Raw genomic sequence first — 44,023 nt, 5'->3', positions numbered from 1 at the left:
TGTAGAGAAAGCAAAGTATTTCTATAGAAGACATGGAGCCAGTGTTTCTCAGACTCGAAATAATCCTTATTATTGCTTTGAAGATATTATGACATATAATGAATGCTTATTATCACGATATAGTAAAAATGGAGTTGTTCCAAAGTATGTTCAAACTCTCATTATTAATACTTTTAATTGGCGTGTCAAAAGTGATATGTTATTGCCATATCATTATGAAAGTGAGTTGTTTGATAGTGCAAAAGAAAGAATTAAAAATATTTTAAAGCAAATTGACAATGATGTTATTATCAATCATTCAAATTGTGATAAATATGTAAAATTATATTTTTTAACGCAGAAGGGTGAATTTGTTTCTTATAATATTAACAATGATGGATATAAGATTTTTTGTCAAGATATTACTATGTATGAAGATCAAACAATTGATTGCTATCTTTATAAAGTAAGACCTTGTAATCATGAAATATCTATATTTGCATCGTTTGAATCACCACTTTTAGAATTAACTCCCGTTAATGAATATATAGTTCGTGGTATCTATAAAAATGGAGAAAAATTTGAAGAAAGATATTCATTAGATGTGTCAAATGTTCCTTTTAGAAATACAAAAATGAAAACTGCACATACTTTCCCTTTTACATATACATTTGATCCTACAAAAGTAAAAAAATTCTCTTTCTACATTCATATTAATGGATATGATTTGACTTTTAAACCGATTTATATTAAGTTCTCTGGATTTGTTAAGAAATTCCATAGAAATGCTATAACAATCAATGGAACTAGATTGTCATATAGCAATCATAGTTTTAAGGTTTCGCATCAAAATTTAATTAAAGATATTTTTGATATTTTAAGAACAATGTGGTTTTATCCTAGAAAACATATATTTGCTATACAATATTTTAGATTGAAAGCCAAAACTAACAGAAAAATATGGTTATATTATGATTCAGCAGGAGTATTAGATAATGGATATTTTCAATTTATCCATGATTTTGTAAAAAATGATGGAATTGAATGTTATTATATCATGGACGGAGATAACAGTGATTTACTGAGTAAATTTACATTAGAGCAACAAGAAAATATAGTACGTTATAAATCAAAAAAACATAAGGATTTATTTTTAAAAAGTAGTAAAATATTTATTTCTTTTAGCTCATTATCTATCTATTCACCGTTTAAAGAGTTTGCATGGTATAGTGATGTTACACACTATGAATTAATTTATCTTCAACATGGAATATTACATGCTACATTACAAAATTTGTATGCAAAAGAGTTTACTGAAATTGATAAATTTGTTATATCATCAAATTTTGAAAAAGAAAATTTGAAACAGAATTATGATTACTTGGATAATGATTTTATTATTTCAGGTATGCCAAGAATGACAAAGTTTAACCAAGGAAATACGAAAAACAAAATTCTTTTTGCTCCTTCTTGGAGACAGTATTTAATAGGACAACTAGTTAATAATCGTAGAGCACTAAAGACTCAAGAATTTCTTGCTTCTGATTTTTATAATCAAATTTATCAATTTTTAAATTCAAAAGATCTAAAAGAAATATTAGAGGATAATGATTTGTATTTAGATTTTCAATTGCATCCAATCTTTAAACCATATCAAAAGTATTTTGATTTAGATAAAAATGAAAGAGTAAATTTTAATTTTGAAAAGCATAGTTTAGATGAATATAAAATATTTATAACAGATTTTTCTTCTTATCAATTTGACTATATTCAATTAGTAAGACCTATTGTTTACTTTTTGCCTGATTCTAAGGAATTTAAAGCAGGTTTACATTCTTATCGTTCATTAGATTTGAAATATGAAAATGCTTTTGGTCCACTTTGTTTTAATAGTAATCAGATGATTAAAGAAATAAAGAACATTATTGAACATAAATATATTGTTGCAGAACCTTACTGTACACGTATGCAGGAATTTTTTACTGTTTCAGATAATCCGGCGGAAACAATATATAATAGCATCATTGATATTTAGGTTATTAGTAAAATGAGTTCGAGAGATATAAATATAGATTTGCTTAGAATATGTTCTTGTTTTATGGTTATTATTCTTCATGTTTCTGGACAAAATTGGCGATTAGTCGATGTACATAGTATGGAATGGTTTGTATTTAATGCATATGATAGTGCGGTTCGAAGTTGTGTTCCTTTATTCTTTATGATTAGTGGTTATTTGTTTTTATCTAAAGGTTATATGATTTCTATCAATCAATTATATAAGAGAAATATATTGAAAATAATAATTTTGTATTTTGTATGGTCTTTTTTATATGCAGTATTTCGTGTTGATTTCACTGATATATCATTTGAAACATTAATATACGAAATACTGCAGTCAGAATTTCATTTGTGGTATTTACCTGCACTTATAAGTGTATATATAATGATTCCTTTATTATGGTGTGTAGCTCATTATGAAGATGGAAAATATCTTAAATATACTTGTTACTTAGTTTTTATTATGGGAATATTGAAGATGACAGTAGAAACAGTTCCTTTTTTACCTGAAATTTTTAATGAATTTTTAACTAGTTTTTCTTTAAATATTAGTATTTATTGTGGATATTTTTTGATAGGGTACTATATTAAGATGACCAGAGAGAAATGGATACATATTAAAATGAAAATATTATTATTGGTGTTTTTGCTTATTGAGTTATTGGGAATTATTTTAACGTTAGGAATTTCATGGTGGACGAATGAGCCAATTTCTTTCTTATACAATAATCAAACATTGTTTCCTGCAATTCAAGCTATAATTCTTATGATAATTTTTCTTAAATTTAAAGTTGATAGTTTTTTGAATCATAAAAGAAATATTATTATAAAAATATCACGTTATACTCTATTTATTTACTTATTTCATCCTTTTGTTATAAATTTTTTAGATAATAATTTAAGAATAAATTCTTTATCTTTGAATGAATGGGTATCAGTACCACTAATATCCATGATAGTAGTTATTATTTGTCTGTTATTTGCGTTTGTTTTATCACATATACCTATTGTAAAGAAATGGATTATATAAGGAGAATGAAAATGATTATATTTTTAGTATTTTTATGTTTTATCATGATTTGTTCCTGCAAATTTTGTTTTCCAAATTTAGATAGTAAATATCTTTCAAAAGAATATACACAGGCTATAAAGGGAATTTTTGTTATTATTGTATTTTTAAGTCATGTAAGAACTTATGTAGATTTTAATGGTGCTGGTGATATTTTTGTTATTCAAATACTGAATTATTTTGGACAATTGATGGTAGCATTGTTTTTGTTTTATTCAGGTTATGGTATATATGAATCTATTAAGTATAGGGGGCAAAAATACATTGATTTATTGCCTAAAAATCGTATAGGTAAAACTTTTTTTGATTTTGCTTTAGCTATTATATTGTTTTTAATTATTGATCTTATTATAGGGAAGAATTATTCAATTTCTACTATTTTGTTATCTTTTACTGGTTGGACAAGTATTGGTAATAGTGCTTGGTATATGTTTGCTATATTTACTTTATACATTGTTACATATATATGTTTTAAAATGTTGAAAAATAAAAGATTTTTATCTATTTTGCTTATTACAATATTATCTTTATGCTATATATATATTATGTCTTTATTGAGAGATAATTATTGGAGTAGTACATATTTGTGTTATGTTGCTGGTATGTGGTATTCTTATTTTAAAGAAAAGATAGATTGCTTTTTTAGTAGAAATCAAAAAATCTATTATATAGTAACTTTGTTAATAGTATTTATGTATATTTATTTCTTTCAATATAGATACACAAGATTAATGATGTTTAATTTTGTTTCAATATTATTTTGCCTTTCTATTGTTTTATTATCATTTAAGATATCTTTTCAAAGCCAATTGTTAAAGTGGTTTGGAAATCATTTATTTTGGATATATATTCTTCAAAGAATTCCAATGATTTTATTGCAATATTTTCATATTGAACAATATGATTCCTATCTGTATTTGAGTTTGTGTTTTGTTATTACAGTGATTTTTGCACATTATACTAATATTTTTTCAGGTTATTTAAAAAATAAGATATGGAAATAACTGTGTTAAAGGAAGTGTGAGAGTATGAAGAAAATTAAAAGAAAAATAAAAATATTAATATGCATTATCTTAAACAGGATATTCATTTTAATTTTTCCACTTCAAAAAAATAAAGTGACATTTTTATCAGATGTCAGAAAGGTCATGGGTGGAAATCTGGAATGTGTATACGAGTATCTCGATGATTGTCAGTATAAAAAAATTATTGCTTTAAAAGGTGATCATAGAGATAAGAGAGGATTTATAAAAAAAATTAAATTAATATATCATTTAAGTACATCACATTATATTCTTTTAGATGATTTGTCTAGAGAATGTAATTATTTAAAGGTTCGTAAAAATCAAGAAGTTGTTCAATTATGGCATGGAGCAGGTGCTTTTAAAAAGTTTGGTTGGTCCAGATCAAATACTGGAGAGGATGTGGGTCCCATTCATAAAGGATATCGTACTTACACAAAAGCTATTGTCAGTAGTGATGATATTAGAAGTTGCTATGCTGAAGCTTTTCATATGGATATCTCTAAAATAAAGGCGACTGGTTTTCCCCGCACAGATATGTTTTTTAATGATCAATATAAAGAAAATATAAAAAAAAGTTTTTATCAACGACATCCACGTTATCAAGGGAAAAAAATCATTTTATTTGCACCTACTTATCGAGGTGCTCCTGTTTCTAAAGCAACTTATGATTTTTCTAAAATTGATTTTCAGCAAATATATGAAACATTCCATGAAGACTATATATGTATATTAAAATGGCATCCTGCGTTGTATAATAATATTCAAAGAGGATATGTAGAAATACCAGATTTATCGCAATACAATCATTTTTATAAAGATTTTTCTAATTATCGTGATATTAATGATTTGTTGATTGTTAGTGATATTTTAATTACTGATTATTCATCTGTTATTTTTGATTACTATTTTACACATAAACCTATTATTTATTTTGCTTATGATTTAGATGAATATACAGGTTATGGTGGCAGAGGGCTTTATTTTGATTTTTATGACTATGTCTATGGAGCCATTGCAACAACGACCTCTCAATTAATAGAAGATATTCAAAAGAGAGAAATGTATGATGAAAAACGACAGGTTTTTTATCAAAAGTTTTTAAGCGCCTGTGATGGGCAATCTACAAAGAAATCATGTGAATGGATTTTTAAGGAGTCAGCATAAGCAAGACTCCTTTTTTAATCTCTAAAATATAAATCTCTTGTGTAAACTTTCTCAATGACTTCATCAATTTCATGAGTATAACGATTTGCTAAGATAATATCACTTTGTGTTTTGAATGCTTCTAAATCATTAACAAGTTTCATATCTTCATAGCTATCTTGATTTAAAGTAGGTTCATAAATAATAATCTCAATTCCTTGTTTTTTAATCATATTCATAACATCTAAAATAGCACTTGCTCTAAAGTTATCGCTATTCGCTTTCATCGTTAAACGATAAACACCGACAGTATGAGGATGTTTGTCTAAAATCATTTGTACAATATGTTTTTTTCTTGTCATATTAGAATCTACAATAGCTTTGATAATATCATTTGGAACACCTTCATAATTTGCTTTTAATTGTTTTGTATCTTTAGGTAAGCAATATCCTCCATATCCAAAAGAAGGATTATTATAATGCATTCCAATACGTGGATCCAAACAAACACCTTCAATAATTTGTTTCGTATTCAGATTCTTAATTTCACAATAAGTATCTAGTTCATTAAAATAAGCGACTCTTAAAGCAAGATACGTATTTGCAAAAAGCTTTATAGCTTCAGCTTCTGTAGGATTTGTAAATAATATTGGAATATCTTGCTTCATAGCACATTCCTTAAGCATTGATGCAAAAACATGAGCACGTGAACTATTTTCTCCTACAATAATACGTGAAGGATATAAATTATCATATAATGCTTTTCCTTCTCTTAAAAATTCAGGGGAAAAGATAATACGATCAGTATGAAATCTCTCATTAATGCTTTTTGTATAACCAACAGGAATTGTTGACTTAATGATGATGGTTGCATAATCATTATATTTCATGATTTCTGTAATGACAGATTCTACAGCACTTGTATCAAATTGATGAGATTCATCATCATAATTTGTTGGAGCAGCTACAATGACGTAGTCAGCATCTTGATATGCCTCTTTACCTATACAGGTTGGCGTTAAATGAAGCTCCTTATGAGCTAAAAAGTCTTCAATTTCTTGATCTTTAATTGGAGATTTTTTATTTTTAATGAGTTTAATTTTTTCGGGAACAATATCTATAGCTGTCACTTTATATTTTTGAGCGAGTAGACAAGCAAGACTTAAACCAACATATCCCAATCCAGCAACTGTAATTTTCATAATCTACCTCTTTTCTTTTTTTAGTTTAAACAATTAAAAATCTTTGTAAAGGCTTTTAACAAGACTTTAACATGACTTTACAAAAACTTAATTTAATACTTTATTCTAGAAATGAAGTTTAAAATAGTCAAAGAATAAATGAGAGAACATGATTTGTTTTTAACATACCGTTAACATAAACTTAATTTGATTTGATAGTTTCAAAAGCGTAAAAAAGAGTATATTACTGATATAATGTCAAGAAGGTGAATTTTATGCTCAAACGTAAGGCGTATCTTCAAGTTTTAAGTGTTCTATCATGTTTTGCTGTTATTTTCTTACATGTTAATCACTGTTTTTGGGATTTTGGTTATGAAGATTATTGGATATTAGCTAATTTTATTGAAAGTATCATGTATTTTGCTGTTCCTGTCTTCTTTATGATAACAGGTGCGACATTATTAAATTATCGAAAAAGGTATTCTACAAAAAAATATTTTCAAAAACGTATTCATAAAGTTGTTATTCCATATGTCATATGGTCAATAATAGGAATACTATTTATGTTGGCATATCGAAGAATAGCTTTGGAAGATATCAGTTTAAAGATGATTGTTGATACTTTCATGAATGGCAATGTAGTCACTGTTTACTGGTATTTTATTCCATTATTTGCAGTTTATTTAAGTATACCTGTTCTATCTTCAATTGAAGAAAATCAACAACAAAATATTTTTGGATATATGATTATTATTTCTTTTATGACAGTTTCTTTATTACCATTAGTCTTTAAATTGATAGATATTCCTTATAATGGTTCTTTACAATTTCCGGTTGGAATGAATCATATTATTTTTGTATTAATTGGTTATTATGTTGATCATTATGAATTATCTAAAAAACAAAGAATGATGATTTATGTATTAGGAATTTTAGGGTTTTTAGCTCATTGGTTAGGAACGTGGTATGCTTCTTATCAAATAGGTGAAGTCAGTCGTTTATGGAAAGGGTATACGAATGCACCATCTGTGCTTTATTCTTCAGCTATTTTTGTTTTCTTTAAATATTTTCCAAATAAATCAATAATGAATATTTTGGAAAAAATAAGTTCTTACTTTAAAAATGTGACATTTGGAACATATCTAATTCATTGGTATATTATTCAAATGATTTTGACTATATTACCCATTTCACAACGTCAAGTCATATATCGTATTATAGGACCATTTGTGATTATGATTATTTGTTCTATGATTATAAAAACGATGCAAAAAATACCAATGATTAAAAATAGCGTACCTAAATAAAAGAAAGGATGAGAATGATGAAGTACGATTATTTAATAGTAGGAAGTGGATTATTTGGCAGTATCTTTGCCTATGAAGCCAATAAGAAAGGAAAGACATGTCTTGTTATTGATAAAAGAAGTCATGTTGGTGGAAATATCTATACTCAAGAAGTGGAAGGCATTCATGTACATAAATATGGTGCTCATATTTTCCATACTTCAAATAAAGAAGTTTGGGATTATATTCAGCAGTTTGCACAGTTTAATAGATACACAAATTCACCTATTGCCAATTATAAAGGTGAAATCTACAACATGCCTTTTAATATGAATACTTTCAATAAGTTATGGGGTGTTGTCACACCTGAACAGGCTAAGGAAAAGATTGATGAACAGATTAAAGAATCAGGAATTACTGAACCTAAAAATCTTGAAGAACAGGCTATCTCATTAGTTGGAAAGGATATCTATGAAAAGCTTGTTAAAGGCTATACACAAAAACAATGGGGTCGACCATGTAACGAGTTGCCTTCATTTATTATCAAGAGATTACCGGTTAGATTTACATATGATAATAACTATTTCAACGATTTATATCAGGGCATACCAATTGGAGGATATACACAAATTATTGAAAAAATGCTTGAAGGTATAGATGTTAAACTGAACTATGATTTCTTTGAGCATAGAAAAGAGTTAGAAGAAATAGCAGATAAGATAGTCTTTACGGGAATGATCGATCAGTATTATGACTATTGTTATGGAGAACTGGAATATCGTAGTTTAAGATTTGAAGAAGAAATTTTAGATACAGATAACTATCAAGGAAATGCCGTTGTCAACTATAACGAATATGAAGTACCTTATACAAGAATTATAGAACATAAGCATTTTGAATATGGAACACAACCTAAAACAGTGATTACAAAAGAATATCCAGCTTCATGGCATAAAGGTGATGAACCTTATTATCCAATGAATGATGAAAAGAACAATGCTTTATATGAAAAATACAAAGCATTGGCACAGAAGGAAGATAAGGTTATCTTTGGAGGCAGATTAGGTATGTATAAATATTTTGATATGCATCATGTTATTGAAGAAGCATTAAAATGTGTAAAAAAGGAAATGATATCATTGAGGTGTAAAGGATGAGTGATATTAAAGTTTCGGTGATTATACCGGTTTATAATGGAGGTCAAGCATTTAAGAAATGTCTTTATGATGTTATGAATCAAACTTTAAAAGACATAGAAATCATTTGTGTAGATGATGGTTCAACGGATGAATCAGCTCAAATTATATCACAGGCTGCTTTAGAAGATTCAAGAATTCAATATGTTTATCAAAATAATCAGGGAGCTGCAGTTGCAAGAAATAAAGGTATGGAATATGCGACTGGTGAATATGTATCTTTTCTTGATGCAGATGATTTTTATGAAGCTGAAATGTTAGAAAAAGCTTATATAAATAGTGTGAAACATGATGTTGATATATGTATTTTTAGAGGAAATAAATATGATGCTTCTTCTCACCAGTATTTATCAATGGATTATGCTTTACGTTTTCACGAAATTCCATGTAATCCATTTACTTATAAAGATATCTCGGACAATGTTTTTCATTTTTGTGTAGGATGGGCATGGGATAAACTTTATCGAAGACAGTTTATTATTGATGAGAAATTATCTTTTCAAAATTTGAGAACATCGAATGATTTGTTTTTTGTTTTTTCTTCACTTGTTAAAGCAAAAAAAATTTATGCATTAAATGAACTTTTAATTCATCATCGTGTCAATAATTCTTTATCGCTTTCCGTAACAAGGGAAAAATCATGGAATTGTTTTTATTTGGCAGCGAATGCTTTGAAACAAGAATTGGAACGTATCGGTAAATATCATGAGGTTGAAAAGTCTTTTGTGAATTGGTATGTACATTTTAGTTTTTGGAATCTTGATACTATTGAAGGAGATGCTTATAAGAAAGTCTATGAACTGATCAAGTATGAAATCCTTCCTTCACTTCATCTTGAACAATATCCAGCTGGTTTTTTATCAACCAATTATGTAAAACGTGTTTTCGATGTTCAATCTTATGATTGTGATGAATATGTGTATGAACAATTTTTTAAATTAAGAAAAAAGGCAAAACAAAAAAGTGATGATGGAGCTAAACGAATTAAAAATTCTAAGACATATAAAGTAGGAAAGATTGTATTGTTTATTCCATTGCACATAAAGAAATGGTTGAAAAGGAGAACGAAATAATGGCTAAAGTATCAATTATTGTACCTATTTATAATGTTGAACAATATTTAGTTGAATGTATGGAAAGTATTGTTCATCAGACTTTGAAGGATATAGAAATTATATGTGTTAATGATGGTTCAACAGATAATTCATTAAAAATAATTCAAGATTATGCTCAAAAAGATAATCGTATTGTGATTATTGATAAGCAAAATGAAGGTTATGGTAAAGGAATGAATGATGGTCTTGATAAGGCAACAGGAGAATATGTTGGAATTGTTGAGCCAGATGATTATGTAGACTTACATATGTATGAAGACTTATACAAAATTGCTCATGAAAATGATCTCGATGTGATTAAAGCTGATTTTTATCGTTTTGTATATAAGAATGGAACTCTTATAGCAACTTATAATCAGTTATCTAAAGATGGAACAGGTTATAACCAGATTGTTAATCCTAAAGAGCATCCACAAGTTTTTCGATATATTCTCAATACATGGAGTGGGATTTATAAACGAGAAATGCTTGAAAAATATCATATCAGACATAATACAACACCGGGAGCTTCGTTTCAAGATAATGGATTCTGGTTTCAAACGTTTGCATGGGCTGAAAGAATGTATTTTGTGAATAGACCATATTATATGAATCGTCGAGATAATCCTAATTCTTCTGTAAATAGTAAATCAAAAGTCTATTGTATGAATGAAGAATATCAATTTATTCATGAATTTTTAGATAGAAATCCACAGTTAAAAGAATACTTTATTTATGAATATTCCTTAAAACGTGTCAGAAATTATTTTTGGAATTATGGACGTATCGCAAAAGAATTCCGTCTAGAATATTTATATCAACTTTCAAAAGAATTTAAAGAAGCGATGAACTTAAAAGAAATGCGTGAAGAAGATTTTACGAAGTTAGAATGGCAAAAAATAACACGTATTATTGAAAATCCTAAAGCTGCTTATAAATGGATGAATACAAGTGCACGTATTCGAAAAACAAAAAATTTCATCAAAAGACGTATTAGAAATGTAAAGAAAATATTGCATATTTAAAGAAGATGAAAAGGAGGATTTATCAGTGAATCAAATTAAAGTCAGTGTGATTGTTCCGGTTTATAATGCTCAGCAATATTTAAAGGATACTTTAGATACTATTCTTGGACAATCTTTAAAATCAATTGAAATTATCTGTGTGGATGATGGTTCATCTGATGAATCTCTATCCATATTAAAAGATTATCAAAATAAAGATTCTCGATTAATTGTATTAACACAACAAAATCAGTATGCAGGTGTTGCGAGAAATAATGGGTTGAATATTGCTAGAGGGAAGTATGTAGTGTTTTGGGATGCTGATGATTTATTTGAAAAGAATGCTCTTGAATGTATGTATAAAAAATGTGAAAAAGATCAGGCTGATTTATGTGTATGCGCAGCTAACCGATATGATTCATTGACTCAAACGATCATTAAGACAGGAACATATTTAAAAAAAGAGATGTTACCAGATCATATTCCTTTTTCTAAAAAGACCCATCCTCGTTATATCTTTAATTTTTCTACAAATGTTCCATGGAATAAGATGTGGAAAAGATCTTTTATAGAAAAACATCATTTAAGATTTCAAAATCTTAAACAAGCAAATGATACTTATTTTTCCATGATGTCTTATTTTTTGGCAGAGTGTATTACTGTTGTTGATAAACCATTAATGCATTATCGTATTAATAATACGCAAAGTTTAACGGGTAAAGCATCTTCTACAGTTTTTTGTAGTTATCAAGCTTATTATCAAGTATATCAAGATTTAAAAAATGATATTCATTTTACAACAGAAATTAAGCAGTCTTTTGACAATAGACTTATTAATGGTATGCTGTATTCTTTAAAAACACAATCAATGGTGCAATCCTTTATGAAAATATATATCAAATTACAACAAAGTCTTATTCATGATTTTCAAATTTCACAACAATTAAATCAAGATTATTTCTATGTCAAAAAAGATTATCAAGACTTTAAAGATGTTATGACACTTACTCCACATCAGTTTTTACTAACACAATATCAAATGACTAATCGTCATATATATACACGAGGTCATGGCTTTTTATATCATATTTATTATGCCCTTTATTATTCAAGGATATGGAAGCTTTGTATGAAATTAAAAGAAAATCTCAAAAAGTTATAGGTTATGTGAAAATGACTTATAATTTTTTTATTTTTATGAAAAGATATGTTATAATGCATAAAAGCAGGTGATGATTTTGAAAAGTTATATAAAAATGGTTTTACAAGTTCTTCGACGTTTAGATTATATACTTATATATATATGGTATAGAATGAGGTATGGAATAACACCAAGACAGGTTTTGTTTTTATCAGATTCTCGAAATACAATGACTGGTAATTTTAATTTTATTGAGAAGGCTTTGGATGAAAGTTATATTATCAAGAAACATTTATATGAATCAAGTTTGATGAAACATGATAAAAAATCAATCTGTAAAGATATGGCGACTTCTCAATATATTCTCATAGATGATTTTTATCCCATTATTTATCCTATACCTTTAAGAAAGCAGACAAAATTGATACAGGTTTGGCATGCGGTAGGGGCATTTAAAACGGTAGGTTTTGCTAGAAAACAAAATCATGATCGTTTTTCTATGACACATCGTCATTATACAGATACGATTGTAAGTAGTGAAAGTATTAGAAAAGATTATGCAAAAGCTTTTCGTATGGATATTCAAGATGTTCATAGTTATGGAATTCCTAGAACAGATATTTTTTTTGACAAAGATTATAAAAAGCAAATCAAAAAAGATTTATATGATAAATATCCAATGTTAAAAGGAAAAAAGGTTATATTATTTGCTCCTACATTTAGAGGTAACGATATTCATAAGGCTTATTATGATTTTAGTCAAATACATTTTTCATCTTTACAACAATCATTAGGTGAAGATTACGTTTGTATTATCAAATTACATCCATTTATTAAAAACAAATATCAAGAAACTTTAGATCCTCAATTTTATATTGATTTGACTTCAATGCGTGAAATTAATGATTTATTGTTTATAACAGATATATTAATAACGGATTATTCATCTGTTATTTTTGAAGCATCATTACTTGATATTCAAACTATATTCTTTGCTTATGATTTACAAGAATATATTCAAGCACGAGATTTCTTTTATCCTTATGAAGAATATACTTATGGTCCAGTTGTTAAAAATCAAAAGGAACTAGAGAAGGCTATTTTAAATCCAAATGATTATTCTCAAAAAAAGGAAAAATTTCAGAAAAAATTTATGTCATCTTGTGATGGAAAATCTACAAAGCGTTTTGTAGAACAATTATTAGGAGGAAAATCATGAGTATTATTGTTAATATTGGTATTTTTGGATTAAATATTTTGTATTTTTTTATGAAATGTTTACCAGTTCAAAATAAGATAACTTATATATCACGTCAAATGGATGTGACACCTTTGGATTTTCAAATGATTATAGATGAAACAAAAAAAATAAACCCAGATATTCAACATGTTGTTTTAGCAAAAATGTTAAAAAAAGGAATGAAAAATCATATTTTATATTGTTTTCATATGTTAAAACAAATGTATCATATAGCAACTTCTAAAATGGTTATTTTAGATACTTATTGCATTCCTGTATGTATATTAAAACAACGTTCAAACTTAGTCGTCATTCAAATTTGGCACGCTTTAGGTGCGTTTAAAAAATTTGGATATAGCATTTTAGACCAACCAGAAGGATCAAGTTCAAAGATTGCTCATTTAATGAGAATGCATAAAAATTATACTTATGTTTTTTCTAGCAGTGAATATACAAGACCTTTCTTTGCTGATGCATTTCATGTAGACTTATCTCAAGTCAAAGTCTTCCCTTTACCCAAAACTGATTTATTAATTGATGAGAACCATAAACAGGTTATAAGCCAGAATATACTAGAAACTTATCCACAACTATGTCAGTCAAATAAAAAAATCATTGTTTATGCTCCTACTTTTAGAAAAGATGACCACTTACTCTATAACGCTATTAAAGAGCTTATTGATGTTATAGATTTTAATCAATATCATCTTGTATTAAAATTGCATCCATTAACAACATTTCATATTCATGATTCTAGAATTATCGAAGATCATCAATATACTTCTTTAGAATTTTTCCATGTTGCAAACTACATTATTACAGATTATTCGGCGGTTATATTTGAAGCCTCATTATTAAACAAACCTTTGTTTTTTTATGCATTTGATTATGAAGAATATATGAGAAAACGTAGCATGTATATTGATTATATACATGATTTACCGGGAACTATTTTTCAAAGCCCAAAATCTCTTATAGAATCTTTGAATCATCCACAAAGATATGATATTCAATCTTTTGCTCATAAGATGATTGCCAAGCCTCAAACAACATATACACAAGATATTGTTCGTTTTATGATGGAACAGTGGAAATAAAGAATGCCTATTTTGAGCATTCTTATTATTTTATATCATCATATTTTTCTTATCTTATTCATATACTATTTGTATGATAGGAGGACAATATGAATAGGGGAGAAATATATTATGCAGATTTATCACCAGTCATTGGTAGTGAACAAGGTGGATATAGACCGGTTTTGATTTTACAGAATAATAAAGGTAATAAGTATTCTACAACGGTTATCGTCGCACCTATTTCTTCAAGAATGACCAAAAATGATTTACCAACACATGTCATCATTGAAACACCTTTTTTAGAAAAGAAGTCTGTGATTCTTCTAGAACAAATACGTACCATTGATAAAAAAAGAATAGATGAGCGTCTAGGAGTTTTATCTCAATCTTTTATGGAAAAGGTAAATCAGGCGATTAAAACAAGTTTAGACATTAAATAAGAGATATGATATAATGTTGGAAATTAAGGAGTGATAAAAATGAATATAAAAATGATAAAAGAAAGAGCCAGTCAAATTCAAAATATGAATAGATCTCAATATATGCGTATTTTGTTGATGATTGTTTTACTTGAATTAATTCCAAATATCTTTAACATTGGAGAAGATATATTATCTCGTTTACTTTATTTAGTTATGAGTATTGCTTTTTTAACGGTTTCACATGGTTATATTGTGAGTTCATTAAAAATGGTAAGAAATCAATCTCAGTCATTAAAAGATGATGATGCTTTTGTAGGATTCAAACGTTTTAAAGAATTGTTTTCTACATATATATTAATCAATATATTTATGATGGCTGTTTTATTTATTGTTGCTTATATTTTATTAGTGATTATAGGTGTATTTCTATCACAGTCGTTACAGGGAATTTCTGGTGAAATGCTTTTAACAGGAAATTATGCTTATATATTGTCATATATTCTCAAACATTCTCCACAAACATTATCAATGTTTGTACTCTGTTATTTTGTATTGTTGATTATTTTATTCTTTGTATCTTCATATCTTTTTGCAGTGCCTTATTTATTAGAAAGATTTCATATGAAAAATTTAAAAGCTATGAAAGCTTCATTTTCTTTAATGAAAGGACATATTTTTGAATATTTTAAATTATATCTTTCATTTTTTGGATGGATCTTTTTAATGGTTATTATTCAAAGTTTTATTGCAGAACTATTGTCTTTTTTACCTGTTTTAGGTTCTTTAATAGCGGCAATTATTGCAGGAGTTATCAGTGTTTATAGCTATTTACCTCGTTTTCATTTAGCACAGGCGATTTTCTTTGAAGAACTGGCTTATCATCGCTATGAACAAACAAATACTTATAATGGAGATGACCAATATGTTTAATCAACATTTTACAAGGAGAGTACCAACCCAAGCTAAGTGGATGTTTGTGCTTGTGATATTGCCTCTTTATGTTTATTGTGGTTCATTGATTTTAAGTGCTTTATTTAAATTTGTTATTATACAGTTTCAACTGGAATTTGATTATAATCAGCTGAATGCCTATTTAAATTTGATCTTTGATGTCTTTTTATTAGGATTGGCAGGTTGGTTATTAAAAGATAGCATGCTAGAACAATGGCGAGATTTTAAAAAGAATTTAAAGCAGTATCTTATTGAGGGTTGTATTATAGGTGTTTTGCTTATCTATGCATGTCAAATCATTGGTGGTTTAATCACAATGACTTTAGGTGGAAATCAGGCAAGTGAAAATCAGCAGTTTATAGAATCTATTACAACTTCTTATCCGGCTTTAATGATTTTTGTTTCTTGTGTTTTAGCACCTATTTTAGAAGAAATGTTATTTAGAGGTATTGTCTTTGGCTGGATTTATGAATGGAATCCCAAAATGGCTCATCTTATTTCATCATTTATATTTGGTTTTATTCATATTATGAGTGCTGTCTTTAATGGAAATACAGCGGAATGGATACAGATTTTTTCATATTGTTTTATGGGATTTGTATTAAGTTATTTATATGAAAAAAACAATAATATTTATGTCCCTATTTTATCTCATATGATGAACAATATGATTTCTATGTGTATGCTTTTATTGTAATTGAGGATTTTTGTTGATCAAAGATCCTTTTTTTATAAAAAAAGAAACCTGCAGGTTTCTAAATATAATAAATGAAAACACCAATACCTATACCTAAAAGCATACCACAGATAACATCACTTAAAAAATGAACAAAGAGATAGATTCTTGAAATTCCTGTTAAAAAGGCAAACAAATAAGCAAGAATACCCCAAGATGGGTAGAAAAGAAAGATAATCGTACTACATGCAAATGCAGAAGTTGTATGACTGGAAGGGAAAGAAGAATCATGAGGAGTTGGAACAAGCAATGAGATATGAGGATATAAATGGCAGGGACGGTGTCTTTGAACAAGTGATTTAATAGAAATTTGTCCAATCAGTGCTGAAGCAATCAAAGCAATGAGAAGATGTATTGACATTGAACGTGAAGCAGGGTTGATGAAAGTCATCAAAGCGACAAAAAGCCATATCATACCATAATTACCACAAAAACTGATCCACTTCATGAAATGATTGAGGATATGGTGATGATAAAGCTGAGTCATATAAAATGACAGTCGAAGATCATAGCGATGGATATTATGAAGAATGGTTTTCATTGTCAGAATCTCTCCTTAAAATATAAATAATGATTTTAATAAAACTCATGAGGATAATTTGAAAAATAAAGATATTAAAGAGTTGTATGCCATCTAAAGAAAACATTTGATTATTTATGAGGTAATCTTGATAATTTGGAATGATAGGAATTAGGGTATGTAAGCTATTAAAGAAAACTCTAAAACATGATTCAATCATAGTATAATATCCTTGAAAGATGACAGTAATAATCTGAAAAAACATGTTTGGATTTTCAAATTGAGGAAGTAATGCTATATAAATAATAATACCTACAAAAATAATTAAAAATGAAGTTGCAATAATATAAATAAAATTAAAAATAAAATCAATCCATGAAAAAGATGTTTCTTCATCGTATTCATCTTCATCCTCGTTTTCAATATGGTCTTGATTGTTTTCATCAATCAAAACATCCGTATCTTTCTTATGATTAATTTGAGATAATAATGCAGTTAATTCATCTTCTTCTTTTGAATTTAAAGAAGAAAATGATTTTTGTACAGGCTGCGTTTTATTTTCTTCTTGATCAATAAGGTTTTCTACTGGTTCTTTAGAAGGAGTATCATCAGGTTCATTTTCATCATCAAAACGAAAAGTTTTTCTGGAACGTGTTTTTTGCATATAGACACTGCCATCTTTGACAACAGGTTCATTCAAATGAGCTAAATGATAAGCATAAGTCTGATTCACAATTTGATTTAATTGTGAATCATTTGGATAATCTTCTTCCCATTTATTTTTGACAGAATCTAATTCTTTTTTTGACATATGTTTATGCATTCCTAGAAGTGATGAATACATATCCATTTCATTGTATCTATCAAATAATAAAGTATTAAACACATCAAAAAGATTATGACATGTCTGATAAGATGTTTCTTTTTCATAGCTACTAGCAGCTTTTAAATCTTCACAAAAAAGGATATTCATATGAAGTTGATAACTGGCTTTATTTAAAGCTTCAAATGAAGAAATAACTAAAGTCTTTTCAGGTTTGATTTGAAAATGTTGTAAAACATTTTCAAGCATTTCTTTACCGGGTAAAGGCATACTCACCATATCACTACCAATGATATAATCGACTTTTTGTTTTAAATGAGCCATTTCTAAATATTTGATAGCATCTTTATAGCGATGTGTCGATATTACAGCAATAGGAATATTCTTTTGACGAAGATATTCTGTCAGTTCTAAAAATCCTTCTTTAGGTTTGAGTCCTTTATATGTAAGATACTGCATCATTTCTCTTTCTATTTTAGCATTATAAAGTCCCTCGTTCATAATTTTAGCAACTGGGGTATCATTATACATTTCATACATATTACAAAGGTGATGATAAAAATCATCGAGTGAATAATCAAGATGATGACTTTCACAAAAATGGTGGGTGTAATTATATCTATATCGATTGAGGTTAAAAATAGTACCATCTAAAGGAATGATTACTAATTGAATATCTTGAATAGATTGCTTATACATTATTTCACCACCTTTATGTGTAACATTATATCAAATATTATGTAAATATTCCATTTAAATATCTTGATTTTTTATAAGCTTTAGTGTATTATATATAAGTCGATTATCTCTCCGTAGCTCAGCTGGCAGAGCATCTGACTCTTAATCAGAGGGTCCACGGTTCGATCCCGTGCGGGGAGACCATTTGAATGAATGCGAAAAACGTTGATTTTATCAGTGTTTTTTCGCTTTTTTTATATGAACGAAATAATCAAAATGGGTATTCAAATTTGCTGATTTTTTGTTTTTTATCGATTTTAAAGGGTCAAAAAAGCAGTTAACTAATAATTTTGGCTGCTTCTCCTTGTTAATTTTTTTATTTATGTAATTGTTTAATTTTGTATCAGCTTCCATAATCTTTTGCCTTAGATGTGTACATATCTTTTTTTAGATATCAATCTGTTGATTAAAAAATAAAAATCTCGAGTCCGCATGGGTAACTCGAGATCTTACGTACTCAAATAATACCGCAAATGTGTTTTTTTTGTAAACACTTTTCATTTTTTTACATTTTCTGTTAATTTTATTGACTTCTTTGCATATTTGATATAATTCGTTTTTATTAATTCAAAGCATTGTGTGGCTACTATGTACGAGTTTTCGATAATAGTTTTACATAATCTTAAGGTAAAATTTATAGAAAAATGATTTATATTATGATAGGTTTTGTTAGAATAAATATGGCTATTGTCAATCATCCTTTGTCAGTTCTTTTTGACAATAGCTCAAAAAAGTGCCTTATTTCAAACAGATTCTCACTATCTCATGTTATTAAATCAATCTCTTAACACACTAAGGCAATAAAAAAATCAGATGATATCTGATTTTTTTATTGATTTTGTTTACAAGTGATAGAAAGAGGTTTAAACTATTCGTTAGTAGTATTTAACGAAAGAAGGATTATATGAAAAGATTAGGTAATGATGAATGTTGGTGTGGAAGTCATCAAAAATATAAAAAATGTCATCAGAAATTTGATGAAAGATTACGTTATTTAAAACGACAGGGATATGTTATTCCTCAACATAAGATGATTAAAAATGAAAAACAAATTGAAGGAATTAAACAGGCTGCAGTGATTAATAGTGGGTTGCTGGATTATATAGAAAGTCATATAGGAGCTGGAATGACAACACAGGAGATAGATGATATGACTGTAGAATATTTAAAAGCACATGATGCATCGTCTGCTGATCTCCATTATGAAGGGTATCCTAAAAGTATTTGTACTTCTATTAATGATGTAGTGTGTCATGGTATTCCTGATGCTCAGGTTGTTTTAAAAGAGGGAGATATTATTAATGTTGATGCAACGTCTTGTTATAAGGGGTATTATGCGGATGCCTCTCGTATGTTTATGATTGGAGATGTCAGTGAAGAAGCCAGACAACTTGTGGAAGTGACAAGAGAATGTCTTTATAAGGGGATTGAATCTATTCGTCCTTTTAAAAGTACGATTAGTGATATTGGAAGGGCGATTGAAACCCATGCGCATCAACATGGTTATTCTGTTGTCCGAGAATTTTGTGGACATGGTGTAGGGTTGTCCATGCATGAAGATCCTTATGTTCTTCATTTTGATCCTCACTATCCGACAACACTGCTTGTTCCAGGAATGGTGATTACGATTGAGCCGATGATTAATGCCGGAAAACGTTATATTCATATTGGCCCTAATGGCTGGAGTGCATATACTGATGATGGTTCTTTATCAGCACAATGGGAACATACTATACTGATTACAGAAACTGGAGTGGAAATTTTATCTATGTAAAAGTCGATTGTATCGGCTTTTTTATATATATTTCATTTTTTGAAATTTTTATCATCTCTATCAAAAAAGGAGTACAATAATTATAACAAGGAGGTAATGAAAAAATGAGTTTTCCTAAAAATTTCTTATGGGGTGGCGCTGTTGCAGCCAATCAGTGTGAAGGTGCATGGCTGGAAGATGGAAAAGCCCCTAATGTTACAGATGTGATGGTTGGTATTGGGTCTAAGGATCCCGGTATAAAGTGGAATAAGGATTTACAAAAATATGAGATGTGCTTAGATCCAAAAAAAGTTTACTTAAGCCATGAGGCAATTGATTTTTATCATCGTTATGAAGAAGATCTTGAATTGATGGCTGGAATGGGATTCAATTGTTTTAGAACTTCAATTGCGTGGGGAAGAATTTTTCCTAATGGAGATGAAGACACACCTAATGAAAAAGGATTGGAATTTTATGATCGTTTGATTGATAAAATGCTTGAATTACATATGGAACCTGTTATCACTTTAAGTCACTATGAAACACCATTACATCTTCTTACAGAGTATGGTGGATGGAGTGATCATCGTTTAATTGATTTTTGGAAACGTTATGTAACAACAGTATTTCAGCGTTATAAAGGGAAAGTTAAATACTGGCTAACATTCAATGAAGTCAATAATATGATGCACAATCCATTAGTGGCAGGAGGTGTATTGACATTACACCCAGAAAATCCAGATGATCCTATTGGTTCAACAACATTTGAAGATAAATGGCAGGCTTATTATCATATTTGTGTTGCGAATGCATGGACTGTGAAACTTTGTCATGATATTGATCCTCAGGCCAAGGTAGGATGTATGTTGACATCATCTTCTGTCGCAACATATCCTTACAATTGTAATCCAGATAATGTATGGGGAGCATATGATACAGTCAGAATGGCTAATTTCTATTTTGGTGATGCCTTCTGTTTTGGAGAAATTCCAGGTTATGTTCAACGTGTCTGGCGTGAACATGATTTTCAACCAATCATGAATGATGTTGAACTTCAATTAATGAAAGAAAATACAGTGGAATTCTTTTCATTGAGTTATTATCGTTCTTCAACATATGATCAGGATTATGCGAATGGTGGAGATACTGGAGGAATCACTGGTAAGGAAAATCCTTATCTGGAAGGATGTTCACCAAAACCTTGGTCATGGCCTATTGATCCTAAAGGAATACGTTATATTTTAAATGTTTTATATGATCGTTATCATTTACCATTATTTATTGTTGAAAATGGGATTGGTTTGGATGAAACGCTTGATGAAAATGGGCATATTGATGATGCTTTTAGAATGAAATATGTGGAAGATCATTTACATTATGTTCATGAAGCTATATTAGATGGTGTAGAAGTAATGGGATATTTATATTGGGGACCTATTGACGTTGTTTCAGCTGGAACAGGTGAAATGAGAAAACGTTATGGATTTGTTTATGTTGATCGTTTTAATGATGGTCATGGGACATTAGAACGTCATATTAAAAACTCTTATTACCGTTATAAAGAGATTATTGAAAGTAACGGTGAAATTCTTTTGAAGTAGCAAAAAAGTTTTAGGAATGCCTAAAACTTTTTTACTGAAATAAAGTAAATCCAAGATAATAAACAAGAGGATGAAACATTTTTGTATTGAAACCATAACAGATACAATCATCCTGTTCACCATCCCAGTCGTTATTCAATTGATCTAATAATGGTTGAACTTCTGAAGCTGTGATATCTCCAGTTGCGTAAAATTCACTATGGTCTTTTAATCCGGCATATTCTCTGGCAGGAGAGATAGAAAGATTTGGTTTGATTTGATAAAGTAAATCTTTAATCAGCTTTTCATCTTCTGATTTTTCACTGGAAATAATCACATGTAATCTTAAAAACATCATATCCCTTCTTTCGTCATTATTTTAACATATTTTGATAACATGAAAAGATGTATTTACGAAAAAAATAGTGTATAATATTTCTTTAAAAGGAGGTCAATATGAAAAAGACAGTGATTGGTATATTAGCACATGTTGATGCTGGAAAAACAACGCTTTGTGAATGCATGTTATATCTTTCAGGGCAGATTCGTCAATTAGGGCGTGTAGATCATCAAGATACTTTTTTAGATTATGATGCACAAGAACGTCATCGTGGCATTACGATTTTTTCTAAACAGGCTTATTTCGAGTGGAAGAATACGCAATTTCTTTTGATGGATACACCTGGACACGCTGATTTTTCAGCCGAAATGGAAAGAACATTACAAATATTAGATTATGCTATTATTGTTGTGAATGGGATGGATGGAATTCAATCACATAGTGAAACAATTTGGCAATTACTTGCGCATTATCATGTACCAACGTTTATTTTTGTCAATAAAATGGATCAGACAACTTATCATCAAGAAGAACTTCTTTTAGAATTAACGCAAAAATATCATGATCATTGTATTGATTTTTCTTTACCAGAAAATCAGCTTTTTGAAAATATAGCGTTAGTCAATGATACATTATTAGAAGAATATATGACAAATCAAAAGATTTCACTTCAACATATTCAAGAAAGTATTCAACAAAGACAAATCTTTCCTGTTTTCTTTGGCTCTGCCCTTAAAAATCAAGGGGTTGAAACATTTCTTGATATGTTAGATCAATATACTTTAGAAAAAGTTTATCCTGATACATTAGATGGTTTTGTTTTTAAAGTCACTCATGAACAAGGACAATGTTTGACACATGTTAAATTAACAGGTGGTTCCATTCATGTCAAAGAAGTGATTGGAAATGAAAAAGTCGATCAGATTCGTCTTTATAATGGTGAAAAATATACCTTAATGATGACAGCCAAAGCTGGAGATGTTGTGGCTTTGAAAGGATTAAAAGCATTTTTACCGGGTATGACTTTCAATCATCAGACAACGATACAGCCAGTAATGGTTCCTTATATGAATTATCGTATGGTCTTATCACCACAAACGGATCGACATGTGATGATGCAAAAATTACAGATTTTAGCTCAGGAAGATCCGACTTTACATATTTCTTATATGCCTGAAACACAAGATATTTATATTCAATTAATGGGAGAAATTCAGATTGAGATTTTACAAAATATGATTCGTGAGAGATTTCATGAAGATGTTCATTTTGATCATGGTGAGATTTTATACAAAGAAACGATTGCCAAGCCAATTGAAGGTGTGGGACATTTTGAACCTTTATGTCATTATGCAGAAGTTCATGTCTTGCTGGAACCATTAGAGAGTGGCAGTGGTCTTGTTTTTGAAAGTCAGTGTTCAACGGATACTTTGCCCTTGCATTATCAACGTTTGATTATGACACATTTTCAAGAAATTGAACATCGTGGAGTTTTAACAGGAGCACCAGTAACAGATATGAAAATCACTTTACTGGCTGGAAAGGCCCATCAAAAACATACCGAAGGTGGAGATTTTCGTGAAGCAACCTATCGTGCGATTCGTCATGGTTTAAAGCGAGGAGAATCGATTCTTTTAGAACCTTATTATGATATTCATATTCAAATTCCTAAAGAAGCCTTAAGTCGTGTTCTTTATGATATGGAAAAGAAACAGACAAAAGTGACAATGGAAGACAATGGAGATAGAATTGATTTATATGGGCAAGGACCTGTTGCGTGTCTACAAGATTATCAACAGGAAATCATCGCTTTGACAAAAGGAAAAGGTCGTATGACTTGTTCATTAAAGGGATATTTTCCTTGTCATAATTCTACTGAAGTCATTCAAGACAAACATTATGATAGTGAAACAGATCAAAAATATCCAACAGGTTCTGTATTTTGTCAACATGGAGCTGGTTTTTATGTCAAGTGGCAGGATGTTGAAAACTATATGCATCTTCCTTATCAATATACAAAAAGCAAAAAAAGTCAGAATATATCTCAAGAATTCAAATCATATCAAAATGAAGATGAAGAACTGGATGCTATTTTTGAACGAACTTATGGACCTGTGAAACGTCGCCTGGCTGATGATTATTATCGAACACCTGCTTATGAAGCTTCTATGCAGGTACAGATGAAACCAGAATGTCTGCTTGTGGATGGATATAATGTGATTCATTCGTGGCCTGAACTCAAAGAACTTGCAAAGACGCATTTAGCAGTTGCTCGTGAACGTTTGATTGATATTTTAGCAAATTATCAAGGGTATAAACAATGCGTATTAATTATTGTGTTTGATGCTTATCAAGTGAAACAAAATCTGGGACATCAGGAAAAACGTCATAATGTTCATGTCGTCTATACAAAAGAAGCCCAGACAGCGGATATGTATATTGAACGTGTGACGCATCAACTTGCCAGTGAATATCGTGTTGTTGTCGCAACATCGGATGCTTTAGAACAATCTATTGTGATTGGACGAGGTGCTCGTCGTATGTCTTCACGTGAACTGGCTTTAGAAGTGGAAGCAATGGCACAACATGGTTTTCAGGAATTTCAAAGAAAACAACCGCAAAGTCATGAATTTTTATTGGAAGATGTCAATAAATATAAAAAATAAAAAACGCACGATGATGCGTTTTTTAAAATACCTGTAAAAGCATACCCACCAGTGTGGCACTGATAAGCATAATAAACATAATTCTCAAAATATCTTTTTTATTATCATACATGCGCCATAAAACGAGTATACCTAATCCTGCACTGGTCATTAATCCAGCAAATAAAGCCCCAAAACTTAAGACATTGTCAAGATAAAGCTGAGAAAGAATAACACTGGCGGCACAATTAGGAATAAATCCAGCTAAGGCTGTTAAAACGGGTTGGAATAAAGAACCATGAACAAATAAATAATTCAATGTCTGACTGCCAACTTCTTCCATCAGCCATGTTAAGGCAAAGTTGACAATAAAGACAAAGATAAAAATTTTAACAGTATGAATCAATGCTAAATAGACAATACCATGACCATGTTCTTCTTCATGACAATGTTCATGAACATCATGTAGACTATGGTTTTGGCGTAGATGATGGGAATGAACCAATCCATCAACAAGATAACCAATTATCATCGCAACAATGATTTTTAAAATAATAATCATTAAAAGCGTCTGTGATTGTTGGGGCTGGGCAATCAGGATGGGAATTGCATCATCGCTTGTCGCAATAAAAACAGCTAATAATGTCCCTAAGCTGATGCTTTGGTTCATATATAATCCACTGGCAATAACTGAAAATCCACATTGAGGAATAATGCCTAAAAAGCTTCCAATCAAAGGTCCTAATTTTTGAGCACGTATTAAAAATGTTTCAAATCTCTGATTATTTTTATGTTCAATGTATTCCATTAATAAATAAGTTAAAAATAAAAAAGGAATCATTGGTATTAAATCATGTAAAGAATGTTCTAGTATATGTAACATATTAACCTCCATTAGAGCATTATCTTATCATAGATTTTTAAAAAAAGCTAATCATATGATGTCATCATTTTTATGGGCATATCAGTAGTCAAAAGTTTTTTCGCTATGTTAGAATGCCTACAAGGATGTGAAGATAATGAATACAAATGAACAAATCATTAAATTTTTTGATCAAACTTTTCATGATTCAAAATTTCAATCTACTTTAGAAAAAATGAATCAGGACTTTTTTCAAGATAATGATCATTTCAAACGTCTTTATGACAAATGGATGGCTTATTATCATGAATCAATGACGCTTCATGAAGCCATAGAAATCTTTATTTTAGTTAGTGATGAAATGATTAGTGTCGAAGAACCTCAATGGGAGATGATTGCGGGAAGATTTTTGGCTTTTGATATTCATCAACAAGTAGAAAGTCATATACAAAAGCTTCATCTTTTGACTTTTTATGATAAAATCAAATATTTGACTCAAGAAGGATATTATGGAGCTTATATTTTAGAACATTACAATAAACAAGATATTCAAGAATTAGAGACCTATATTGATGATGAACGTGATGAATTCTTTAATCATAGTGGGCTTGATCTTTTATATAAACGTTATCTGATTCATGATTATCATCATCAGATATTAGAAACACCTCAGGAAATGTTTATGGGCATAGCGATGCATCTTGCTATAAAAGAAAAAAAACGTGTGCAATGGGCTAAACAGTTCTACGATGTATTAAGTACTTTAAAAATAACTATGGCAACACCAACAATGGCGAATGCCAGAAAGCCATTCCATCAGATGAGTTCATGTTTTATTGATGTTGTGGAAGATTCTTTGGAAGGTATTTATCAAAGTTTAGATCATTTTGCTCAAGTTTCTAAATATGGTGGAGGTATGGGCTTATATTTTGGAAAAGTCCGTGCAAATGGAAGCTCTATTCGTGGCTATAAGGGAGCTGCTGGAGGAATTGTACGCTGGTTGAAGCTTGTTAATGATACAGCGATTGCTGTAGATCAGTTAGGTGTCAGACAAGGAGCTGTCGCTGTTTATCTAGATGTCTGGCATAAAGATTTACCAGAATTTTTACAGATCAGAACAAATAATGGAGATGATCGTATGAAAGCTCATGATATTTTTCCGGCAGTTTGTTTTCCACGTTTATTTTGGAAATTGGCTAAGGAAAATCTTGATGCTTCATGGTATATGATGTGCCCTCATGAAATTTATGAAGTGAAGGGCTATCACCTTGAAGATAGTTATGGTCAAGAATGGGAACAACGTTATGACGAATGTGTTCAAGATCCACGTATTTCTAAAAGAGTTATGAGTGTTAAGGAAGTTGTGAGGTTGATTATTCGTTCACTTGTGGAAACGGGAACACCTTTTGCTTTTAATCGTGATGAAGTCAATGAAATGAATCCTAATCATCATCAAGGAATGATTTATTGTAGTAATTTATGTACTGAAATTGCTCAAAATATGAAAGCTATGACATTTTTAGGGAAAGAAATTGTTGAAGTCAATGGAGAAAGTATTGTTGTTGAAAAGACAAAACCAGGTGATTTTGTGGTATGTAATCTGGCTTCGTTGACATTAGGAAGAATCAATGTAGATGATGAACAGGAACTACAACATGTTATTCAAACAACAGTGAGAGCTTTAGACAATGTCATTGATTTAAACTATTATCCATTGCCTTATGCCAAAATAACGAACCATCAATATCGAGCCATAGGTTTAGGAACAAGTGGTTATCATCATTTATTGAGTTTAAAAGGCATTCCCTTTGAAAGTGAACAACATTTACAGTTTGTTGATCAGTTATATGAAAAAATCAATTACTACACATTAGAAGCATCTTGTCAACTGGCTAGAGAAAAGGGAAGTTATGCTTATTTTCAAGGGAGTGATTATGATACCGGACTTTATTTTCAAAAGCGTCATTATCATTCTTCAATGTGGCAAAAATTACAGAAGGACATTCATCAGTATGGGTTACGTAATGGATATTGTTTGGCAATTGCTCCAACGTCATCTACATCTATCATTGCTGGCACAACGGCGGCAGTTGATCCTATCATGAAGAAATTTTTTATTGAAGAAAAGAAAGGTAGCATGATGCGTCGTGTAGCTCCAGATTTGAATCCAAAAACGTTCTGGCTTTATAAAAATGCTCATTATATGGACCAAAACTGGATTGTTCAAGCGGCAGGTATTCGTCAGCGTCATATTGACCAGTCACAGTCTGTGAATATTTATATGACACAGGATTTTACTTTTAGAAAACTTTTGGATTTATATATTTTAGCAAGTGAGTGTCATGTTAAGACGCTTTATTATGTGAGAAGTCAATCTCTAGAGATTGAAGAATGTGAATCATGCAGTGCATAAGGAGGAAATATGGAATTAAAAACAAAAGCATTGTTTAATGAAAAGGGAGATATTGATGTGCAAAAACGTCGTATGATTAATGGGAATACGACGAATTTAAATGATTTTAATCATATGAAATATCAGTGGGTTCATGACTGGTATCGTCAAGCAATGAATAATTTCTGGATTCCAGAAGAAATTAATCTTTTACAGGATATAAAAGATTATCGTTTGTTGAAGGATGAAGAAAGAACAGCTTATGATAAAATTTTATCTTTTCTTGTTTTCTTGGATTCTTTACAAACAGCCAACTTACCACATATTGGTGAATATATAACAGCAAATGAAATTAATCTCTGTTTAACGATTCAAGCATTTCAAGAAGCTGTTCATTCACAAAGTTATAGTTATATGTTAGATACAATTTGCTCCCCAGCAAAGCGTGATGAAATTCTTTATCAATGGAAATATGATGAGCATTTACTCAAACGTAATCAGTTTATTGGTGAACAGTACAATGCTTTTATTGATAGTCCAGATTCTTTTCATCTGATGAAAACGTTAATGGCGAATTATATTTTAGAAGGTATTTATTTTTATAGTGGGTTTATGTTCTTTTATAATTTAGGTCGTATGGGAAAAATGCCCGGATCAACACAGGAAATTCGTTATATTAATCGTGATGAAAATACACATCTCTGGTTATTTAGAAATATCATTTTAGAACTCCAGAAAGAAGAACCACAGCTTTTTACAGATGAATTAAAAGAGGTTTATCGTGGTATGATTCTTCGTGGTGTAGAAGAAGAAATAGCGTGGGCACAGTATGTATTGGGTGATCGTATTGAAGGTTTAACAATGACGATGGTCAGTGATTATATTCATTACTTGGGAAATTTACGTGCGACATCTTTAAATTTTGAACCTTTGTTTGAAGGTTATGATAAAGAACCAGAATCAATGCAATGGGTAAGTTTATATAGTCAGGCGAATCTGATTAAAACAGATTTTTTTGAAGCAAAATCAACAGCTTATGCAAAATCAGCGGCCATTGAAGATGACTTATAAGAAAAGAAAGGAAGCTATCCTTTCTTTATTTTTTTGGCTTCTAACCAAAGCATATGTAAGACTTCTAAAAGCATGTTGCGTGTTTTTGGTTTTAATAAGGTGATTTCTTTGATGGCACTCATAATATGTTTGTAGGAAATATGTGATAAATCAGAAAAATTATAGATATTTAAACGATCAAAAAGAGAGAACATAGCTTCAACAAACTGATGTTTTTCTTCTAAACTTAATTTTTCTAAAAAGAGAATGACTTTAATTGCAAACTGTACACTTTCATATGATAGTTCATCGACTTCAAAATGATGGGCCTGAAGCTGCCATGAAAAAGCATTATGCTGCATCATTCCTGTTTCATGACTCTTGACAACTGTATAGTTTTCTTCATGTCCTAAAACAATGCCAAAAAAAGAATAATGAGGAATGTAACTATGAATGTAAGGCAACATTTGACGATAAGCAGATGATTTTAAAATCTCGTCATGGAATCCCGGACCATCAAAGTTATCAACCTGAAAAATGCGTTTTTGAGCATTTGTCTGACAAAAACAAGCAGCGTAAATAGCGAGATTTCCTCCTTTGGAATGCCCGACCAGCCAGAGTGGACGTCGTTTTTGATATTGAAAATGTTTTTTGAAACGTTGCCATAATGAAGCATCTATAAAAGGATTTTTTAAATCAACAAGAAGTGAAGATGGTATTGAGAGTTTAGCGATATGTTCTACAAAATGCACTGATGATTCTTGAGCAGGAACAGTTTTTTCACATAACATCAAAAAATCTTCATGCCATCCAATTAATGAATCATCTGTTCCTCGAAAGGCAATCACAATACGTCCGTCTTCTAATAATAAAGCCAATGCTGAAAATTGTTTGACAAGTTCTTTATTGACATCATTAACATAATCAAGAATACGAATGTTTTGATAACGGGGAGCGGAAGCCATTTTTTCAAAAAGTTCATGACTGGGAATCTGAATTTTTTGAAGTTCCTGATCAGATAATGATTGATTCCTTTGGACATATTTTTGATAGACCAGCCATAAAGGAGGTTGATGTAAGGGTTCAATAATCTGATCTAAATTGACATAAGCCAGTTCACTGAAAATTAAGGCATCTATTTCATTATAAGGAAATTGTGTCGTGAGTAAATCACCACGTAGATCAACATAATTTAAGATTGTATTCACGTTCATATCATCACCCCTTTGGATTTGTATAGGGAAATATTTTACATGATTTTTTGGATAAATGCAAATGTCAATGGATACAACTCATTGCGAAAAATGTCAAAATATGATACTCTAACAAAAAGGATGTGTCGTTATGAAAAAAATAGATAATAAATATTTACGTCGTATTGTATATAGTATTCAGTTTTTAATGTCCATTGTTTTACTATCAACAATGTATTTTATTCAATTTGTACCTATGAAGTATTTGATAGCCACAGCAGTTGTTCTGGTTATTTTAATGGTTGGAGAATATTTTTTGATTTTCTATAAGAAAAAAGGAAGTAAACGTTCTTTATTGACACAATTTTTAAGTTTGTTATTAAGTTGTTTGATGGCTGTAGGTTCGTTTTATATTTATAAGACAGGACAGGTTGTTGATTTATTAGCTGAAGAACAATTTCAGACACGTGCTATTTCTGTGATTGTCTTAAAAGATTCTGTTATTAAAAATGAACATCAATTGCCAGATCATTTGCTTTCACATGTATCATATGTAGATGAATCAACGATGGATTATACAGTTGATCAAATTGAAGCTGAGGTGGGAAAGATATCTTTGGATGATTCCTCTGATTTCCATCAGTTAGTCACAAAACTTTATCAAAAAGATGTGGATGCAATTATTTTAGATGAAGCTTTTAGAAGTCTAGTTGAACAGGAAAAAGAGCATTTTAATGAAGAAACACGTGTTATTTATCAAGTTAAACGTGATGAAGCAGCTGTGAATGCAAAAAGTGTCGATGTGACGCAAAAACCTTTTTTGGTTTATGTCAGTGGAAATGACGAATATGGTGATTTAACGACTGTTTCACGTAGTGATGTCAATATGCTGGTTGGTATTAATCCTGTGACACAACAGATTTTACTTATTAGTATTCCTCGTGATATTTATTATCCACTACATCGTAATGGTCAATATGATAAATTTACGCATACTGGTATGTATGGCTTACAGGAGAGTATTGATACTTTGGCCGATATCATTGATCAAGATATTAATTATTATGTTCGTATGAACTTTACGTCTTTTATGGATATTGTAGATGCTTTAGGTGGTATTACGGTGAATTCATCAGAGGCGTTTACGACGAAGATTGGTGGGTATCATATTCAAGAGGGAGAAAATCATTTGAATGCAAAACAGGCTTTAGCTTTTGTAAGAGAAAGAAAATCATTTATTGATGGAGATTTCGCTAGAGGAAGAAATCAGCAGCGTATGATTTCAGCAATTGTCAAAAAGGTCTGTTCACCAGCTATTTTAACTTCTTTTTCAGATGTTTTAGATACTGTTAGCCAGAGTATAGAAACAAATATGCTGAGTGATGAGATGAATGCTTTAGTTTCTATGCAGCTATCAGATATGCCTGATTGGGATATTCAATCTTATCAAATTACAGGAGACAGTGCTTCCATGCCTTGTTATTCACTGGGTATGAATGCATCCGTTATTATTCCTCATGAATTATCTATTCAACAGGCTAGTGATTACATTGATCAGTTGATGGCTAATGAAAAAATTGAAACAGAATTAGGAGATTTACAACAATAAAAAGAAAGGATTTTATATGAAAGATACTATTTTAGTTTATCGTTTACCAGAATACATCAAATCAAAAATACAAAGTATTGGAAAGGATTTGGATATTGCCATAGATGAAATTGATCCTCATGATATTCATCAGACAATGGGATACTTACTACATTTAGAGGGATATCAAAGACAATCTCAATCATCTATTCTTACAATGATGCAGGAACCATTTGTATTTTTTGCCCTTCAAAAAGATAATCAACTTGAATTATTATTGCAGTTATTTCGTTTGAAAGGAATTCCTTTTATTCCTTATAAAGCTGTTTTAACACAACATAATGTCAATTATACATTCTCTCAGTTGTATCAAAGTGTCGCAAAAGAATATTCATATATGACTCAAAAACCTCAATAGAGGTTTTTTTAATAAAAAAATCCTAAGCTGTTGCATGCTTAGGATCACAAGTTAAATTCATATTCAATTTTCTTAATGTTTCCGTATCTTTATTACTTAAAATGACAGTTGAATGAATTTCACAATCTTTCAATAAAGGGAGAGCTTCCAGACATTTTTTTGCATTTTGATCTTGAGCTGAAGCAATTGTTAATGTCAGTAAGACTTCATCAATATCCAAAAGAGGTGTTTTCATATTTAAGTAATCATTTTTTAAAGAAAGAATAGAATGTAACATCGTTGGTGAAATCAATTCAATGTCCTGTTCAATTCCAGCCAGATATTTTAATGCATTCAACATAGCAGCACTTGATGCACGTAATAATGATGATGTCTTTCCACTGATTAAATGTCCATCATTTAATTCGATTGCACAGACAGGACCCTGACGTGTTTGTGCTACTTCTCTAGCTACAATGGCACATTTACGATTTTTTGCATCTACCCCTGCTTGAGAGAGCAGCATTTGCATTTTTTCTAATGACTGATCATTGATTTTTCCCATCAGATAATCTACTTGAGCGTGGTAATAACGACGAACAATTTCACGGCAGCTGGCATCTTTAGCGGCTTCATTATCAATGATGGAATAGCCTGCCATGTTGACACCCATATCAGTAGGAGAAGCATAAGGAGATTCACCAAAGATTTTTTTAAACATTGTATTTAATACAGGGAAGATTTCAATATCACGATTATAGTTAACGGTTGTTTCACCATATTTTTCAAGGTGGAATGGATCAATCATATTGACATCATTGAGATCAATTGTAGCAGCTTCGTATGCTAAGTTCACGGGATGTTTTAAAGGCAAGTTCCAGATTGGGAAAGTTTCAAATTTTGCATATCCAGCACGAATACCATGTAAATGTTCATGATATAACTGTGATAGACATGTTGCCATTTTTCCTGAACCGGGACCCGGTGCTGTCACCACGACCAAAGGTTTCGTTGTGATAATATAATCATTTTTACCAAAACCTTCTGGAGAAATAATATGATCAACATTATGAGGATAGTTTTCAATAGGGTATTGCATAAAGACTTTAATACCACGTTTTTCTAATTTGGTTTTAAAGGTATCAGCTGAGTTTTGATGTTGATATTGTGTGATTGTTACACTTCCAACATATAAACCGACATGTTCATATTCATTGATTAATCGTATCACTTCATCATCATAAGAAATGCCTAAATCCCTTCTCATTTTATGTCTTTCCAAATCTTTTGCACAAACAGCGATGATGACTTCTACTTTATCTTTTAAAGTTAATAACATTTTGAGTTTGCTGTCGGGTTCAAAACCGGGTAAAACACGTGAAGCATGGGTATCGTCAAAAAGTTTACCACCAAACTCTAAATAAAGCTTGTTGTCGAATTGTTCAATTCTTTCTTGGATATGTTTTGATTGTAGTTCTACATATAATTCATTGCTAAAGGCTTTTTTCATTTTTTTCTCACTCCTAGACAACATTATATAGAAAATGGATTGAAGATAAAGAAAATAATAAAAAAATATTAAGTCAATAAATAATGATAATTATAAATAAAGATGGCTTCTTTTTGATTGTTGTTATTGTATGAAAAATATGGTATATTGTAAAAGATAAAAGAGGTAAAGGAGTCTTATTATGTTTAATATGGTCTTTTTAAAAATTGTTTTGAATTTTCTTGTGAGCTTTATTGTTGTTGTGGCAGTGATGCCTAAAGCGATCCGTTATTTGAAGAAATTGAAGTTTGGACAGGTTGAAAGAGAAGAAGGACTACAATCACATAAAGCCAAAGGTGGTACCCCAACAATGGGGGGAACTGTTTTTATTTTATGTGCAATCATTGTTGTTTATATTTTGAATATGACTTCATTAAAAAATCCGTATATTCATTTATTGACATTTGCTTTTTTAGGATTTGGACTAGTAGGATTTATTGATGATTATTTGATTGTTGTGAGAAAGACAAATGATGGTTTAAAGCCATTATATAAATATGCTTTACAATCTGTGGTTGCTATCGCATTTTATATTTTGGCGAAAGTCTTTATTCCTCAATTTGATACTGCTATTTCCATTCCTTTATTACATATTGAAGTAGATATAGGATGGTTTTATCCTATTCTTGTGTATTTTATGTTTACTGCTGGCAGCAATGCTGTAAATTTAACAGATGGGTTGGATGGTCTGGCAACAGGACTATCTATGATAGCTATCTCTGTTTTTGTTATTTTTGCGATTATGAATAAAGATTATGAAATTGCTATTTATGCTATGGCAGTCGTTGGAACATTGCTTGGATTTATGTGCTTTAATTATCATCCAGCACGTATATTTATGGGTGATACAGGATCGTTAGCGCTTGGTGGTTTTTTAGCAGCTTTAGCTGTTTTAACACGTCAAGAATTATTGTTTATTTTAATTGGTGGGGTTTTCTTAGTTGAAACACTATCTGTTATCATTCAAGTTGTATCCTTTAAAACAAGAGGAAAACGTGTATTTAAGATGGCACCAATTCATCATCATTTTGAAATGCTGGGATGGACGGAACAGCAAGTTGTGATTTCTTTTTGGTTTTTAGGGTTTATTTGTGGAATTATTGGGATTGTCTTAGGAGTTATGTAATATGTTAAAAGGGAAAAAAGTCTTAGTTTTAGGATTGGCTAAAAGTGGCAGGGCTGCAGTTGAACTGCTTGATGCAATGCATGCCACGATTACAGTGAATGAATTTGCAGCAAAGGATCATATTGATTGTTATGATGAATATCTGGCAAGAGGTATTGAAATGATTGTGGGGGGACACCCTGATGAATTGTTTGAAAGAGATTTTGATTTTGTGGTCAAAAATCCGGGTATTAATTATCATAAACCTTTTGTTTTGAGATTAAAAGAAAGAGGAATTCCTGTTTACACTGAAATTGAACTGGCTTATCAAGTGGCTCAAATGCAAAATTATATTGCGGTTACAGGAACAAATGGAAAAACAACAACAGTCACATTAATTGATGCGATTTTAAGACAGGCAAAACACGAGGTTTGTCTGGCAGGGAATGTAGGAACTCCATATTCTTCGTTAGTATTAAAGAATCAGCTCATGAATCATAGTGGGTATGATATTGTTTTGGAGATGTCTAATTTTCAGTTGCTAGATATTGCTAAGTTTCATCCGCATATTTCTACGATTATTAATTTAACACCTGATCATTTAGATTATATGGCTTCTTTAGATGAATATTATACATCAAAGACACGTATTTATATGAATCAGACAGAGGATGATTATTTTATTGAAAATTTAGATGATGACATTTTACAATCTTATTTAACAAAATATCCAGTATCTGCTAAAAGAGTGACTTTTTCGTTAAGCAAAGAAGCAGATTGTATGATTCAAAATCAGGCTATTTATTATCAGGGAAAGCATGTGATTGATTTAAATGAAATCAAGATTGTTGGAAAACATAATATTCAAAATATGATGATTGCGATTATTGCCTGTGCTTTAAGTCATGTGTCACTGGAAGATATTCATCAAGGTTTAGCTGCTTTTCAGGGAGTTGAACATCGCATAGAATTTGTAAGAGAATATCAAGGTGTGAAATATTATAATGATTCTAAAGCAACGAATACAGATGCTGCTATTATTGCTTTGAAGGCTTTTGATCAGCCTGTGATTTTATTGATGGGTGGTCATGAAAAAGGGTTGGATTTATCTGAGATGTCAACTTATCAATCTTGTATTTCGTCATTAATTTGTTTTGGTGAAGCTAAGGAAAGATTTGCAAAAGAAATGCACTGTCCTCAAACATATGTTGTGGATCATATGAAAGATGCTGTGATGAAAGCCAAGGAAATTGCTAAAGAGGGGGATATTGTTTTGTTGTCACCTTCAACAAGTTCATATGATGAATTTAGTGGCTATGAGGAAAGAGGAAAGGTTTTTAAAGAGATTGTTCATGATTTTAAGTAAGTGAGAAGATACGTTGGTGTATCTTCTTTTTTGATGCTTCTTTTCATATAGTGAAATGATGGGGGTGTCACCGTGAAAACAAAGAAAATTGTTGCTTTAACTGTGATCATTGTTATGATTGGTTTAATAAGTGTTTATACTTCTTCACATATCTGGGCATTTTATAAGTATGATGATGCTTTTTATTATATCAAAAGACAGGTTATTTTTGCCTGTTTAGGGTTTATAGCTATGTTTGTGACATCACGTATTGATTATCATTTGTATAAAAAATATTATCGTTTGATTTTAATGATTTGTTTTGTATTATTGATTCTTGTTTTAATCCCGGGAATTGGTGTTGTCAGAGGCGGTAGTCGCAGCTGGTTTCATTTAGGTTTTTTTGCATTACAGCCAAGTGAATTGTTTAAAATAGGAATAATTATTTATACAGCGGTATATATTGAAAAACATTATTATCAGATGAAAAAAATTCGTTATAGTTTTAAGATATTATTGATAATGGGGTTAGGCTTTTTACTCATTATGTTACAGCCGGATTTTGGTAGTGGTATTGTTATGGCATGTGGTATTATTGTGATGATGATTGTGTCACCTTTTCCATTTCGTTATTTTGTTGGTTTAGGTATTATTGGTGTGATAGGAATTGTTGTGATGATTTTATCGGCTCCCTATCGTATGGAGCGTATTCTTTCTTTTTTAAATCCATTTCAAGATCCATTAGGAAGTGGTTTTCAGGCAATTCAGGCTTTATATGCAATTGGACCGGGAGGACTTTTAGGTGTTGGCTTTGATAAGAGTATACAAAAACATTTTTATTTACCTGAACCACAGACAGATTTTATTTTTGCAATTGTTGCTGAAGAATTTGGTTTTTTAGGGGGTATTATTTTAATAGGACTCTATACGAGTTTGTTGAAAACGATGTTGAAAATCAGTCAGAACGTTCCGGATTTATTTGGAAGTTTTTTGATGATTGGTATAACTTCGATGATGGGTATTCAAACACTCATTAATTTAGGCGTAGTTGTCGGACTTTTTCCTGTTACAGGTGTAACCTTACCATTAATGTCCTATGGTGGCACAAGTTTAGTTATTACATTAATGAGTATAGGAATTTTAATTAATATCTCGAAATCTTGTCGGGATGTGTTATAATGAGAACTAGGAGTGGTGAGAGATGAAAATAATTGTGAGTGCAGGGGGAACAGGTGGACATTTGTATCCTGCTTTAGCCCTTGTTGAATATATAAAAACACAAGATCAAGATGCAGAATTTTTGTTTGTTGGAACAACAGATCGTTTAGAATCACAGGTTGTTCCACAATTAGGTTATGAATATCGTGGATTAGCTGTTAAAGGATTAGTAGGAAATCCAATTCAAAAATTAAAAAATGCTTTCATTTTTATCAAATCTTTAAAAAAGTCAAAACAGATTTTAAAAGAATTTCAACCGGATATTGTGATTGGTTTTGGTGGTTATCCAAGTGCTTCCATTGTCATGGCGGCATCCCAACTTAAAATTCCAACAATGATTCATGAACAGAATTCAATTATTGGGTTAACAAATAAAGTTTTAATAAAAAAAGTGAATAAGATTGTATGTTGTTATGAAAAAGCGTATAATGAATTCCCAAGTGATAAAACTGTTTTATTGGGGAATCCTCGAGCAAGTGTTGTTGCTCATCAAAAACTGAAAGATATTCATGATCTTTATCAGATTCCTCCTCATCGTCAGACAGTTGTGATTGTGATGGGAAGCTTGGGATCATCATCTGTTAATCGTGTGATGAAAGAAGCATTACGTCAAATGCAATATGATGATTATGATGTGATTTATGTCACTGGAAAAAATTATTATGATGAGATGAAAAATGAATTAGGTGATCTTCAAGATTCTATTCATCTTGTTAGTTATATTGATGATATGCCTAGTCTGATTTCCAGCTGTGATATTATTGTATCACGTGCTGGAGCAACAACTTTAGCTGAAATTACGGCTTTAGGTGCGGCTTCTATTATTATTCCAAGTCCTTATGTCGTTAAAAATCATCAGGAATATAATGCTATGGAATTAGTGAATGCGAAAGCGGCACGTATGATTTTAGAAAAAGACCTCAGTGCCGAAAGATTTGTAAAAGAGGTTAGAGAATTATTAAAAGATCAGGCATTATTGCAATCATTCAAGGCTCATGCATGTCAATTAGGAAAACCACATGCTTGTGAAGATATATATCAAGAAATTTTGAAAACACTAGAAAGGAAATAAGCATGGATTTTGAAAATATATTTTATGATTTAGTTGATTTACAGTTGGGTGAAATTTTAGAAAATGAACCTTTATATAAACATACAACATTTAAAGTAGGAGGTCCTGCCAGATTATTTATTTATATTGAAAATATTGAAGCGTTAAAAAGAGGAATACAATATTGCCGTGAACACCAGGTTAAACATATGGTTATTGGGAGAGGATCAGATTTGTTGTTTTCTGATAAAGAATATGAAGGGGTTATCTTTTCATTAAAGAATTTAAATAAAGTCCATTTTAATGGTGTGGAAATACGAGCTCAAGCAGGAGTCAGTATGATTTATCTGGCATATGAAGCTGCTAAAGTGGGACTATCAGGTTTTGAATTTATGGGTGGTATTCCAGGAACGATTGGTGGAGGCGTTTATATGAATGCTGGAGCTTACAAGTATTGTATAAGTGATGTTTTTACATCGGCTTTGATATTGAATGAAAAAGGTGAGCTTATGACATTAAATCGTGAGCAGATGCAATTTAATTATCGTCAGTCCATCTTACAAAAACATAAAGATTGGGTATTGATAGAAGCAACTTTTACGATGACATCACGTGATCCTAAAGATATTATGCAGGTTTTAGATAAACGTAAAGAAAAACGTATGGCAACACAGCCTTGGAATTTTGCCAGTGCTGGAAGTATTTTTAGAAATCCTGATGAAAAACCTGCTTGGCAGTATATTGATGAATGCCAGTTAAGAGGCTATGAAATTGGTGGAGCACAGGTTTCACCTAAACATTCTAATTTTATTGTGAATAATGGCTATGCCAGTGCCAAAGATATATTGGATTTGATTTTATTGGTTGAAAAAACGGTATTTAATCGTTTCGGTGTGGAACTGGAAAAAGAGGTTATTTTAATTAATTGGGAGTAGGTGAAAGATATGGCTAAAGAACAATACTATTTTAATGAACATGATGAAAATCAGACTCAGCTTTTAAGAAAAAATAGAAAGAAGAAAAAATTAAAACGTAAAATTAAAATTGTTATTGTTCTTTTGTTGTTGTTGCTAGTTGCAGGATATTTTATAAGTGATTATTCCCGTGTGCAAACTATTGTGATTGAAGGACAGCAGGAAGTTTCAAAAGAAGAAATTTTGGATACCATTTCTGTTCATAAAGGAGATGTGCTTTTGTTTGTCAATACAGGTCATGTTGAAGATGAAATTTCACAATTACCATTTATTAAAAAGGTGAGAGTTACCAAATCGTTACTAGGGTCCGTCCGTATTGAAATAGAGGAGGCTCAAAAGGTCGCTTATTGTGTTATTGGTAAAAAGACATATGTTATTGATGAATTGGGTAATGTCAGTGAAACGAAAGATCAAGATTTAATTACCTCGTTGCAGGCAACACCACGTATAACGCAATTTAAAGATTTAAAATTATTAAAGCAGTTTGCTAAAGAATATGTGAAGATTCCAGAAATTGTTAAAAGTCAGACGAGTGATATTTTGTATGATCCTCAAAAAGCTGATGAAACGCGTTTGAAATTTATTATGGATGATGGAAAAATCTTATATTTACGTATTGAGGATATGGCTGATCAACTCAATAATAGATATGATTATGTGGCAAATAAAGAAGCATTTAAAAATAAATGTGTCTTTAGTTTTGAGGGAAATTATGTTTATATGAAAGATTGTGAATAATGCATTTTTAAAATGCATTATTTTTTGTCTTGATGAGTTCTTTTTCGTCATTTATATATTTTCTTATGATTAAAATTATGCTACAATAGTAAAGAAGTATTTTTTTGAAGGAGAAGCGTATATGAAGAATATCTATGCTGTATTAGATATAGGAAGTGCAACGGTTAAATTGCTTGTTGGTGAGGTTGTAAGTGCAAATATTAATGTGCTTTTTGCCAAGAAAATCACTAGTCATGGAATTCGTAAAGGTCAAATTGAAAACATGCCTGTTGTTGTCAGTGAAATTAAACAGCTTATTGATGAAGCATCAAAATCTCTGGGAGCAATGATTTCAAAAGTGGCTTTATGTATACCGTCTTTTCATGCCCATATCTATCAAAGTGATGGGATTACAAAAGTTAATTCTCCTTTGGATCAAATTACAAGTGAGGACATTGTTCGTGCTTTAAAACTTTCCAAACGTTTTGCTTTAAAAGAAGATGAGGAAATTATTTCTGTCATTCCAGCAATGTTTTATTTGGATACGAAATCAATGAAAGATATTCCAATTGGTGAAAAATCAGCATCATTGAAAGTGGAATCATTAGTTATTACTTCAAGAAAGAAGTTATTATATGGTTATATTAACGCTGTTGAAAAAGCTGGGGTGGAAGTTTTAGATATTACAATTAATGCTTATGCTTGTGCAAAGGAAGCATTTGATGATGTTTATCTTCAAGAAGGGGCAATTTTAATTGATGTTGGATATCGTAATTCAACGATTGCTTTTTTTGAAGATGGTTATTTAAAATATATTGCACAGGCTCATGTGGGTGGTTATGATTTGACAAGAAAAATAGCAACATCATGGCAAATTCCTATGGATAAGGCGGAGTTATATAAAGTGAAATATGGAACATGTGATCTTCGTATTGGAGATGAAGATGTTATACATACAACAAGTCAAAATGATGTGGAAAAGCATTTTACTCAAAAAGATTTGGCGCATGTCTTATCTGAAGGTGTTCAGGAGATTATGGAAGTCATTAAGACAAAAATAGAAGTCATTAATGACGGTAGAAGTTATGAAACAGTGATTGTTGGTGGCGGGGGAGAATTACCGGCTATTGATGAGGTTGCAACACAAGTTTTAAATAGTGCTGTCAGAACCTATCGCCCTGATACCATTGGAGCACGTGATATGTCATTTGTTTCTTGTCTTGGTATGATGTATTATCTGAATGATCGTTTGAAAATTTTTGGACAAATAGATTCGTCACTCGTTTTGCCAGATATTTCTAATACGATGAGTATTCGTTTTAAAGGATTAACGAAAACAAAGACTGCTTATAGTTCAGATACAAAGAAAAAGGGAAAATTGACGAAAGTAATTGAAAATTTATTTAGTGAAGAAGATTAATATAAAAGTGAGGATAGAAATATGGATGGGAATTTAGATTTTGTTCAAGTTGCGAAAATTAAAGTCATTGGTGTTGGTGGTGGTGGCTGCAATGCAGTTGCAAGAATGGCAAAAGATGGAGTCAAAGGTGTTGATTTCTATGTAGCTAATACTGATGCTCAAATTTTAAAAGGGATTGATATTGAAAATAAGATTGTTTTAGGTAAAGAATTGACTCATGGTTTAGGGGCAGGTGGTAATCCAGAAGTTGGACGTAAGGCTGCTTTAGAAACGGAAGAAGAAATTAAAACAGCTTTATCTGGAGCTAATATGGTTTTCATTGCTGCTGGAATGGGAGGCGGAACAGGAACGGGAGCGGCACCTGTTGTTGCGAAAATTTCACGTGAATTAGGTGCTTTAACGGTTGGAGTTGTTACATCGCCTTTTACTTTTGAGGGACCTAAAGTTTTAAGACAGGCTAAAAGTGGTTTGGCTGAATTAAGAGAAAATGTGGATTCTATTATTGTTGTTTCTAATGATCGTTTATTAGAAGCTATTGGTCGTAAACCAATGGGTGAAGCATTTAGAGAAGCAGACAATGTATTAAGACAAGGGGTACAGACAATTACTGATTTGATTGCTATTCCTGCTTTTATTAATCTTGACTTTGCTGATGTTTCATCAGTTATGAAAGATCGTGGTTCTGCACTTATTGGTATTGGTATGAGTGATGGTGAAAATAAAGCAGAAGAAGCTGCTATGCGTGCTATTTCATCACCATTATTAGATGTGTCTATTGCAGGTGCAAAAGACGCAATTGTTAATGTTACTGGTGGAACAAATATTACTTTATATGATGCAAATACGGCTCTTGCAACAATTAGAGAAGCGGTAGGTAATGATGTCAATACTGTTTTAGGTGTTGCTATTAATGAACAATTAGATGATCAAGTTATTGTAACTGTTATTGCGACTGGATTTGAAGATGAAGAAGAACCTGCACCAGTTAAACAGACATCTTCATTTGAATCCGTTGTGAAACCATCAATGTATGAAGATGATGACGATGATGATGTACCAGCATTTTTAAGAAATAGAAAATTATAAGCTAACAGATGTGTTAGCTTTTCTTTATTTGGAGGTTAAGATGAAAAAAATAGGTTTTATTGGTTTTGGTAATATGGCAGGAGCTATTGCACAAGGTATCATTCAATCTGGTTTTTTAAAACCATATGATTGTATAGGATATGATATTGATATAAAGATGGTTCAAAAAATGAATATGATGGGTATTGAAACGGCTAGGGATATCGCTCAGATTATCAATCAAAGTGCGTTTGTATTTGTAGGTGTTAAACCACAGGTTGTTGAATCGATTTTAATTCCTTATAAGGAACAGTTGAAGGAAAAAGCACTGATTTCCATTGTTTTAGGTTATGATTTTGAAAAATATCAGCAATTATTGGATGATTCAACAAGACATATTTTTGTTATGCCAAATACGCCGGTACAAGTAGAGCAAGGGATGTCGTTGATTGAAGAACCTCATTCACTTAAAAAAGAAGAATTTGAATTCGTAAGAAAAATGTTTGAAGCAATTGGCTGTGTTGAAGTTGTACCGTCACATTTGATGGCAACAGCAGGAACATTAAGTGGTTGTGGACCAGCGTTTGTTTATATGATGATTGAAGCATTAGCTGATGGTGCAGTTAAAGAGGGTGTGCCAAGAGCATTAGCTTATCAGTTGGCATCACAGACTTTGGCAGGGGCAGCGATAATGCAACAAAAAACACAACAGCATCCCGGTGTTTTAAAAGATCAAGTTTGTTCGCCTGGTGGTTCAACAATCTGTGGTGTTGAAGCTTTAGAAAAAGGACAATTACGTGCAACATTAATATCTGCAATAAGTGCAGCTGTTCATTATAAAAAGTAAAAGAATCTATTTGTAAAGGATATTTGTTTGAAATAGATATCCTTTTTTAAAAAAATAACAAAAAAACATTGATAAAATCAATAAAAAATAGAATTTTTGAAAAAAGAGGGATAAAAAAACGAAAAAAAATGAAAAAAAGACTTGCAAAGGTAAGGGATAGATGGTATTATAGATGAGCACTCGAGAGAGGGCGACAGGGACATTGAAAACTGAACAGTAAACACGTCAATAAAGATAGGAAAAAAGA

37 protein-coding genes and 1 tRNA gene are annotated in these 44,023 nt (G+C 30.7%); 31 read left to right on the top strand and 7 right to left on the bottom strand.

The genetic code is table 11. The features are described 5' to 3' along the window. From B5E75_RS09175 to B5E75_RS09160, 4 genes are all read left to right on the top strand, one after another. A partial coding sequence (locus tag B5E75_RS09175) for a CDP-glycerol glycerophosphotransferase family protein (protein ID WP_087358587.1) occupies nt 1-2,014 on the top strand: 2,014 nt, incomplete at its 5' end. Nucleotides 2,015-2,026: 12 nt separating this feature from the next. Beyond that, nucleotides 2,027-3,067 (top strand): acyltransferase, encoded by a 1,041-nt coding sequence (locus B5E75_RS09170; protein WP_087358585.1) that lies wholly within the window; start codon nt 2,027-2,029, stop codon nt 3,065-3,067. An 11-nt stretch (nt 3,068-3,078) separates the two neighbouring features. Next, the gene (locus tag B5E75_RS09165) at nt 3,079-4,110 is read left to right on the top strand and encodes an acyltransferase family protein (RefSeq protein WP_158093946.1); all 1,032 of its coding nucleotides are present in this window, start codon (nt 3,079-3,081) and stop codon (nt 4,108-4,110) included. 24 nt (nt 4,111-4,134) lie between these two features. Further along, complete coding sequence (locus B5E75_RS09160; RefSeq protein WP_087358582.1) at nt 4,135-5,295, top strand: CDP-glycerol glycerophosphotransferase family protein; 1,161 nt, start codon at nt 4,135-4,137, stop codon at nt 5,293-5,295. Between the two features lie 14 nt (nt 5,296-5,309). Here B5E75_RS09160 and B5E75_RS09155 read toward each other — a convergent pair whose 3' ends face one another. Then, the gene (locus B5E75_RS09155; protein WP_087358580.1) at nt 5,310-6,476 is read right to left on the bottom strand and encodes a nucleotide sugar dehydrogenase; all 1,167 of its coding nucleotides are present in this window, start codon (nt 6,474-6,476) and stop codon (nt 5,310-5,312) included. Between the two features lie 254 nt (nt 6,477-6,730). Between B5E75_RS09155 and B5E75_RS09150 the strand changes: the two genes are divergently transcribed. From B5E75_RS09150 to B5E75_RS09105, 10 genes are all read left to right on the top strand, one after another. Further along, nucleotides 6,731-7,762, top strand: a complete 1,032-nt coding sequence (locus tag B5E75_RS09150) for an acyltransferase (protein ID WP_087358578.1) — start codon at nt 6,731-6,733, stop codon at nt 7,760-7,762. 17 nt (nt 7,763-7,779) lie between these two features. Further along, the gene (glf, locus tag B5E75_RS09145) at nt 7,780-8,898 is read left to right on the top strand and encodes a UDP-galactopyranose mutase (RefSeq protein WP_087358576.1); all 1,119 of its coding nucleotides are present in this window, start codon (nt 7,780-7,782) and stop codon (nt 8,896-8,898) included. Further along, a complete protein-coding gene (locus B5E75_RS09140) occupies nt 8,895-10,010 on the top strand; it encodes a glycosyltransferase family 2 protein (RefSeq protein WP_087358574.1) in 1,116 nt (371 codons plus the stop codon). Before glf ends, B5E75_RS09140 begins: the two co-directional genes overlap by 4 nt. After that, nucleotides 10,010-11,056, top strand: a complete 1,047-nt coding sequence (locus tag B5E75_RS09135) for a glycosyltransferase (protein WP_087358572.1) — start codon at nt 10,010-10,012, stop codon at nt 11,054-11,056. Before B5E75_RS09140 ends, B5E75_RS09135 begins: the two co-directional genes overlap by 1 nt. A 25-nt stretch (nt 11,057-11,081) precedes the next feature. Then, a complete protein-coding gene (locus B5E75_RS09130; RefSeq protein WP_162607668.1) occupies nt 11,082-12,197 on the top strand; it encodes a glycosyltransferase family 2 protein in 1,116 nt (371 codons plus the stop codon). A gap of 76 nt (nt 12,198-12,273) precedes the next feature. After that, complete coding sequence (locus B5E75_RS09125; RefSeq protein WP_158093944.1) at nt 12,274-13,395, top strand: CDP-glycerol glycerophosphotransferase family protein; 1,122 nt, start codon at nt 12,274-12,276, stop codon at nt 13,393-13,395. After that, the gene (locus B5E75_RS09120; RefSeq protein ID WP_087358568.1) at nt 13,392-14,513 is read left to right on the top strand and encodes a CDP-glycerol glycerophosphotransferase family protein; all 1,122 of its coding nucleotides are present in this window, start codon (nt 13,392-13,394) and stop codon (nt 14,511-14,513) included. Before B5E75_RS09125 ends, B5E75_RS09120 begins: the two co-directional genes overlap by 4 nt. 89 nt (nt 14,514-14,602) lie before the next feature. After that, the gene (locus B5E75_RS09115) at nt 14,603-14,935 is read left to right on the top strand and encodes a type II toxin-antitoxin system PemK/MazF family toxin (RefSeq protein ID WP_087358566.1); all 333 of its coding nucleotides are present in this window, start codon (nt 14,603-14,605) and stop codon (nt 14,933-14,935) included. Between the two features lie 39 nt (nt 14,936-14,974). Further along, nucleotides 14,975-15,847, top strand: coding sequence for a DUF975 family protein (locus B5E75_RS09110; protein ID WP_087358564.1), 873 nt, complete (start codon nt 14,975-14,977; stop codon nt 15,845-15,847). Beyond that, complete coding sequence (locus B5E75_RS09105) at nt 15,840-16,565, top strand: CPBP family intramembrane glutamic endopeptidase (RefSeq protein WP_087358562.1); 726 nt, start codon at nt 15,840-15,842, stop codon at nt 16,563-16,565. The genes B5E75_RS09110 and B5E75_RS09105 overlap by 8 nt, the downstream gene beginning before the upstream one ends. A gap of 58 nt (nt 16,566-16,623) precedes the next feature. On the opposite strand, the gene B5E75_RS09100 is transcribed toward B5E75_RS09105, so the two are convergent. Beyond that, nucleotides 16,624-17,145, bottom strand: coding sequence for a phosphatase PAP2 family protein (locus B5E75_RS09100; RefSeq protein ID WP_087358560.1), 522 nt, complete (start codon nt 17,143-17,145; stop codon nt 16,624-16,626). Further along, on the bottom strand, nt 17,126-18,646 hold the full coding sequence (locus tag B5E75_RS09095; RefSeq protein WP_087358557.1) for an HAD hydrolase-like protein: 1,521 nt from the start codon (nt 18,644-18,646) through the stop codon (nt 17,126-17,128). The genes B5E75_RS09100 and B5E75_RS09095 overlap by 20 nt, the downstream gene beginning before the upstream one ends. Nucleotides 18,647-18,753: 107 nt before the next feature. Between B5E75_RS09095 and B5E75_RS09090 the strand changes: the two genes are divergently transcribed. From B5E75_RS09090 to B5E75_RS09080, 3 genes are all read left to right on the top strand, one after another. Continuing rightward, a tRNA-Lys gene (locus tag B5E75_RS09090) sits at nt 18,754-18,829 on the top strand. Nucleotides 18,830-19,589: 760 nt separating this feature from the next. Continuing rightward, complete coding sequence (locus tag B5E75_RS09085; RefSeq protein ID WP_087358556.1) at nt 19,590-20,459, top strand: methionyl aminopeptidase; 870 nt, start codon at nt 19,590-19,592, stop codon at nt 20,457-20,459. Between the two features lie 104 nt (nt 20,460-20,563). Further along, nucleotides 20,564-22,039 carry a glycoside hydrolase family 1 protein gene (locus B5E75_RS09080; protein ID WP_087358554.1) on the top strand — a complete coding sequence of 492 codons (1,476 nt, stop codon included), beginning with the start codon at nt 20,564-20,566 and terminating at the stop codon, nt 22,037-22,039. Nucleotides 22,040-22,070: 31 nt separating this feature from the next. Here B5E75_RS09080 and B5E75_RS09075 read toward each other — a convergent pair whose 3' ends face one another. Then, nucleotides 22,071-22,373, bottom strand: a complete 303-nt coding sequence (locus B5E75_RS09075; RefSeq protein WP_087358552.1) for a hypothetical protein — start codon at nt 22,371-22,373, stop codon at nt 22,071-22,073. A 101-nt stretch (nt 22,374-22,474) separates the two neighbouring features. On the opposite strand from B5E75_RS09075, the gene B5E75_RS09070 reads away from it, so the two are divergent. After that, nucleotides 22,475-25,024: a translation factor GTPase family protein gene (locus B5E75_RS09070; RefSeq protein WP_087358550.1), complete on the top strand. Its 2,550-nt coding sequence runs from the start codon at nt 22,475-22,477 to the stop codon at nt 25,022-25,024. 22 nt (nt 25,025-25,046) lie between these two features. Here B5E75_RS09070 and B5E75_RS09065 read toward each other — a convergent pair whose 3' ends face one another. Beyond that, a complete protein-coding gene (locus B5E75_RS09065) occupies nt 25,047-25,886 on the bottom strand; it encodes a putative manganese transporter (RefSeq protein ID WP_087358548.1) in 840 nt (279 codons plus the stop codon). Between the two features lie 136 nt (nt 25,887-26,022). Here B5E75_RS09065 and B5E75_RS09060 point away from each other — a divergent pair, with 136 nt between their 5' ends. Together B5E75_RS09060 and B5E75_RS09055 are read left to right on the top strand one after the other, a co-directional pair. Next, nucleotides 26,023-28,278 carry a ribonucleoside-diphosphate reductase subunit alpha gene (locus B5E75_RS09060; RefSeq protein WP_087358546.1) on the top strand — a complete coding sequence of 752 codons (2,256 nt, stop codon included), beginning with the start codon at nt 26,023-26,025 and terminating at the stop codon, nt 28,276-28,278. A 9-nt stretch (nt 28,279-28,287) separates the two neighbouring features. Further along, nucleotides 28,288-29,328, top strand: a complete 1,041-nt coding sequence (locus tag B5E75_RS09055) for a ribonucleotide-diphosphate reductase subunit beta (protein WP_087358544.1) — start codon at nt 28,288-28,290, stop codon at nt 29,326-29,328. 14 nt (nt 29,329-29,342) lie between these two features. Here B5E75_RS09055 and B5E75_RS09050 read toward each other — a convergent pair whose 3' ends face one another. Next, nucleotides 29,343-30,521: an Mbeg1-like protein gene (locus tag B5E75_RS09050; protein ID WP_087358542.1), complete on the bottom strand. Its 1,179-nt coding sequence runs from the start codon at nt 30,519-30,521 to the stop codon at nt 29,343-29,345. Between the two features lie 130 nt (nt 30,522-30,651). Between B5E75_RS09050 and B5E75_RS09045 the strand changes: the two genes are divergently transcribed. After that, nucleotides 30,652-32,109: an LCP family protein gene (locus B5E75_RS09045; RefSeq protein WP_087358540.1), complete on the top strand. Its 1,458-nt coding sequence runs from the start codon at nt 30,652-30,654 to the stop codon at nt 32,107-32,109. A 16-nt stretch (nt 32,110-32,125) separates the two neighbouring features. After that, nucleotides 32,126-32,506 (top strand): DUF3783 domain-containing protein, encoded by a 381-nt coding sequence (locus B5E75_RS09040; protein ID WP_087358538.1) that lies wholly within the window; start codon nt 32,126-32,128, stop codon nt 32,504-32,506. 22 nt (nt 32,507-32,528) lie between these two features. Here B5E75_RS09040 and B5E75_RS09035 read toward each other — a convergent pair whose 3' ends face one another. Beyond that, the gene (locus B5E75_RS09035) at nt 32,529-33,995 is read right to left on the bottom strand and encodes a DUF1846 domain-containing protein (RefSeq protein WP_087358536.1); all 1,467 of its coding nucleotides are present in this window, start codon (nt 33,993-33,995) and stop codon (nt 32,529-32,531) included. Nucleotides 33,996-34,176: 181 nt separating this feature from the next. Between B5E75_RS09035 and mraY the strand changes: the two genes are divergently transcribed. The 9 genes from mraY to proC all read left to right on the top strand — a co-directional run bounded on the left by mraY (nt 34,177) and on the right by proC (nt 43,776). Further along, a complete protein-coding gene (gene mraY, locus B5E75_RS09030; protein ID WP_087358534.1) occupies nt 34,177-35,160 on the top strand; it encodes a phospho-N-acetylmuramoyl-pentapeptide-transferase in 984 nt (327 codons plus the stop codon). A 1-nt stretch (nt 35,161) separates the two neighbouring features. Beyond that, nucleotides 35,162-36,505, top strand: coding sequence for a UDP-N-acetylmuramoyl-L-alanine--D-glutamate ligase (gene murD / locus B5E75_RS09025; protein ID WP_087358532.1), 1,344 nt, complete (start codon nt 35,162-35,164; stop codon nt 36,503-36,505). A 72-nt stretch (nt 36,506-36,577) separates the two neighbouring features. Continuing rightward, a complete protein-coding gene (gene ftsW / locus B5E75_RS09020; RefSeq protein WP_087358530.1) occupies nt 36,578-37,663 on the top strand; it encodes a putative lipid II flippase FtsW in 1,086 nt (361 codons plus the stop codon). A 22-nt stretch (nt 37,664-37,685) separates the two neighbouring features. Further along, nucleotides 37,686-38,774 (top strand): undecaprenyldiphospho-muramoylpentapeptide beta-N-acetylglucosaminyltransferase, encoded by a 1,089-nt coding sequence (gene murG / locus B5E75_RS09015; RefSeq protein ID WP_087358528.1) that lies wholly within the window; start codon nt 37,686-37,688, stop codon nt 38,772-38,774. Between the two features lie 2 nt (nt 38,775-38,776). Then, on the top strand, nt 38,777-39,688 hold the full coding sequence (murB, locus tag B5E75_RS09010; protein WP_087358526.1) for a UDP-N-acetylmuramate dehydrogenase: 912 nt from the start codon (nt 38,777-38,779) through the stop codon (nt 39,686-39,688). Between the two features lie 9 nt (nt 39,689-39,697). Continuing rightward, nucleotides 39,698-40,465 carry a cell division protein FtsQ/DivIB gene (locus B5E75_RS09005; protein WP_087358524.1) on the top strand — a complete coding sequence of 256 codons (768 nt, stop codon included), beginning with the start codon at nt 39,698-39,700 and terminating at the stop codon, nt 40,463-40,465. 121 nt (nt 40,466-40,586) lie between these two features. Further along, complete coding sequence (gene ftsA, locus B5E75_RS09000) at nt 40,587-41,864, top strand: cell division protein FtsA (RefSeq protein ID WP_087358522.1); 1,278 nt, start codon at nt 40,587-40,589, stop codon at nt 41,862-41,864. 21 nt (nt 41,865-41,885) lie between these two features. Then, nucleotides 41,886-42,950: a cell division protein FtsZ gene (gene ftsZ / locus B5E75_RS08995; protein ID WP_087358520.1), complete on the top strand. Its 1,065-nt coding sequence runs from the start codon at nt 41,886-41,888 to the stop codon at nt 42,948-42,950. Nucleotides 42,951-42,990: 40 nt separating this feature from the next. Further along, nucleotides 42,991-43,776: a pyrroline-5-carboxylate reductase gene (gene proC / locus B5E75_RS08990; protein WP_087358518.1), complete on the top strand. Its 786-nt coding sequence runs from the start codon at nt 42,991-42,993 to the stop codon at nt 43,774-43,776. The last annotated feature ends 247 nt before the right edge of the window (nt 43,777-44,023 follow it).

The sequence above is a fragment of the Massiliimicrobium timonense genome, assembly GCF_002160865.1.
In the GTDB taxonomy this organism is placed as follows: Bacteria; Bacillota_I; Bacilli_A; order Erysipelotrichales; family Coprobacillaceae; genus Allocoprobacillus.
The sequence above is the reverse complement of the archived record's forward strand: the minus strand, read 5'-3'. Positions and strand labels throughout refer to the sequence as shown.

What these genes read in the sequence shown, in the direction of transcription:
- B5E75_RS09170 (WP_087358585.1), top strand. Translation starts at nt 2,027, where the DNA reads ATGAGTTCGAGAGATATAAATATAGATTTGCTTAGAATATGTTCTTGT.
- B5E75_RS09165 (WP_158093946.1), top strand. Translation starts at nt 3,079, where the DNA reads ATGATTATATTTTTAGTATTTTTATGTTTTATCATGATTTGTTCCTGC.
- B5E75_RS09160 (WP_087358582.1), top strand. Translation starts at nt 4,135, where the DNA reads ATGAAGAAAATTAAAAGAAAAATAAAAATATTAATATGCATTATCTTA.
- B5E75_RS09155 (WP_087358580.1), bottom strand. Translation starts at nt 6,476, where the DNA reads ATGAAAATTACAGTTGCTGGATTGGGATATGTTGGTTTAAGTCTTGCT.
- B5E75_RS09150 (WP_087358578.1), top strand. Translation starts at nt 6,731, where the DNA reads ATGCTCAAACGTAAGGCGTATCTTCAAGTTTTAAGTGTTCTATCATGT.
- glf (WP_087358576.1), top strand. Translation starts at nt 7,780, where the DNA reads ATGAAGTACGATTATTTAATAGTAGGAAGTGGATTATTTGGCAGTATC.
- B5E75_RS09140 (WP_087358574.1), top strand. Translation starts at nt 8,895, where the DNA reads ATGAGTGATATTAAAGTTTCGGTGATTATACCGGTTTATAATGGAGGT.
- B5E75_RS09135 (WP_087358572.1), top strand. Translation starts at nt 10,010, where the DNA reads ATGGCTAAAGTATCAATTATTGTACCTATTTATAATGTTGAACAATAT.
- B5E75_RS09120 (WP_087358568.1), top strand. Translation starts at nt 13,392, where the DNA reads ATGAGTATTATTGTTAATATTGGTATTTTTGGATTAAATATTTTGTAT.
- B5E75_RS09115 (WP_087358566.1), top strand. Translation starts at nt 14,603, where the DNA reads ATGAATAGGGGAGAAATATATTATGCAGATTTATCACCAGTCATTGGT.
- B5E75_RS09110 (WP_087358564.1), top strand. Translation starts at nt 14,975, where the DNA reads ATGAATATAAAAATGATAAAAGAAAGAGCCAGTCAAATTCAAAATATG.
- B5E75_RS09105 (WP_087358562.1), top strand. Translation starts at nt 15,840, where the DNA reads ATGTTTAATCAACATTTTACAAGGAGAGTACCAACCCAAGCTAAGTGG.
- B5E75_RS09100 (WP_087358560.1), bottom strand. Translation starts at nt 17,145, where the DNA reads ATGAAAACCATTCTTCATAATATCCATCGCTATGATCTTCGACTGTCA.
- B5E75_RS09095 (WP_087358557.1), bottom strand. Translation starts at nt 18,646, where the DNA reads ATGTATAAGCAATCTATTCAAGATATTCAATTAGTAATCATTCCTTTA.
- B5E75_RS09085 (WP_087358556.1), top strand. Translation starts at nt 19,590, where the DNA reads ATGAAAAGATTAGGTAATGATGAATGTTGGTGTGGAAGTCATCAAAAA.
- B5E75_RS09080 (WP_087358554.1), top strand. Translation starts at nt 20,564, where the DNA reads ATGAGTTTTCCTAAAAATTTCTTATGGGGTGGCGCTGTTGCAGCCAAT.
- B5E75_RS09075 (WP_087358552.1), bottom strand. Translation starts at nt 22,373, where the DNA reads ATGTTTTTAAGATTACATGTGATTATTTCCAGTGAAAAATCAGAAGAT.
- B5E75_RS09070 (WP_087358550.1), top strand. Translation starts at nt 22,475, where the DNA reads ATGAAAAAGACAGTGATTGGTATATTAGCACATGTTGATGCTGGAAAA.
- B5E75_RS09065 (WP_087358548.1), bottom strand. Translation starts at nt 25,886, where the DNA reads ATGTTACATATACTAGAACATTCTTTACATGATTTAATACCAATGATT.
- B5E75_RS09060 (WP_087358546.1), top strand. Translation starts at nt 26,023, where the DNA reads ATGAATACAAATGAACAAATCATTAAATTTTTTGATCAAACTTTTCAT.
- B5E75_RS09055 (WP_087358544.1), top strand. Translation starts at nt 28,288, where the DNA reads ATGGAATTAAAAACAAAAGCATTGTTTAATGAAAAGGGAGATATTGAT.
- B5E75_RS09050 (WP_087358542.1), bottom strand. Translation starts at nt 30,521, where the DNA reads ATGAACGTGAATACAATCTTAAATTATGTTGATCTACGTGGTGATTTA.
- B5E75_RS09045 (WP_087358540.1), top strand. Translation starts at nt 30,652, where the DNA reads ATGAAAAAAATAGATAATAAATATTTACGTCGTATTGTATATAGTATT.
- B5E75_RS09040 (WP_087358538.1), top strand. Translation starts at nt 32,126, where the DNA reads ATGAAAGATACTATTTTAGTTTATCGTTTACCAGAATACATCAAATCA.
- B5E75_RS09035 (WP_087358536.1), bottom strand. Translation starts at nt 33,995, where the DNA reads ATGAAAAAAGCCTTTAGCAATGAATTATATGTAGAACTACAATCAAAA.
- mraY (WP_087358534.1), top strand. Translation starts at nt 34,177, where the DNA reads ATGTTTAATATGGTCTTTTTAAAAATTGTTTTGAATTTTCTTGTGAGC.
- murD (WP_087358532.1), top strand. Translation starts at nt 35,162, where the DNA reads ATGTTAAAAGGGAAAAAAGTCTTAGTTTTAGGATTGGCTAAAAGTGGC.
- murG (WP_087358528.1), top strand. Translation starts at nt 37,686, where the DNA reads ATGAAAATAATTGTGAGTGCAGGGGGAACAGGTGGACATTTGTATCCT.
- murB (WP_087358526.1), top strand. Translation starts at nt 38,777, where the DNA reads ATGGATTTTGAAAATATATTTTATGATTTAGTTGATTTACAGTTGGGT.
- B5E75_RS09005 (WP_087358524.1), top strand. Translation starts at nt 39,698, where the DNA reads ATGGCTAAAGAACAATACTATTTTAATGAACATGATGAAAATCAGACT.
- ftsA (WP_087358522.1), top strand. Translation starts at nt 40,587, where the DNA reads ATGAAGAATATCTATGCTGTATTAGATATAGGAAGTGCAACGGTTAAA.
- ftsZ (WP_087358520.1), top strand. Translation starts at nt 41,886, where the DNA reads ATGGATGGGAATTTAGATTTTGTTCAAGTTGCGAAAATTAAAGTCATT.
- proC (WP_087358518.1), top strand. Translation starts at nt 42,991, where the DNA reads ATGAAAAAAATAGGTTTTATTGGTTTTGGTAATATGGCAGGAGCTATT.